Source organism: Saccharothrix syringae (assembly GCF_009498035.1).
Taxonomy (GTDB): Bacteria; Actinomycetota; Actinomycetes; order Mycobacteriales; family Pseudonocardiaceae; genus Actinosynnema; species Actinosynnema syringae.
In genome coordinates, this window is sequence record NZ_CP034550.1 from 5147285 (window position 1) to 5204955 (window position 57671).

Annotated in this window: 48 protein-coding genes (2 of these 48 running past the window's edge); 17 read left to right on the top strand and 31 right to left on the bottom strand. The window is 73.5% G+C overall.

All coding sequences use genetic code 11. The features are described from left to right. The 3 genes from EKG83_RS22400 to EKG83_RS22405 all read left to right on the top strand — a co-directional run. Nucleotides 1–136 carry the 3' portion of a PP2C family protein-serine/threonine phosphatase gene (locus tag EKG83_RS22400; RefSeq protein WP_033429532.1) on the top strand. Its footprint begins 1079 nt before the window's first position, so only the last 136 of its 1215 coding nucleotides appear in the window; its start codon lies beyond the left edge, outside the window; the stop codon is at nt 134–136. Between the two features lie 66 nt (nt 137–202). Then, the gene (locus EKG83_RS48080; RefSeq protein ID WP_228122781.1) at nt 203–466 is read left to right on the top strand and encodes a hypothetical protein; all 264 of its coding nucleotides are present in this window, start codon (nt 203–205) and stop codon (nt 464–466) included. A 10-nt stretch (nt 467–476) separates the two neighbouring features. Then, nucleotides 477–1445: an ArnT family glycosyltransferase gene (locus EKG83_RS22405; protein WP_228122782.1), complete on the top strand. Its 969-nt coding sequence runs from the start codon at nt 477–479 to the stop codon at nt 1443–1445. Between the two features lie 93 nt (nt 1446–1538). Here EKG83_RS22405 and EKG83_RS22410 read toward each other — a convergent pair whose 3' ends face one another. The 6 genes from EKG83_RS22410 to EKG83_RS22435 form a co-directional block, all read right to left on the bottom strand. After that, the gene (locus EKG83_RS22410; protein WP_033429778.1) at nt 1539–2525 is read right to left on the bottom strand and encodes a LacI family DNA-binding transcriptional regulator; all 987 of its coding nucleotides are present in this window, start codon (nt 2523–2525) and stop codon (nt 1539–1541) included. A 122-nt stretch (nt 2526–2647) separates the two neighbouring features. Continuing rightward, on the bottom strand, nt 2648–4399 hold the full coding sequence (locus EKG83_RS22415) for a glycoside hydrolase family 35 protein (protein ID WP_033429531.1): 1752 nt from the start codon (nt 4397–4399) through the stop codon (nt 2648–2650). Nucleotides 4400–4448: 49 nt separating this feature from the next. Further along, the gene (locus EKG83_RS22420) at nt 4449–5792 is read right to left on the bottom strand and encodes an ABC transporter substrate-binding protein (protein ID WP_033429530.1); all 1344 of its coding nucleotides are present in this window, start codon (nt 5790–5792) and stop codon (nt 4449–4451) included. Nucleotides 5793–5851: 59 nt separating this feature from the next. Continuing rightward, nucleotides 5852–6661: a carbohydrate ABC transporter permease gene (locus EKG83_RS22425; RefSeq protein ID WP_051765255.1), complete on the bottom strand. Its 810-nt coding sequence runs from the start codon at nt 6659–6661 to the stop codon at nt 5852–5854. Nucleotides 6662–6717: 56 nt separating this feature from the next. Further along, nucleotides 6718–7635 (bottom strand): carbohydrate ABC transporter permease, encoded by a 918-nt coding sequence (locus EKG83_RS22430; protein WP_033429529.1) that lies wholly within the window; start codon nt 7633–7635, stop codon nt 6718–6720. Nucleotides 7636–7800: 165 nt separating this feature from the next. Beyond that, nucleotides 7801–8256, bottom strand: coding sequence for a hypothetical protein (locus tag EKG83_RS22435; protein WP_033429528.1), 456 nt, complete (start codon nt 8254–8256; stop codon nt 7801–7803). Nucleotides 8257–8371: 115 nt separating this feature from the next. Here EKG83_RS22435 and EKG83_RS22440 point away from each other — a divergent pair, with 115 nt between their 5' ends. Then, nucleotides 8372–11002 (top strand): ATP-binding protein, encoded by a 2631-nt coding sequence (locus tag EKG83_RS22440; RefSeq protein WP_033429527.1) that lies wholly within the window; start codon nt 8372–8374, stop codon nt 11000–11002. Nucleotides 11003–11355: 353 nt separating this feature from the next. On the opposite strand, the gene EKG83_RS22445 is transcribed toward EKG83_RS22440, so the two are convergent. The 4 genes from EKG83_RS22445 to EKG83_RS22460 form a co-directional block, all read right to left on the bottom strand. Next, complete coding sequence (locus tag EKG83_RS22445) at nt 11356–11544, bottom strand: cupredoxin domain-containing protein (RefSeq protein WP_153278303.1); 189 nt, start codon at nt 11542–11544, stop codon at nt 11356–11358. Nucleotides 11545–11632: 88 nt separating this feature from the next. Beyond that, complete coding sequence (locus tag EKG83_RS22450; RefSeq protein ID WP_051765127.1) at nt 11633–12796, bottom strand: FAD-dependent oxidoreductase; 1164 nt, start codon at nt 12794–12796, stop codon at nt 11633–11635. After that, complete coding sequence (locus EKG83_RS22455) at nt 12793–13515, bottom strand: TetR/AcrR family transcriptional regulator (protein WP_194283050.1); 723 nt, start codon at nt 13513–13515, stop codon at nt 12793–12795. Before EKG83_RS22455 ends, EKG83_RS22450 begins: the two co-directional genes overlap by 4 nt. Nucleotides 13516–13599: 84 nt before the next feature. Then, complete coding sequence (locus EKG83_RS22460) at nt 13600–13950, bottom strand: STAS domain-containing protein (protein ID WP_051765126.1); 351 nt, start codon at nt 13948–13950, stop codon at nt 13600–13602. 153 nt (nt 13951–14103) lie between these two features. On the opposite strand from EKG83_RS22460, the gene EKG83_RS22465 reads away from it, so the two are divergent. Beyond that, the gene (locus tag EKG83_RS22465) at nt 14104–14529 is read left to right on the top strand and encodes an ATP-binding protein (RefSeq protein ID WP_051765123.1); all 426 of its coding nucleotides are present in this window, start codon (nt 14104–14106) and stop codon (nt 14527–14529) included. An 18-nt stretch (nt 14530–14547) separates the two neighbouring features. On the opposite strand, the gene EKG83_RS22470 is transcribed toward EKG83_RS22465, so the two are convergent. Continuing rightward, nucleotides 14548–14910: an STAS domain-containing protein gene (locus tag EKG83_RS22470; protein WP_051765121.1), complete on the bottom strand. Its 363-nt coding sequence runs from the start codon at nt 14908–14910 to the stop codon at nt 14548–14550. A gap of 791 nt (nt 14911–15701) precedes the next feature. Here EKG83_RS22470 and EKG83_RS22475 point away from each other — a divergent pair. Then, nucleotides 15702–16688 carry a cellulase family glycosylhydrolase gene (locus EKG83_RS22475; protein WP_033429771.1) on the top strand — a complete coding sequence of 329 codons (987 nt, stop codon included), beginning with the start codon at nt 15702–15704 and terminating at the stop codon, nt 16686–16688. Between the two features lie 280 nt (nt 16689–16968). On the opposite strand, the gene EKG83_RS22480 is transcribed toward EKG83_RS22475, so the two are convergent. Continuing rightward, nucleotides 16969–17358, bottom strand: coding sequence for a hypothetical protein (locus EKG83_RS22480; RefSeq protein ID WP_033429525.1), 390 nt, complete (start codon nt 17356–17358; stop codon nt 16969–16971). 187 nt (nt 17359–17545) lie between these two features. On the opposite strand from EKG83_RS22480, the gene EKG83_RS22485 reads away from it, so the two are divergent. Continuing rightward, a complete protein-coding gene (locus EKG83_RS22485; RefSeq protein ID WP_033429524.1) occupies nt 17546–17962 on the top strand; it encodes a nitroreductase family deazaflavin-dependent oxidoreductase in 417 nt (138 codons plus the stop codon). A gap of 25 nt (nt 17963–17987) precedes the next feature. Further along, on the top strand, nt 17988–18824 hold the full coding sequence (locus EKG83_RS22490) for a spermidine synthase (RefSeq protein WP_033429523.1): 837 nt from the start codon (nt 17988–17990) through the stop codon (nt 18822–18824). Here the strand turns inward: EKG83_RS22490 and EKG83_RS22495 are convergent. The 4 genes from EKG83_RS22495 to EKG83_RS22510 all read right to left on the bottom strand — a co-directional run bounded on the left by EKG83_RS22495 (nt 18821) and on the right by EKG83_RS22510 (nt 26440). Then, the gene (locus EKG83_RS22495) at nt 18821–23986 is read right to left on the bottom strand and encodes an NACHT domain-containing protein (RefSeq protein WP_033429522.1); all 5166 of its coding nucleotides are present in this window, start codon (nt 23984–23986) and stop codon (nt 18821–18823) included. The genes EKG83_RS22490 and EKG83_RS22495 overlap by 4 nt on opposite strands. Before the next feature lie 73 nt (nt 23987–24059). Further along, nucleotides 24060–24716, bottom strand: a complete 657-nt coding sequence (locus EKG83_RS22500) for a response regulator (RefSeq protein ID WP_033429521.1) — start codon at nt 24714–24716, stop codon at nt 24060–24062. Beyond that, entirely contained in the window at nt 24713–25801 is a 1089-nt protein-coding gene (locus tag EKG83_RS22505; protein WP_033429520.1) for a sensor histidine kinase, read from the bottom strand. The genes EKG83_RS22500 and EKG83_RS22505 overlap by 4 nt, the downstream gene beginning before the upstream one ends. 42 nt (nt 25802–25843) lie before the next feature. After that, nucleotides 25844–26440: a short chain dehydrogenase gene (locus EKG83_RS22510; protein ID WP_033429519.1), complete on the bottom strand. Its 597-nt coding sequence runs from the start codon at nt 26438–26440 to the stop codon at nt 25844–25846. A gap of 69 nt (nt 26441–26509) precedes the next feature. On the opposite strand from EKG83_RS22510, the gene EKG83_RS22515 reads away from it, so the two are divergent. The 3 genes from EKG83_RS22515 (at nt 26510) to EKG83_RS22525 (ending at nt 29775) form a co-directional block, all read left to right on the top strand. Continuing rightward, on the top strand, nt 26510–27358 hold the full coding sequence (locus EKG83_RS22515; protein ID WP_033429518.1) for a LysR family transcriptional regulator: 849 nt from the start codon (nt 26510–26512) through the stop codon (nt 27356–27358). A 151-nt stretch (nt 27359–27509) separates the two neighbouring features. Beyond that, nucleotides 27510–28172: a lytic polysaccharide monooxygenase auxiliary activity family 9 protein gene (locus EKG83_RS22520; RefSeq protein WP_033429770.1), complete on the top strand. Its 663-nt coding sequence runs from the start codon at nt 27510–27512 to the stop codon at nt 28170–28172. A 112-nt stretch (nt 28173–28284) separates the two neighbouring features. Continuing rightward, nucleotides 28285–29775, top strand: coding sequence for a sensor histidine kinase (locus EKG83_RS22525; protein ID WP_228122783.1), 1491 nt, complete (start codon nt 28285–28287; stop codon nt 29773–29775). Nucleotides 29776–29842: 67 nt separating this feature from the next. Here the strand turns inward: EKG83_RS22525 and EKG83_RS22530 are convergent, their stop codons facing one another. The 4 genes from EKG83_RS22530 to EKG83_RS49080 all read right to left on the bottom strand — a co-directional run bounded on the left by EKG83_RS22530 (nt 29843) and on the right by EKG83_RS49080 (nt 34066). After that, nucleotides 29843–30364: an RICIN domain-containing protein gene (locus EKG83_RS22530; protein WP_033429517.1), complete on the bottom strand. Its 522-nt coding sequence runs from the start codon at nt 30362–30364 to the stop codon at nt 29843–29845. Nucleotides 30365–30428: 64 nt separating this feature from the next. Further along, complete coding sequence (locus EKG83_RS22535) at nt 30429–30899, bottom strand: RICIN domain-containing protein (RefSeq protein ID WP_033429516.1); 471 nt, start codon at nt 30897–30899, stop codon at nt 30429–30431. A 151-nt stretch (nt 30900–31050) separates the two neighbouring features. Continuing rightward, nucleotides 31051–33756, bottom strand: coding sequence for an AfsR/SARP family transcriptional regulator (locus tag EKG83_RS22540; protein ID WP_051765114.1), 2706 nt, complete (start codon nt 33754–33756; stop codon nt 31051–31053). A gap of 178 nt (nt 33757–33934) precedes the next feature. Beyond that, on the bottom strand, nt 33935–34066 hold the full coding sequence (locus EKG83_RS49080) for a hypothetical protein (protein ID WP_265590344.1): 132 nt from the start codon (nt 34064–34066) through the stop codon (nt 33935–33937). A 266-nt stretch (nt 34067–34332) separates the two neighbouring features. Here EKG83_RS49080 and EKG83_RS22545 point away from each other — a divergent pair, with 266 nt between their 5' ends. Beyond that, a complete protein-coding gene (locus EKG83_RS22545; RefSeq protein ID WP_153278304.1) occupies nt 34333–38550 on the top strand; it encodes an RNA polymerase sigma factor in 4218 nt (1405 codons plus the stop codon). A 248-nt stretch (nt 38551–38798) separates the two neighbouring features. Here the strand turns inward: EKG83_RS22545 and EKG83_RS22550 are convergent, their stop codons facing one another. Genes EKG83_RS22550 through EKG83_RS22560 form a run of 3 tightly spaced genes read right to left on the bottom strand, consistent with a single transcriptional unit; the run spans nt 38799 to nt 41825 of the window. Continuing rightward, entirely contained in the window at nt 38799–39794 is a 996-nt protein-coding gene (locus EKG83_RS22550) for a pectate lyase family protein (protein WP_033429512.1), read from the bottom strand. Between the two features lie 10 nt (nt 39795–39804). Continuing rightward, a complete protein-coding gene (locus EKG83_RS22555) occupies nt 39805–40791 on the bottom strand; it encodes a pectate lyase family protein (RefSeq protein WP_033429511.1) in 987 nt (328 codons plus the stop codon). Between the two features lie 11 nt (nt 40792–40802). Then, nucleotides 40803–41825 (bottom strand): pectate lyase family protein, encoded by a 1023-nt coding sequence (locus EKG83_RS22560; protein ID WP_084716191.1) that lies wholly within the window; start codon nt 41823–41825, stop codon nt 40803–40805. A gap of 363 nt (nt 41826–42188) precedes the next feature. Between EKG83_RS22560 and EKG83_RS22565 the strand changes: the two genes are divergently transcribed. Next, complete coding sequence (locus EKG83_RS22565; protein ID WP_033429510.1) at nt 42189–42803, top strand: cysteine hydrolase family protein; 615 nt, start codon at nt 42189–42191, stop codon at nt 42801–42803. 4 nt (nt 42804–42807) lie between these two features. On the opposite strand, the gene EKG83_RS22570 is transcribed toward EKG83_RS22565, so the two are convergent. The 4 genes from EKG83_RS22570 to EKG83_RS22585 are packed head-to-tail and all read right to left on the bottom strand — an operon-like array spanning nt 42808 to nt 46033. Further along, complete coding sequence (locus tag EKG83_RS22570; protein WP_033429509.1) at nt 42808–43773, bottom strand: NAD(P)-dependent alcohol dehydrogenase; 966 nt, start codon at nt 43771–43773, stop codon at nt 42808–42810. A gap of 15 nt (nt 43774–43788) precedes the next feature. Next, the gene (locus EKG83_RS22575; RefSeq protein WP_051765112.1) at nt 43789–44721 is read right to left on the bottom strand and encodes a permease prefix domain 1-containing protein; all 933 of its coding nucleotides are present in this window, start codon (nt 44719–44721) and stop codon (nt 43789–43791) included. Beyond that, nucleotides 44718–45053, bottom strand: a complete 336-nt coding sequence (locus EKG83_RS22580) for a PadR family transcriptional regulator (RefSeq protein WP_033429508.1) — start codon at nt 45051–45053, stop codon at nt 44718–44720. Before EKG83_RS22580 ends, EKG83_RS22575 begins: the two co-directional genes overlap by 4 nt. Before the next feature lie 35 nt (nt 45054–45088). Beyond that, nucleotides 45089–46033, bottom strand: a complete 945-nt coding sequence (locus tag EKG83_RS22585) for a GntR family transcriptional regulator (protein ID WP_228122907.1) — start codon at nt 46031–46033, stop codon at nt 45089–45091. A 119-nt stretch (nt 46034–46152) separates the two neighbouring features. Here EKG83_RS22585 and EKG83_RS22590 point away from each other — a divergent pair, with 119 nt between their 5' ends. Both EKG83_RS22590 and EKG83_RS22595 read left to right on the top strand, forming a co-directional pair. Continuing rightward, nucleotides 46153–46776, top strand: a complete 624-nt coding sequence (locus EKG83_RS22590; protein WP_170191790.1) for a GNAT family N-acetyltransferase — start codon at nt 46153–46155, stop codon at nt 46774–46776. Beyond that, entirely contained in the window at nt 46773–47924 is a 1152-nt protein-coding gene (locus EKG83_RS22595) for a C45 family peptidase (RefSeq protein ID WP_033429506.1), read from the top strand. The genes EKG83_RS22590 and EKG83_RS22595 overlap by 4 nt, the downstream gene beginning before the upstream one ends. Here the strand turns inward: EKG83_RS22595 and EKG83_RS48085 are convergent. The 4 genes from EKG83_RS48085 to EKG83_RS22605 all read right to left on the bottom strand — a co-directional run bounded on the left by EKG83_RS48085 (nt 47921) and on the right by EKG83_RS22605 (nt 49912). Continuing rightward, on the bottom strand, nt 47921–48253 hold the full coding sequence (locus EKG83_RS48085; RefSeq protein WP_051765110.1) for a tetratricopeptide repeat protein: 333 nt from the start codon (nt 48251–48253) through the stop codon (nt 47921–47923). The two genes, EKG83_RS22595 and EKG83_RS48085, sit on opposite strands and share 4 nt — an antisense overlap. Before the next feature lie 62 nt (nt 48254–48315). After that, on the bottom strand, nt 48316–48843 hold the full coding sequence (locus EKG83_RS48090) for a hypothetical protein (RefSeq protein WP_051765107.1): 528 nt from the start codon (nt 48841–48843) through the stop codon (nt 48316–48318). Between the two features lie 144 nt (nt 48844–48987). Further along, nucleotides 48988–49410 (bottom strand): hypothetical protein, encoded by a 423-nt coding sequence (locus EKG83_RS48095; RefSeq protein ID WP_228122784.1) that lies wholly within the window; start codon nt 49408–49410, stop codon nt 48988–48990. A 160-nt stretch (nt 49411–49570) separates the two neighbouring features. After that, the gene (locus EKG83_RS22605) at nt 49571–49912 is read right to left on the bottom strand and encodes a hypothetical protein (RefSeq protein WP_033429505.1); all 342 of its coding nucleotides are present in this window, start codon (nt 49910–49912) and stop codon (nt 49571–49573) included. Between the two features lie 429 nt (nt 49913–50341). Here EKG83_RS22605 and EKG83_RS22610 point away from each other — a divergent pair, with 429 nt between their 5' ends. Both EKG83_RS22610 and EKG83_RS22615 read left to right on the top strand, forming a co-directional pair. Next, entirely contained in the window at nt 50342–57220 is a 6879-nt protein-coding gene (locus tag EKG83_RS22610; RefSeq protein ID WP_033429504.1) for a type I polyketide synthase, read from the top strand. Next, nucleotides 57217–57671, top strand: the 5' portion of a protein-coding gene (locus EKG83_RS22615) for a type I polyketide synthase (RefSeq protein ID WP_084716190.1). It continues 3943 nt past the right edge of the window; only the first 455 of its 4398 coding nucleotides appear in the window; it begins with the start codon at nt 57217–57219; the stop codon falls past the right edge of the window. Before EKG83_RS22610 ends, EKG83_RS22615 begins: the two co-directional genes overlap by 4 nt.

A 57671-nucleotide genomic window follows, 5' to 3' on the forward strand; every position in this document is an offset into this window, starting at 1 on the left:
GGAGTTGTTGCGGGGTGTGGTGGAGCCGGCGCGGCCGGAGGCGGTGTGCGTGCGGATCATGACGGCCCTGGTGGGTGATCGGCCCGCGACGGACGACATCGCGCTGGTGGTGGTCGGGCGGGATCCGGTGGGGTGAGGTCGTGCTCGCCCCGCGGGTCGTGGGGTGGTGGGGGTGTTGCCCGGTGGTGGTCCGTTGTGGAGGGTGACCGTCGGGCCGTGGGGGTTGGGGCGGTGCCGGTGGTTGGTCGTGGGGGCGCTGCTGGCCGGGATGGCGGTGGCGATGGTCACGGCGGCGGTGGAGCAGAGCCCGACCGTCGACGAGCCGGTCTACGTGGGTGCGGCCGCGGTGTACCTGGAGCAGCGCAGCCTGCGGTACAACCCGGAGCACCCGCCGCTGGGCAAGTTGGTGGTGGCGGCCGGGTTGGTGTTCGTGGACGTGCGGCCTGGACCCGGCTTTCGCCGGTGACCAGACGGGGTTGGGCCGGCACGTGCTGTACGAGGCGGGCAACGATCCGGGGCGGGTGGTGCTCGCGGCGCGGTTGCCGGTGATCGTGTTGGCGTTGTCGTTCGGGTTGGTGGTCTTCGCCTTCGCCCGTGACGTGGTCGGCACGGGTGGTGGGTTGGTGGCGGTGGCGCTGTACGCGTTCTCGCCCGATGTCGTGGCGCACGGGTCGTTGGCCACGTTGGACGTGCCGGCGGCCGGTTTCGCGCTGACCTCGGCGTGGCTGGTGTGGCGGGCCCGGTGTCGTGCGCTGCCGTACCTGCCGTTGGCGGGGCTGGCCCTCGGGGCGGCGGTGGCCACGAAGATGAGCGCTTTGGCGGTGGTGCCGGTGCTGGTGGTGCTGGTGGTGCTGTCGGGGTGGCGCGCCCGGGTGGGCCGGTGGTGGGTGTTGGGTGCGGCGGTGGCCATGCTGCTGCCCGCGGGGGTGCTGCTGGTCGCGGCGATGACCGGTGACCGGGACCTGGGGGTGCGGTACGCGGTGTTCCTGGCGGTCGCGGCGGCCGGCGTGGTGGTGGTGCGGTGGCGGTGGGTGTCGGGTGCGGCGGTGGTGCTGGTGGTGTTCGTCGGGGTGAGTTCGTGGCGGGCGTTCCCGTACTACCTGCCCTACTCGAACGAGGCTTTCGGCGGGCCGGCGGGGACGCGGCTGCACCTGCACGACTCGAACGTCGACTGGGGCCAGGACCTGGGTCGGCTGGCGGAGCGCCTGGCGCGGTGCCACCCGGGCGAGCGGGTCTGGCTGGTCTACAAGGGCAGTGGTGTGCCCGCTCATCACGGCATCCGCGCCGACGACCCGCTGGCCGTGCCGCCGGAGCGGGTGCGCGGGTTGCTGGTGGTGTCCGATTCGGCCGCCGCGAGGGCGGACGGCCGCCTCCGGGTGCTGCTGGAGCGGAGCACGCCGGTCGACGACGTCGGGCACTCCATCACGATCTACCGCCGGTCGTAGCCGGGCCTGGGAGCGGGGGCGCGGGTCGGGGGCCGTGGACCTCGGGTGAGGCGGTGGAGGAGGTCCCCGGTCCCGTCGGCGTCCCGGCCGGCCTCAGCCGCGCGGCGGCGCGGTGCTGGCGCGGACGACCAGGCGGGTCGGCACCAGGGTCGTGCCCGGCTTGGCGCGCCGGTGCCGGACCTGCCGCAGCACGCTCTCCACGCACCGCCGCCCCACCTCGGCGAAGTCCTGGTGCACGGTGGTCAGCGGCGGGATGAACGAGGTGCTGTCGGGGATGTCGTCGAACCCCGCCACGCTCACGTCGCGGGGCACCACCCGGCCCCGTTCGTGGAACGCGCGCAGCAGCCCCAGGGCCATCTGGTCGTTGGCGGCGAACACCGCCGTGCAGTCCGCGACCCCGGCCAGCTCCAGCCCCGCGCGGTAGCCGGAGTCGGACGACCAGTCGCCGCGCAGCATCGGCGGCACCGGCAGGCCCGCCTCGTCGAGGGTGGCCCGCCACGCCCGGGCCCGGCCCTCGGCGGCGTAGGAGCCCTCCGGGCCGGCGACGTGCCACACGGTGCGGTGGCCCAGGTCGAGCAGGTGGCGCACGGCGTGGCGGGCGCCGTCGGCCTGGTCGGTGTCCACGACGGTGTAGCGGTCGCCGCCGGTGGAGTCGACGACCACCACGGGCATGCCGATGGGCAGGCTCATGGTGGCCGCGTCGAGGAGGTGGACCTCCATGATCACGATGACCGCGTCGACGGCCAGCTCACCGAGGCGGGTGAACGCGCCGAGCACGCCGTCCTGCGTGGGCACGGCCACCGGGATGAGGGTGATCGCGTAGCCCTCGGCGGCGGCGGAGTCCACGATGGCCTCCAGGGTGCGGCTGTTGCCCACCGAGGACAGGGTGAACAGGATGACGCCGATGGTGCGGAACTCGCCGTACTTCAACGCCCTCGCCGCGCTGTTGGGCCGGTAGCCGAGCCGCCGCATGGCCTCCAGCACCTGCTCGCGGGTCGTGCCCACGACGCTGGGGTGGCCGTTGGAGACCCGGGAGACCGTCTGGGTCGACACGCCGGCCAGGCGGGCGACGTCGGCCATGGACACGCGTCGGGGCGTGCGTCGCGCGCGGGACGTGGATCCGCTCGGACTCACGTCGTGGGCTCCCTTCCCGCCGGGCTCGGCGGTCGACTATATCGGGTCCTTGTCCGCGCAAGTACGGTTCACGCCTCCGTGTGACCCAGCAGCGGGCCCGGGACGAAGCGGGCCGTCGGGTCGGTCATCGCGTCGAGTTCCAGGACGGCGATCTCGTCGCCCCCGGCGCGCAGCACCGGCCCGGGCACGTACAGGGTCCGCTGCGGACCCCGCGACCAGTAGCGGCCCAGGCAGAAACCGTTGACCCAGACCACGCCCCGGCCCCAGCCGCGCGTGTCCAGGTGCAGGTCGGCGGGCTCCGGCGGGGAGAACCGGGCGCGCAGCAGCACCGGGCCGGCCACCGGGCCCCCGGCCGGCACGGGCTCCGCGTCCCCCCACGGCGCGGGAGGCGCGTCGACCGGCCGGACCTCCCACCCGGTGAGCGCCACCCCGCCGAGGGTGGCACCGCCGACGAGCCCCTTGGGTTCGCCCAGCCGGGGACCGTAGTTCACCCGGCCGTGGTCCTCGACCAGGACGGCCAGCTCGCCGACGGCGCGGCGCAGCCCCAGCGCCCGCTGGCGGTGCTCGCGCCGCAGGGTGCCGACGGGCTGGCCGTCGAGGAACACCGAGGCGTGGTCGCGCACCTCGCCGAAGCACAGCACGGCCGGCCCGTCGACGTCGACGCGCGTGGTGAACAGGGCCAGCCGCGGCGCCCCGGCCACCTCGTCGAGCGACGGCAGGGCGTCGTGGCGGACGCCCGCGCTCCACCGGCCGGGCGCGTCGAGCAGGGGGACGGCGTCGCCGAGCGGCACCCCGAACGCCGGCGCGGGCGGCGCCGGCGGCGGCGGTTCGCCCGGCACGTCGTGGTAGCGGGCGATCACCTCGCGGAAGGCGTGGTACTTGGCCGTGGGCCGGCCCGCCTCGTCCAGGGGCGCGTCGTAGTCGTAGGAGGTGACCGTGGGCTGGTAGACGCCCTTGTCGTTGGCGCCGCTGGTGAACCCGAAGTTCGTGCCGCCGTGGAACACGTAGACGTTGACCGAGGCGCCCGCCGCCAGCAGCGCGTCCAGCTCGGCGGCGGCCTCGGCGACCGGGGTGGTGTGGTGGTGCGCCCCCCAGTGGTCGAACCAGCCGACCCAGAACTCCGCGCACATCAGCGGACCGGTGGGCTGGTGGCGGCGCAGCGCGGCCAGCCGCTCGGCGGCGCGGGAGCCGAACGAGGCCGTGCGGTGCAGCCCGTCCAGGCCGCCGGCGGCCAGCATCCCGTCGACGGCCTGGTCCACGGTGGTCAGCGGCACGGTGATCCCGGCGGCCCGCGCGTGCTCCGCCAACGCCTCCAGGTAGGTCTTGTCCGAGCCGAACGCGCCGTACTCGTTCTCGACCTGCACCAGGATCACCGGACCGCCGTGCCGGACCTGGAGCGGGGCGACGACGGAGTAGACGCGGTCGAGGTAGTCCCGCACCGCGGCCAGGTAGCGCGGTTCGGCGCGGCGCACCCCCACCGCGGGGTCGCGCAACAGCCACGCGGGCAGGCCCCCGTTGTCCCACTCCGCGCAGATGTAGGGGCCGGGGCGGACGATCGCGTACATGCCCGCCTCGGCCACCAGGCGCAGGAACCGCCCCAGGTCCAGGCCGCCGGTGAGGTCGAACGCGCCGGGCCCGGGGGCGTGGGCGTTCCACGCCACGTAGGTCTCCACGGTGTTCAGGCCCATCCGCCGGGCCTTGTCGATGCGGTCGGCCCACTGGTCGGGGTGCACGCGGAAGTAGTGCAGCGCCCCGGACAGGACGCGGAACGGGCGGCCGTCGAGCAGGAAGTCGTGCTCGCCGATGCTGAACTCGGGCACGGGGACGGGAGTTCCTTCCTCGGGGTGGGGCGACCGGTCCGCGCGGGACTCACCCGGTGGTGACGGTGAAGCCCTGCTGGTTGCCGTAGTCGACCAGCGCCTGCTGCCAGGCGACCAGGCCCGGGTCGAGCGCGGCACCGCCGGCGTAGGACTTGCCGACGGTGTCGGCGTGGATGCTGTTGGCGTAGAGCTGGTAGGGCAGGTACGACCAGCCCTCCGCGACCTGGTCGGCGGCCGCGGTGAGCACCTGGTTGACCCGCTGCCCGCCGAAGTAGGGCTCGGCCAGGTCCCTGAACGCGGACGAGCCCAGGTCGGCGGTGGTGGCGGGGAAACCGCCGCTGTCCAGGAACGGCTTGACCCCGTTGCCGTTGTCGAGCCACCGCACGAACGCCGCCGCGAGCGCCTGCTTGCCGCTCTGCTCGAGCACCGCCTGCGCGCTGCCGCCGTTCTCGGCGGTGACCGGCGTGCCGTCGTAGGTGGGCAGCGGCGCCACGGCCCACTTGCCCGCGCCGTCGGGCACCGACGCCTTCAGCACGCCCGGCATCCACGCCCCCGTGGGCAGGGTGGCGATGGTGCCGTTGCCCAGCGCCCGGTACCAGGCGTCGGTCCAGCCGGTGATCGGGGCGACCAGCTCCTCCTCGACGAGCTGGTTCCACGTCGAGGTCCACCTCCGGGTGCCCTCGTCCCGCAAATCGATCTTCACGGACTTGCCGTCGGTGGTGAACGGGCGCCCGCCGGCCTGCCAGATCATGCTGGTGGTGAAGCCCGCGTCACCGGTGTCGGCGGTGATGTACCTGGTGGGGTCGGCGGCGTGCAGCCTGCGCGCGGCGTCGACGTACTCGGCCCACGTCCGGGGCACCGCGATGCCGTACCGGTCGAAGACCTCCTTGTTGTAGAACAGCGCCATCGGCCCGGAGTCCTGCGGCAGGCCGAACAGGCCGCCGCCGACCTGCACCGAGTGCCACGTCGACGGGGTGTAGTCGTCCTCGAACGCCCGGAACCCGTAGCGGCCCAGGTCGACCAGCGCCCCGGTCAGCGCGAACTGGGGCAGCGCCTGGTACTCGACCTGGGCCACGTCGGGCGCGCCGGAGCCGGCCTTGACGGCGTTCTGCAGCTTGGCGTAGTGGTCGTTGCCGGTGCCCGCGTTGACGAGGTTGACCCTGACGTTGGGGAACTCCCGCTCGAACGCCTCGACCTGCGCCTTCGCCGACGGGGTCCAGGTCCAGTAGGTGATCTCGCCGCCCTCGCGCAGCGCGGCGTCGACCGCCTCCTGCGTGCCGGTGGCACCGCCCGGGGAGGTGCCGTCCGACCCGGCGGAACAGGCGGGCAGCGCGGTGAGCAGCGCGACCGCCAGGGCGGTGGCGACCTGCCGGGTGCGCCTCGTGGGTGACATGGGCGTGTTCCTTTCGCGGCGTCGGGACCGGGTCACTGCTTCGCGGCGTCGGGACCGGGTCACCGCTTGACGCTGCCCGCGGCCAGGCCCGACTGCCAGAAGCGCTGCAGCAGCAGGAACGCGGCGACGAGCGGGACGACGGTGAGGACCGAACCGGTGATCACCAGGTGGTAGATCGGCTGGGCGCCCACGCCGAATGCCCGCGCGCTCCACTGGTTCAGCCCCACGGTCAGCGGGTACCAGTCCGGCTCGCTGAGCATGATCAGCGGCAGGAAGTAGTTGTTCCACGTCGACACCACCGCGAACAGGGCCACGGTCACGATGCCGGGCACCAGCAGCCGCAGGGTGACGGTGAAGAAGATCCTGACCTCGCCCGCGCCGTCGATGCGCGCGGCCTCCACCAGCTCGTCGGGCACCGCCTCGGCGGCGTAGGTCCAGATCAGGTAGAGGCCGAACGGGCTGACCAGCGACGGGATGATCACCGCCCAGGGCGTGTTGGTCAGCTCCAGCTCGCTGAACAGCAGGAACGTGGGCACGGCCAGGGCCGTGCCGGGGACGGCGACGGCACCGAGCAGCACCGCGAACACCGCCCGCCGACCCCGGAAGCGGTACTTGGCCAGGCCGTAGCCCGCCGCGGTGGCCAGCGCGGTCGCGCCGCCCGCGCCGACCACGACGTAGAGCAGCGTGTTGCCCAGCCAGCGCAGGAAGATCCCGCCGTCGTGGGTGAAGGTCGCGGCGATGTTGTCGAACAGCGCGAAGGTGTCCCCGAACGCCAGCCCCGGCGTGCCCAGCAGGGCCCGCTGGGTCTTCGTCGCGCTGATCAGCAACCACGCCAGCGGGACCAGCGCGTAGACCAGGTACACCGCCATCACGGCGGTCAGCACCGGGGACTTGCGCGGCTTGAGCGGGGAGACGGCCACCGGCTTCACGCACCCTTCCGCGTGCCGCGCAGCTGCACGACGTAGGCGATGACCGCGGTGATGACGCCCATGACGATCGCCACGGTGGCCGAGTAGTTGTACTGCTGGCCGCCGAAGGACAGGTTGTAGGCGTACATGTTGGGCGTGTAGGAGGTGCTGATCGCGTTGGGCGCCAACGACCGCAGGATGTTGGGCTCGTTGAACAGCTGGAAGCTGCCGATGATCGAGAAGATCGTGGCGACGACCAGCGCGCCGCGGAGGGCGGGCAGCTTGACGCTCCGGATCGTCCGCCACGCCCCCGCGCCGTCGATGGCCGCCGCCTCGTACAGGTCGGCAGGCACCACCTTGAGCGCCGAGTAGAGGATCAGCATGTTGTAGCCCACGAACTCCCACGTCACCACGTTGCCGATGGAGGCCAGCACCCAGTCGCCCGACAGCGGCCGCACGACCTCGCGCCCGAGCAGGCCGTTGAGGTCGGCGGCCAGGCCGAAGTCGTCGCCGTAGAGGAAGCCCCACATCAGCGCCGCCACCACGCCCGGCACCGCGTACGGCAGGAAGATCACGATCCGGAAGAAGCCCGCCGCGTGCAGCCGGGCGCTGTCGATCGCCAGCGCCGCCGCCAGCGCCAGCGCCAGCATCACCGGCACCTGCACCACCAGGAACAGCGACATCCGCAGGAACGACTCCCAGAACTTCGCGTCCCGCAGCACCGCGACGTAGTTGGCCGGCCCCACGAACGCGGTGCCGCCGAAGAACACCTGCTCCCGGAACAGGCTCAACCACACCGCGTAGGCGACCGGCGCCAGGAACACCAGCGCGAACACCACCAGGAACGGCGCGACGAACAGCCAGCCCCGGCGGTCGACGCGCCCGCGGCGGGCGGCGGGTCGCGGTGCCCGGGTCGGAGCCGAGACGGACGTCATCGTCGCTTCTCCCTGCTGGCGCACGGGGGATGTTTACGCAAACATCCGGCGCCAGACGCTAGTGCGTGCACCAGGGCGTGTACAGGGCCGAAGGGGGGTGCTGGATCGGTGCAGGGAGCGGTCCGGTCCGGCGACGATGTTTACGCAAACATCGCGACGTCCGGGTCAGTCGGTCCCCGGCGGCGGGGCGAACAGCAGCGGCATGTCGTCCGCGGTCAGCCGGTCCAGCGGGGTGAGGAACACCAGCGTCTCGTCGGGCACGGTGTCGTGGGTGGTCGTGCCGGTCACCCGCAGCACCCGCACCGCGTCCGGGGCGTGGGGCGAGCGGTCGGGGAAGTTGATCTCGTTGATCAGCTCGGCGATCTTCGCGGAGTGCCCCTCGGGCACCGGCGGGTAGACCAGGATGTCCACGACCAGCACGCCGTCCTCGACGCGGCCCTCGGCCCACGCGTCGGTCTGCAGGATGTAGGCGACGCCGTCCTCCTCGTCCACGTAGCAGTAGTCGCCGACCAGGGCCACGGCCCGTTCGCCGGGCGACCCCTGCGGGTCGATGACCACGGCGAGCGCGAGCGCCTCCGGGTGGGTGGGGTGCAGTCCGGTGCGCAAGACGACCTCGGGCATGGCCGGTGACCCTATCGGACCGCGCGGCCGATCGGGCGACGCGCGCGCCCGGTCGGGATGACGGGGGGCGGTGGTGCGGTACAACCGTGCTTGATTGCCCTGGGAGGGGGCGTGGATGATGGGTCGCGACCAGGCAGTGCACTGCACGATCGTCGTGGTGGACGTGGAGGGTTTCGGCGATCCGTGCCGGACGCTGCCCCACCAGTTGGGTGCTCGGGCGGGTTTGTACCGGGTGCTGGAGCAGGCCCTGGGCGCGGCCGGGGTGCGGTGGGGGGACTGCCGTTGCGAGGACCGCGGCGACGGCGTGTTCGTGCTGGTCCCAGCCGAGTACGCGAAGGCGCCGTTGGTGGAGGTGCTGCCGGGGGCGTTGGTCGAGGCCCTGCGGGGGCACAACGGCACCAGCCCGGCGGCCCAGCGGGTGCGGTTGCGGGTGGTGGTCCACGCGGGCGAGGTCGCCCTCGACGCGCACGGCGCCACCTCGACCGCGGTGACCACGGCCTTCCGGCTGCTGGACGCGCCGCCGGTGAAGCGGGCACTCGCGGAGTCGCCCGGCTTGGCCGCGCTGGCGGTGTCGCGCTGGGTGTTCGACGAGGTGGTCCGCCACTCCGCCGTGCTCGACCCGGCCACCTTCCGGCCGGCACCGGTGCGGGTGAAGGAAGTGCGGGACATCGCCTGGATCGCCCTGCCCGACCACCCGTACCCCGCCGATCCCGCCGTGCTCGACCAGCCGGTGGCACCCGGCGGCGGTGTGCCCCGGCAACTGCCCGGCGCGCCGGCGTCGTTCGTCGGCCGCGAGGAGTACCTGGCGGACCTGGACCACGCCCTGACGTCCGCCGCGGGGACGGCGGTGGTGATCTCGGCGCTGGGCGGGGCGGGCGGCATCGGCAAGACCTGGCTGGCGCTGCACTGGGCCCACCGCCACGCCGACCGGTTCCCCGACGGGCAGCTGTTCGTCGACCTGCGCGGCTACAGCCCCGACGGCCAGCCGCTCGACCCGGCGGTCGCGGTGCGCGGCTTCCTCGACGCGCTCGGCGTCGACCCCGGCCGCCTGCCCGCCGACCTCGACGCCCAGGCGGCGCTGTACCGGAGCCTGGTGGCGGGGCGGCGGATGCTGGTCGTGCTCGACAACGCCGCCACCGCCGACCAGGTCGTCCCGCTGCTGCCCGGCAGCCCGACCTGCGCGGTCCTGGTCACCGGCCGCACCAGCCTCACCTCGTTGATCGACCGGCACGGCGCCCGCCACGTCCGACTGGACATCCTGCCCCGGGAAGAAGGCCGTGCCCTGTTGGTCGAACGCCTCGGAGAGCACGGGGTGGCCGCCGAACCCGAAGCGACCGACGAGCTGGTCGAGCTGTGCGGGCGCTTCCCGCTGGCCCTCGCCATCACCGCCCGGCACGCCTTCCGCCACCCGCGGATCCCGCTGGCGGAGGTGGCCGCCGAACTGCGCGACCTGGGCCTGGACATGCTCGACGACGACGATCCCGCCGCCAGCCTGCCCGCCGTGCTCTCGTGGTCCCTGCGCCGCCTCACGGACACCGAGCGCACCGTGTTCGGGCTGCTGGGCATCGCCCCCGGCCCCGACACGACCCTGCCCGCGGTGGTCTCCCTCGCCGACCTGCCCCCGGCCCGCGCGCGCAGGGCGCTGTCGGCGCTGGAGGAGGCGTCGCTGCTCGAACGGCGGCCCCGCGGCCGGTACGCGATGCACGACCTGGTCCGCGCCTACGCCGCCACCACCGCCCTGCCGGACGGCGTGCGGGAGGCGGCCCTGGCGCGGGTGATGGACTTCCACCTGCACACCGCCCACAACGCCGACCACCTCGTGTACCCCCATCGCCCGCTCCTGCAACCCGACCCGCCCTCGCCCGGTGTCCACCCGCACCCGTTGCCCGACGCCGCGGCCGCGACGGCCTGGTTGCAGGCCGAACACGCCACCCTGCTCGCCACCCAGCGCGTCGCGGTCGACCTCGGTCGCCACCACGTCGTCTGGCACCTCGCCCAGGCGTTGAACAGCTTCCAGATCCGGCGGGGGCACCGGCGCGATGCGCTCACCACGTGGCGGGCCGCGCTGAACGCCGCTGCCCACCTGCCCGACCCCGCCATGCGCAGCCGCGCCCACCGGTTCCTCGGCTACGCCTGCTCCCTGTCGGGCTCGCACGAGGAGGCCGTCGGGCACCTGGATCAGGCCCTCGACTTGGCCGCGCGCCACCGCGACACCGCCGAACAGGCACAGATCCACAAGATGCTCGCGTTCACCCGGGGACTGCAGGAGGACCACCGGAGGGCCTTGGACCACGCCCGACACGCCCTCGACCTCCACCGCGCCCTCGGCCAGCCGGTGCGGGAAGCCGACGCGCTCAACACCGTGGGCTGGCACGCCGCGCGGCTGGGGGAGTTCGATACCGCCCGCGACCACTGCCACGCCGCCCTCGTCCTGTACCGACGCCACCACGACCCCAGCGGCGAGGCGCAGACCCTCGGGAACCTGGGGTACGTCGCCCACAAAACCGGGCGGTACCGCCGCGCTCTCGACTACTACGGCCAGTCCGTCGACCTCCTGCGTCGGGCCGGCGACACCTACTACGAGGCGTTGGCCCACGATTGGACGGGGCAGGCACACACCGCCCTCGGACAACACGACCAGGCCCGCAAGGCATGGCGGGAGGCGTTGGAGCTGTACCGGGAACAAGGCCGCGACACCGACGCCGCCCGCGTCCGGCAACAGCTCGACGACCTCGACCCGGGCTGAGCCCCGGTCGACGTTCTCGGTCGACCCGCGCCTCGTGGTGGATGGCGGCGGTCCACCCCCGCCGCCGCCGGAGCCTGCGCCGGGTCTCCCCGAATCGGGAGCCGGGGACGTCGACGTACTCGAGGTGCACCTCGGTCCGCGCCCGCCGCCACCACGCGCCGCGCACGGCGACGTCGAGGTCGACCGAAACAGGTCGACCGGACCGGTGACGACGACCGGTCCGGCCAGGCCGCCCGCGACCAGCAGCGCCCGGCGGGACACCTTCGGCTCAGCCATGGTGGTGCGCCCCGCCCCGCCCCGCTCGTCCGCGACGTGGGTGTCCTCATCGGCGACCGGGGCGTCCTCGGTGACGGTCAACCGGCCGACCACGCCCCGCTCCCGGTGGTCCGCGTCCGACCACTCGGCACCCGGACGTGCACGTCCAGCCCGTCGATGGTGAAGCTGTGGTCGTCAGCGGTGTCGTCGGTGAAGGTGAAGGCCACCGACTGCCCCCGGCCGACGCGCAGCTGGGCGGGGGAGAACCGGTAGTCCGCCAGGTCCACCGTGGGCAGCGCGGCGACCCGCCCGTCGGTCAGCGAACCGGTGTCGTCGCGCAGTCCGGTGATCGGTGCTGTGTGAGTGCCTGACCACTTACCCGCCGACCGCGGTCGCCGGAGGAACGCGGTCACCGGTGAACAAATCGACCAGGGGCCGCGGCGCCTCCGGGTGGAAGACGACCTCCAGGCCCCGGGCCGACTCCGCGGCCGCCTGCTCCGCGCGCCGGAACGCGACCTGCTCGTACGCGGCCAGCGCGGCCTCGGTGTCGCCGCCGTGCCAGGCCAGCAGGCGGCCGAGGTCCGCGCCGTCGGCCAGGGCGAGGTTGGCGCCCTCCCCGGCGAAGGGCGACATCAGGTGCGCCGCGTCGCCCAGCAGCGTCACCCCCGGCACCCTGGCCCAGCGGTGGCCGGCGGGCAGGGCGTGGACGTGGCGCGGCACCAGCGGGCCGTCCGCGTCCGCGATGAGCGCGCGCAGCGCGGGGGACCAGGCGGCGAACCGCTCCAGCAGGGCCGCCTTGGCGGCGCCGGTGTCGGCGAAGTCGACGGTGCCCAGCCACGACTCGTCCGCGCGCAGGGCCGCGTAGACGTGCAGGCCGCCGTCGGTCCCGCGGTGCGCCAGGAAGCCCTTGCCGCCGCCCAGGGCGAAGAACATGCCGCCGCCGACGAGCGCCGCGCTCGCGGGGTGGCGCGCGTCGGCGTCGCGCAGGTCGAGTTCGACGAAGGAGACGCCGGTGTAGGCGGGCACCGCGTCGGAGACCAGGGGGCGGACCCGGGACCAGGCGCCGTCGGCGCCCACGAGCAGGTCGGTGGTGAACGCCGTGCCGTCGGCGAGGGTCACCTCGTGCCGGCCCGCGCCCAGCGCGCGGCACGAGACCGCTTTCGCGCCCCACCGGACGGTGCCCTCCGGCAGGGAGGACAGCAGCAGGTCGCGCAGGTCGCCCCGGTCGATCTCGGGGCGCTCGCCGGTGCCGTCGTCGGCCTCGGCGTGGCGGAGCCGCCCGTGCTCGTCCAGGACGCGCAGCGCTTGGCCACCGGGGTGGACCCCGGCCAGGAACTCCTCGTGCAGCCGCGCTTCCCGCAGCGCGGCCTGGCCGGTGTCGGCGTGGATGTCGAGCATGCCGCCCTGGGTGCGCGCGTGCGGGGACGCCTCCAGGTCGAAGACGCGGGCGCGCAGGCCGTGGACGTGCAGGACGCGGGCGAGCGTCAGGCCGCCCAGGCCGCCGCCGATGACGGCGATCGGGTGGTGGGGCGTGGTCACGGCGAGGTCCCTCCGGGGTTCGTGTCGTGGGGCGTGGTGTCGCGAGGGGTGGCGAGGGTGCCGTTGACGACCGCCCGGAACATCCACCGCAGGCGCTCCCGCGGCGACCCGGACACCAGGTCGTCGCCCAGCGCGGTGATGCGGGGGTGGGTGTCGGGCGACGCCTGGCGCAGGGCCGCCACGAGCGCGTCGTGGTCCTGCCCGGCGGAGGGGTCCGCGTTGCGCGAGGAGTGCTCGGCCGCGGTGGCGGTGGCCACCTGCAGCAGGACGTCCACGCCCCACGCGGCCTGGCCGGGCGGGACGCCGCCCTCGTGCAGCAGGGCCAGCAGCGTTTCCACCAGGGCCAGGTAGTTCCGGCCCGAGGGGCGGGCCACGAGCGCGGAGTGCGCGAGTTCGGGGTGGGCGAACAGGACGCCGGTGTAGGAGGTGAGGACGGCGGCGAGCCGGTCGCGCCAGTCCGCCGGGCCCGTCGCGGCGCCCAGGTCCACCGCGCCCAGGAACTCCTCCAGGACCGCGGCGTGCAGCTCGGCGGTGTTGGCGACGTAGACGTACAGCGAGGCCGGACCGGTGTCCAGTTCCGCGGCCAGGCGGCGCATGGTCACGCGGTGGAGCCCTTCGGACTCCATCACCCGCACGGCCGCGGCCACGATGCCCTCGTAGCTCAGGGCGGGTTTGGCCGGGCGGTCGCGACGGCTCCTGGAGGTGGGGCGAGGGGGCATGGCGGCCAGCGTAACGAACATGTTCGTCACGAACAAGTTCGTCGATGATTTGTGCCGGTCGTCGCAGGTGCGTCGTGGGTCGGGTCAGCCGGTTCGGCGGTCCTCGACCTGGTCGGGCACCAGGTGGTGGAAGGTGCCGGTGCGCCGCAGCACGCGGTCGAGCCACGCCGGGCGGTGCTCCAGGTGCAGCGCCGCCCCGACGGCGTCGGCGGCACGGCGGGCGCCGAGCAGGACGCTCAGGCCGGTCGAGTCGCACAGCGACAGGTCGGTGAAGTCCAGGTGCAGGTGCGCCGGGCGGTGCTCGGCGAGCAGGTCGCTGATCGCGTCGCGCAGCACGTCGCCGTTGCCGTGGACGAGGTCGCCCGACACCAGCACGCGCGCGGTCCGGTCGTCGACCAGGACGACGGTGCAGGTCAGGTGCTCCGGTGCGGTCACGCGTCCCACCTCCATGGTGCGCTGCGGTCGGTTGTGCCCACGAACGGGTGCTCATCGGTGAACGCGGTGGGCGGCAGTCGCTATTGTGGCCGAGTCGCAGCACGGTTGACGGGTCGATCGTCCACGCCCTCCCACGTCTTCGGCGGAGAGGACATGAGGCGCGTGACCCTGCTCGACGAGGACGCGGTCGGCCCCGGGGCGATGGACCTGGTCGAGGACGACCCGCCGCTGGTGCGGGTGCGCCGCTGGGCGGGCGAGGTGCTCTCCGACCTGGCCGGCGACGAGTTGGACGGCTGCCTGCTGGTGGTCACCGAGCTGGTGTCCAACGCCTACGACCACGGGCAGGCCCCGCGCACGGTGCGGTTGCACCGGACGCCGCGGTCGTGCTTCGTGCGGGTCGAGGTCGACGACGCGGCGTTCGGCGAGGTGGTGGTGGGCCGGTCGCGGTTGGGTGCGCAGCGCGGGCGGGGCATGGTGCTCGTGGTGAACCTGAGCACGGCCTGGGGGGTTGACCGGCACGAGCGGGGCAAGACCGTGTGGGCGGAGGTGCCGTGCGCCGCGCTGGAGGTGTCGGGGTGAAGGTGTCGCGCTGGAAGCTCAGTGCGACAGCACCGCGGTGACCGCGTGGTCGAGCGTGTCGCGCACGACCACCGCCCGGTCCAGTTCGGTCACCCGCATCGGCAGCAGCACGGCGCGGTGCCCGGCCACCACCGCCAGCGCCGTCCCCTGACCCCGCGCCTGGACGACGGCCTCGGCCAGCAGTTGCAGGCCGGTGGAGCCGATGAAGCCCACCCGGGACAGGTCCAGCACCAGGCCCCGCGGGCGGTGGGCCAGCTCGTCGACCAGGCGGGTGCGCACGGGGGCGACGGTGGAGGAGTCCACCTCGCCGGTCACCACCACGACGGGGATGCCGCGGTGGTGGACGACGGTGGCCCTGGCGATCTCGTTCGTGTCGAGCACGGGGTGCCTCTCGTTGGGAACCCACGAGGATCGGCAACCGAGCTGCTGCTCAACCCGTATCGTCGCTTCGCGGCGGATCGGTGATTATTCACCGATCTCAACAGTACTTGGCCAACGCTACCCGGCACAATCGGTGGAACCCCTCCGGGGGCGACCGTTGCCGAAGCGTTGGCGAGCGAATGTCGAATGTTGACATTAGGGGTCGGACCCTTGTGTCCCGGCTGTCCGGCCCGGCTGTCTGCGCCAGCCGCCGGGGTCGGTCGCCCGAGTCTGCGGTGTGAGGGTCGCTCGGGTCTGGGGTGTGGGGCCCGCCTGGGTCTGGGGTGTGAGGCCCGCCTGGGTTTGGGGTGTGGGGGCTGTCCGGGTCTGCGGTGTGTGTGGGCGCCTGGGTCTGGGGTGTGGGGGGGCCGCCTGGGTTTGGGGTGTGGGGGCGCCTGAGTCTGGAGCGTGAGGGCTGTCCGGGTCTGAGATGCAGGGAGTCGGCCGCCCAGGGCGGCGCGCGGGGTTCGAGGCGCGTCCGACTTCACCGCTGGCGACATCCGACTTCACCACTGGCGACATCCATCTTTACCGCTTAAGTCAACATCATCCCCACCGCTTGTCCGATCCCGGACAGAAGCGAGCAAGAGTCCTCTCCCGCCGCCCCTTACGAGACGGACCGGTTGACGCTTAACCGGTTAACTGCTTGTATTCGACCTCGAACCGACCGCCCCGTCGCCCGCCCGGTTCGGATGACAACGCTGTCAAGGATGTCAGCGACGAGATGTCAACGACGACATGATGAGGTCGACATGGTCAAACGATGGGCCCTGGCCGCCGTGGCGGCTCTGCTCGCGGCGCTCGCCCCGCTGCTGACCGCCCCCGCGGCATCGGCCGCGAACGGTTTCCACGTCAGCAACGGCCGCCTCTACGACGCCAACGGCAACGAGTTCGTGATGCGCGGGGTCAACCACGCGCACGCCTGGTACCCCGACCGGACCGCGCAGGCCCTGCCGGACATCAAGGCGCTGGGCGCCAACACCGTGCGCGTGGTCCTCGCCACCGGCGCCCGCTGGACCCGGACCAGCCCCTCGGCGGTGTCCACGATCGTCTCCCAGTGCCGGGCCAACCGGCTGATCTGCGTGCTGGAGGCGCACGACACCACCGGTTACGGCGAGCAGGCCGGTGCGGCGACCCTGGGCCAGGCCGTCGACTACTGGCTGGGCGTGAAGAGCGCGCTGGTGGGCCAGGAGCGCTACGTCATCATCAACATCGGCAACGAGCCGTACGGCAACGGCAACTACGGGGGCTGGACCAACGACACCCGCAACGCCATCTCGCGGCTGCGGTCCAACGGGTTCACCCACACCCTGGTGGTGGACGCGCCGAACTGGGGCCAGGACTGGTCGAACACCATGCGCGACAACGCGTCCACCGTGTTCAACGCCGACCCGCAGCGCAACACCGTGTTCTCGATCCACATGTACGGCGTCTACGACACGGCCTCCGAGGTCACCGCGTACCTCAACGCCTTCGTCGGCAGCCGGCTGCCGATCGTGGTGGGCGAGTTCGGCGACAACCACTCCGACGGCAACCCCGACGAGAACGCCATCATGGCCACCGCCCAGTCGCAGCGCATCGGCTACCTGGGCTGGTCCTGGAGCGGCAACGGCGGCGGTGTCGAGTACCTGGACATGGTCTCCGGCTTCAACCGCAACAGCCTGACCTCGTGGGGCAACCGCATCTTCAACGGCGCCAACGGCATCAGGTCGACGTCCCGGCAGGCCAGCGTCTACTGAGGACGGCGGTCGCGGGACCGGCCAGCAACGGCGCCGGCCGGTCCCGCACTGGCGAGTCCGAGTTCTCGGGGGTGCGTGGTCGGGAAAGCGATCGGTGGGCGCCGAGGCGCTGCTTTTCGGGCGCATCGTGGCCGACGGCTCCCCTCGGGGAACCACCCGGGGTCCACCGCACGTCGACCGTTTGCGCGCAGCAGGGCGTGCGCGTGACCTGCTGTCCGTGCACTCCACGTCAACCACATGCCCGTGCGGCCACCGGGCAACCGCACCCACCGCACGGCGGTCAGTGCCAGTAGTCCGCGCGGCGCCACAGCATGGCGGCCAGCATCAGCGGGAACATGACCACGTGCCCGACCACCATCACGGCCGTGCCCGACAGCGCGCCCAGCCAGTACGGCACCAGCAGCACCGCGAACGGCAGGAACATCACCGCCGCCATCTCGGCGGTGCGGGCCCGGGAGTGGCGGCGGACCCGCATCCACAGCGCCATGGCCACGGTCATGTCGGTAACCATGACCAGCGCGCCCACGTCCGGCCGCGCCGACCACTCCGACGGCCACAGCGGGTGCAGCACCACCATGCCGACGACCATGGCGGCGACCATCTCGACGTAGTGCCCGGCGAAGCGGGCCAACTTGCGTGCGGTGCTCCTGGCGGGGTGGGTGATCGTCACGGCGACCCTCCGGCTCGTTCGGCTGTTGCAGACGAGCGTCGTCGCCGGCGACGCCGCTGCCCCGTGCCGGAGGTCACGGTCGGGGGTCACGTCGTGGCACGACCGCGGTGGGATGCCCCTGGCCCGGACCCGGCCGCACTGACAAGATCACCGTGCACCGTCCCCGACCGCGGAGGAACACCCGACGATGAGCGAGGAACGCCGCGTCCAGAACCAACAGGTCATCGACGAGTTCCGCGCCAACGCGGGCGTCGTCGGCGGCGCGTTCGAGGGCATGACCCTGCTCCTGCTCCACCACACCGGCGCGCGGTCGGGCGAGGCCCACGTCTCGCCGCTGGCGTGCGTGCCCGACGGCGACCGCTGGCTCGTGGCCGCGGCCAACGGCGGACGCCCCCACCACCCGGCGTGGTACTTCAACCTGCTGGCCGACCCCTCCGTCGTGATCGAGTTCGGCACCGACACGCACCAGGTCACGGCACGCGTGGCCGAGGGCGGGGAACGCGACGAACCGGCCGGGCTGATCCGGACCGCGTACCCCTTCTTCGCCGACTTCGAGCGCGCGACCACCCGGCAGATCCCCGTCCTGGTCCTCGAACGCCGCTGACCGCCACGGGCCCTAGGGTGGCGGCGTGGAATCTCGCGAGGCCGTGGACCGGCAGGTGAAGTTCGGCGCGGCACGACTGGTGCCCGCCCCGTACCGCCCGACCGGCTGGCTGCTCACGGTCGACGGCGTCCTCCAGTCGTACGTCGACCTGGCCGACCCGACCTACCTGCACCTGCCCTACGCCACGTGGGTCGCCCGCGTGCTGGACCTGCACTGGCCCGCCGGCGAGGCGGTGTCGGCCCTCCAGGTCGGCGGCGCCGGTTTCACCCTCTCCCGGTACCTGGCCGCGACCCGCCCGGGTTCACCCCAGACGGTCTACGAACTGGACGGCCCGCTGGTCGACCTCGTGCGCTCCCACCTGGAGCTGGACGCGGTCGAGGGCCTTGAGGTGCGCGTCGAGGACGGCGAGGCCGGGATCAAGGGCACCCCCGACGCCACCGCCGACGTGGTGGTCATGGACGTCTCCCGGGCGGGCACCGTGGCGGTCCACCTAGCCGCCGTGGAGTTCCTGCGCGAGATCGCCAGGGTCCTGCGCCCCGGCGGCCTCCACCTGGGCAACATGTGGTCCGCGCCGGACATGGCGGTGCCGCTGCGCGCCGTGGCGTCGCTGACCCAGGTGTTCCCGCACGTGGCGCTGCTGGCCGAACCCGGTCTGCTGCTGGGCAAGCGGGCGGGCAACGTGGTCCTGGCCGCCTCCGACCGCGAGCTGCCGCACCGGGGGTTCACCGAGTGGGCGGAGGCCGCGGGCAACCGCGTGTTCTGCCTGACCGCCGACCGGCTGGCGGCCCTGCGCGGAGTGGCGCCGCCGCTGACCGCCGAGCACCCGGCGGAGGCCGTCACCCCGGTGCCGAACTGGGGTTAGAGGGTGGGCAGGAGGTGCCTGGCCTCGGCCCGGCACACCTCGCTCCACCGGGCCAGGGCCCGGGCCGCGCGGCGGCGGACGTGCCCGGGGACGGTGTCGTCGAACGCCATCTCCCGCACCACCACGGCCGCCGCGTCACGGCACTCGCGCCGCAGGTCCACGGCGGTTTCGGCGCACCGGACGCGGGCAGTGGGAGTCAGGTCGCGATTCCGCGCCGTGGCCAGCAGGCCCAGGGCCGCCTCGGTGGGCCTGACCGCGCCGATCGCCTGCCAGACCTGGCGGCGCAGCAGGGGGCTGGGGGTGCTCAGCAGGTCGTCGAGCACCGCCAGCGCGTCACGTCGGGCGGCGGGTGCGACGGAGATCAGGATGCTGGCCGCCCGTGCCCGGGCCGACACGGGCACCTCCGCGTCCACGACCATCTCCGCCAACAGGGTGATCGCCTGCTGTCGGCCGGCCTCGCCCAGTGCTTTCAAGTCGTCGGCGACGTGCACCCGCAGCGCGGGCCGGGCCGCGCGGTCGGCGGTTGTCGCGGCCAGCAGGCGCACCGCCGCCGCCCGGTCCTCGCAGTCGAAGTCGACCAGTTTCATCGCTGCCCGCCACCGCGCCGCGACGGGTCCTGCCTCCTGATCCCGCAGTCGTCGGAGCGGGTCGAGCCCGTCCACCCGCCGGAGCCGGTACAGCGCGTCGACCCGGTCCCGGCCCGAGGAACGGGGATCGGCGAGGACGTCCCGCAGCAGGCCGACGAGGGACTGCGGCGGTGTGGTGGTGAGCTGGATGACCACGTTCGCCGCGCCGATCCGCTCGCGGAGCGGCCGTGCCGCGTCCACCGCGACGCTTTCCACCTCGGCCAGCACCCGCCGGAAGTGGTCGTTGCCCAACCTCGCCAACGCGTGGCGCCCCCGTGAGGTGGTGGGCAGCCCTCGCAGGACACGCGCTGCCTCCGGCACGAGTCGTGTCGACAGGGAGGCCAGGGCGGAGGCGGCCTCGACCCGCTCGCGAGCGGAGGACTCCGGCGCGGCGAGGGCGTCACGCGCAGCGGCCTCGGCCTCGGCGGCGAGTGGCAGGTCGTCCCAGTAGTCCTTGTCGGGCAGCCGGTCCGCGAACTGCAGTACCCGGTCGTCGAGCACCTCCCGCTCGACCTCGGTCCGCAGGGCACGGGGCAACTGCCGCAGCATCGACGCGCGCTTGCCGGTGCTCGCCGGGTGACGGGCGACCGCCATGACCAGGTGGGGTTCGAGGGTGACGTGTGCGCTCAACCGGCCCAGCCAGGACACGCACGAGGCGCGGTCGGCCGGGATCGTGTGCGGGTTGTCGCACAGGCGGCGCAACACACCGACTGCCATCGGGGCGGCGGACCGGTCGAGGGAAACGAGGTCGGTCGCGGCCCACGCGCGGTTGCGCACGTCCTCGTCCTCCCGCTCCGCCAGGTCCCGGTGGAACGCGACCGCGTCGGGCAGCGCCGGTTCGTGCAACTCGGTGAGCAGCAGGAAGGCGTCGCTGCGGTCACCGCGGTTCAGGTGGACGTCACCCGCCTGCCGGCGAAGCTCCTCCAGCGCCGCGGGATGCCCTTCCGGCTCCAGGCGCAGCAGTGCCGCCGCGGCCGCCACGCGGACCTCGCGCGCGGTGTCCCGGTCGGCGAGCAGGGCGTTGAGGCCGGGGACCACATCGGTACCGAGTGCGGCGAGGCGCAGGACCAGGTCCGTCCACGCAGGCGGTACGTCGTCCTCCGGGACCGGCGCGTCTGCGACCGCGTCGGGGTGGAGGGAGGCGAGCATCGCGGTGGCGTCGTACCGGACCGACGGAGCCGCCGATCCGTCGTCGACCAGTGCCCGCAGGGCATCTCGCACCGCCGGCGTCCGGGCGAACCCCAGCACTTCCAACGCCCGCACGACCCGCCAACCGCCGCCGGCTCCCGTCTCCGGGGAGCGGAGCAGCTCATGCAGGGCTTCCGCGACCCTCCCGCGGAGGCCGGGCCCGAAGTCCTTGAAGTACCCCGCGAGGTAGGGGAAGTCGAACTCCGGCACGGTGGTGGAGCGGAGCAGGTCGCAGGCTTGGTCGACCACCGCGCGGTGAAACGCCCGGCCGAGCGGCACCGCGGCGTTGAGGGCGGGCAGCCGGGAGGAGAAGTGCCGTGCGGGGTCCGCGGCGATGGCCAGCAGCACGTCGGCGACGGCCACCCGGTCCACGTCGGACGACGCGAACCGGGACATGATCGGGAACACGTTGATCGGGTCGGGGAGCGGGTTGGCCGGTACCAGCAGTGCCGCGAGCGCGCGGTCGTGGAAGGTGGTGTCGAGCTCGCGCAGCTGACCCCACGCCTCCAGGGCCGCGGCGGCGTCGAGGGCGGTGGTGGCGATGTCCAGCAGGTGGTCGCGCGCCTCGGCGTGGAACCGGGGGCCCGAGCGGATCAGCCTGCTCACGGCGTAACGGCGGCCGTTCGTGGTCGCGCCGCGCTCCGCCGCGATGCCCCGGATCTGCCGCAGGGCCGAGGTCCGGTGCGGTTCTCCCAGGTCGAGAAGGTAGTTGAGGGCGATGACCTGATCGGTGCCCGCGGGGCGCAGTTCGTCCACCAACGGCCACAGCGCCGAGGCAGCCTCGGCGAAGTACTCCGGTCCGAGCTTGCCGAGCGCGTTCGCCGCGTGCATGACGTCGTTGACGGTTGTGCCGGGGTGCTTGGTGATCGAGCGCAGTTCGCGCTCCGCGCGTTCCCGGAACGCCGGGCCGAACTCGGCCAGCCGGCCGGCGCAGTACCGGCGGTGGTAGGAGGTCGCGCCCGGCTCGTCCATGATCGCGAGCACGAGTTCACCGGCGGTGTTCCGCTGCTGGAAGCCGAGCCTGCCGAGCACCTCGGCGGCGTTCACGCGCTCGGAGACGACCCGCCGGGTGTCCTGGGCGAGGTGCGTCAGCGCCTCGACCGCCTCGGTGGCCAGGTCGGGACCGAGCTGCGCCATCCCCAGAGCCGCCCCTTCCCGCCCCGTCTGGCTGCGGACGGGGTCGCGCAGCACCGCGCGGAACGCCTCGGCCGCCCGCGCGTGGTGGTCCGGGCCGATCTCGACCAGGCCGGTCGCCGCCTCCACCACGACCTGGGTCGGCGTCCCCGGGTCGTCGAGCAGACCGGTGAGCGCCGCGACCGCGTCCCGGTTGGCCTCCGGGTCGAACGCGGACAGGATCACCGCGGCGGTGTGGCAGTCCCGGCCCGACGCGTTCGGATCGGCCAGCACGGACCGCAAACCCCGTTCCGCCGCCTCGCGCTCGTCCGCACCGGTCTCCGACAGCCCCTCGGCCGCCGCCAGCCGCACCGACACCGCGGCGCCCTCGTCGTCGACCAGCGCGGTCAGGAACGCGACGGCCTCCGGCGCCTCCTGCCCGCGCAACCGCACCGCCAACGCCGTCGCCGCCTCGGTCCGGGACGCCCAGGGCGCGTCCGCATCACGCATCAACCCGACCAGCCACTCGGCCAACCACGGGTGCCCGGTCGCCCGGCTCACCTGCGACAGGATCGCCGCCGCCGGGTACTGGTTGGTCATCGCCCACCCGCGCGCGGTCCCCAGGAACGCCTGCACGACCTCGGGGCTCGCCGGCAACCGCTTGGCCAGCAGCCGGGCCGCCAGCAGGTGTTGTTCGCCGTCTCCGGCGTGCAGCCAGCGCAGCATCGGGTCGGCCTCGGCCGGGCGCAGGCGGCAGTAGTGCAGGGCCACGGCGCGGGCGAAGCGGCCCCGTTCGCGCGGGCGGGCGGCGTGCAGGAGGCGGACGAAGGTCTCCTCCGGCGCGAACGCCGTCGGCAGGTTCCTCGCGTGCGCGGTCGCGGCCAGGTGCTCGGCGAAGCTGTGGTGCAGGAAGCGGAGGTCGTCGTTGCGCAGGACCAGCGGGCCCACCGAGGCCAGGAACGCGGTCAGCTCCTCCGCCCAACCCCCGGGCAACTCGGTGGTCAGGTGGGTGCGGACCCAGGTCGTGGCCGCTTCGCGCAGCGACGTGTCGCTCTCCAGGCGCACCCGGCCCAGGTGCTCCAGCAGCGGGGTGCGGTACTGCTCGAACGGGCCGGACGGGGCGCGGTCGGAGCGCAGGAACGCCAGGTACGCCTCGTACAGCTCGTACTGGTTGTCCGGCAGGGGGCGGTCGCCGCGCTGGTCGAAGACGACCGCGGCGATGGTGGCCAGGAGCGGGACGCGGACGAGTTCGTCCAGGTGGGCCGCGTGGATCTGGCGGAGGAACCGGTCGGCGGGGCCCTCGGCGGTGAACCAGTTGCGCGCGAAGCGGCGCAGGGCCTCCTCGTCGAACGGCTGCAGCTCGTAGCGGACCGCGCCGACGCGGTGCAGGGGCGCCAGGGCGCCGCCCTCGACTGGCCTGGTCATGAGCACGACCCGGTACGGCGAGTCGGCCGCGCAGCGGGCCAGCGCCTTGACCAGGCGGTCGCGGTCGTCGGCGTCGGCGACCTCGTCCAGGCCGTCGACCAGCAGCAGCCACCGGCACCCGGCGACGCGGTCGGCGAGCAGGTCCGCGGACAGCGGCGCGTGGAGCAGGGAGCCGTAGTCGGCGCGGGCGCTGTCGGCCAGCGCCTCGGGGAACGGGACGCCGCGCCGGGCGGCGAGTTCGCGCGCGGTCACGCGCAGCGGCACCACGGGTTCGGTCAGCGGTTCGTCGCCCCCGGCCAACCAGCGGGACGCGATGTCGGCGGCCAGGCGCAGCGACAGGGTGGACTTGCCCTGGCCCGCGCCGCCCACGACGACCAGGTGGCGGTCGGTGTCGAGGGCTTCGCGCACGGCCCTGGCCGGTGGCCGGACCGCGACCCGGGCGACGGGCGGGGCGGGCACCTCGACCAGTTGGCCGTGGCCGTCGAGGATCGGCTGGGGCGGTTCGGGGCGCGGTTCGTCGGTGCTGCCGCCCAGGTCCTGGCGCACGTAGACGGCGGCGAGCGACGGACGGCGGGCGCCCGGCAGGTGGTGGGGGAGGTCCTCGGCGGCCTGGACCTGGGCGTGGAGCAGGGACCTGGCGGCGTGGGGGAGGGCCGCCGCGTCGTCCCAGGTGCCGGCCTGCCGGGGCGCCGGCGGCGCGGGCTGGGCGTGGAAGTGGAGGTCACCGTTGATCACCGACGCCTGGACGGTGGGGCCGCGGGGGTCGCCCCGGATGAGGTTGGTGGTCCGCGCCTCGTCGTCCCGGTGCACCCGGCCCCCTCTCCGCCGAGGGTGCATCGTCGCACGGTCGACAAGGCGGGCGGGCCGCAATCGTGCGGGGTGCCTAGAGCAGGTCCAGGGCACGGGCGCGCAGGGCGGCCCGGGTGCGGTCGCGGACGCCGAGCTTGGCCAGCACGTTGGTCACGTGGTTCTTCACCGTGCCCTCGGCCAGGAACAGCGCGGCGGCGATCTCCCGGTTGCTGCGACCGTCGGCCAGCAGGCGCAGCACCTCCAGCTCGCGCTCGGACAGCGGCACCACCAGCGGCTGCGGGCGGGGTTCCGGCGGGGCGTCGGGCAGCCGCGCGAACCTCGCCACCACCTTGGCCGCCACCGACGGCTGCAGCACCGACTCGCCCCGGGAGGCGGCCAGCACCGCCTCGACCAGCCGCGCCGAGGACACGTCCTTGAGCAGGTAGCCGACCGCGCCGGCGCGCAGGGCGGCGAACACGTCCTCGTCGTCGTCGAACGTGGTCAGCGCGATGACCCGCGCGCCCGGCCGCTCGACGCGCAGCCTGCGGGTGGCGGCGACCCCGTCCAGCACGGGCATGCGCAGGTCCATCAGCACGACGTCGGGCGCCAGCTCGGCGGACCGGCGCAGCGCCTCGTCGCCGTCGCCCGCCTCGCCCACCACCTCGATGCCGTCGTGGGTGCCCAGCAGGGTCGCCAGCGCCTCGCGGAACAGCGCCTGGTCGTCCACGAGCAGTACCCGGACCGGGTTCATCCCGGCACCTCCACCGTCAACGTGCAGCCCCGTCCGGGGAAGGATTCCAGGTGCACCCGACCGCCCAGGTGCGCGGCCCGCTCGCGCAGCCCGAGCAGGCCGAAACCGGGCGGCCGCCCGTCGGCGGCGCCGGTGCCGTCGTCGCGGACCTCCAGGCGCACCGCCGCGTCGGCGTAGTCCAGCACCAGGTCGACCCGGCCGGCGCGGGCGTGCTTGCGCACGTTGGTCAGGCCCTCCTGCGCGGTCCGGAACAACGCCTCCCGCGTCTCGTCCGGCAGCGGCCGCTGCGCGCCCGACACCGCCAGCCGCGTGGGCACGCCGGCCGCCGAGGTCTCCTCGGCCAGCGAGCGCAGCGCCTCGGCCAGCGGCGGGGTCGGGCGCGGTTCGCGCAGGGCCCGCACCGAGCGGCGCACCTCGGCCAACGCCTCCTCGGCCTGCCGCTGCGCCTTGGCCAGCACGTCGTCGGCCTTGGCCGGGTCGGTCGGCAGCACCGCCCGCGCCGCCTTGACCTGCATCTGCACCACGGTCAGCGAGTGCCCGAGCCCGTCGTGGATGTCGCGGGCCACCCGGTTGCGCTCCTGCGCGGTGGCCAGCCGCTCGGCCTGCGCGGCGTGGTCGCGCAACCGCCCGTGCGCCTCGGCCAGCTCGGTGCGGGACCGCTGCTCGCGGACCAGCAGCTCGGTGACGACCGCGGCGAACAGCACCGCCGCCAGCGTGCCCAGACCCTCGCGCAGCGCCTCGTGCCACGGCATGCCCAGGTGCACCAGCGGGACCAGCGCGACCACCAGGGCGGTGCCGGGCAGCGGGAGCAGCAGCACGCACTGGCTCACCAGGACGACCAGGAACAGCGTGGCACCGACGCTCGGGCTCACCGTGAAGACCAGGAACGCCAACGGGAGCTGGACGGCGACGTAGGCCCACGCCCACCGGGCGCCCCGCTCGCGCACCCACTCGAAACCGACCACGGCCAGCAGCGCGAACACCGCGCCGAGCGGCAGCGACGGCACGGGGTCCCCGGAGGCGAGGACCCCGAGCGCCAGGGTGAGGAACGCGCCGCCGGTCAGCGCCGCGAGAGCCCGTTTCATGCGGTCACTGTGGGGGTGCGGCGCCGTTCCGGTCAACGTGCGTCAGGGGACGAGGACCTGCCCGGTCTGCGCGCCCTCGACGGACCGCACGTAGGCCCGTGCCACCGCGGCGAGGTCGTGCGACGGCATGCCGGGGAAGAACCTGTCGTACTTCGGCAGGTCCTCGGTGACCACGGACGGGCTCACCGCGTTGACGCGCTGCGGCGCGATCTCGACGGCCGCGGCCATGACGAAGCTCTCGATCGCCCCGTTGACCAGGGACGCGACCGTGCCCGTGACGATCGGCTCGCGCGCCAGGACGCCGGTGATCAGGGTGAACGAACCGCGCTCGGCGACGTGCCGGACGCCCTGCCGCACCAGCTCCACCTGGCTGAGCACCTTGTTGTGGAAGCCGGTGCGGAAGTCGTCGGCGGTGAGCTGGTCCAGCGGCTTGAACGGCACGCCACCGGCGGCGCCGACCACCGCGTCCACCGGGCCCGCCGCCGCGTACAGGGCGGCGACCTGCTCCGGGTCGGTGAAGTCGAAGCGCAGGTCACCGCTGGTGCGGCCGACGGAGAGCACGTCGTGGCCCCGCCCGGCGAGGGTCTTGTGGACGACGGTGCCGATGGTGCCGCCGGCACCGATCAAGAGGATCTTCATGCCGTTGACGCTAGGCGCGGTCGGGAATCGGGGGAAATGCTTCTCGTGCCGCGGTTATGCTCGGCGGTCATGAATGTGGAGCTGAGGCACCTGCGGGCGCTGGCCGCCATCGGCGACGAGGGCACCATCACCGGCGCCGCGGCCGCGTTGCGGGTCGGGCAGCCCGCCCTGTCGCGGACCCTGGAGCAGTTGGAGCGCCGGCTGGGCACGCGCCTGGTCGAGCGCACCACCCGCAGCCTCGCGCTCACCGAGGCCGGGCAGCGGATGTGGGAGCACGCGCACCGCATCCTCAACCAGCTCGACGACGCCCTGGCCGAGGTGGTGGGGGGCGGGCGCCCGCTGCGCGTCGGGTTCGGCTGGGCGGCGCTGGGCAGGCACACCGTGCCGCTGCTGCGCGACTGGCGCGCGAAGCACCCCGGCACGCCCACGAAGGTGCGCCGCTGCGACGACCCGGAGGCCGCGCTGCGCCGGGGCGAGGTGGACGTGGCGTTCATGCGCACGTCGCCGGTCGACCCGGCGTTCGCGTCCCGGGTGCTCTACCGGGAACCCCGGCTCGTCGCGGTGCCCGACGGCGACCCGCTGGCCGGCCGGGACGCCGTGCTGCTGGCCGACCTGGTCGACCGGTCGGTGGCGCTGTGCTCGACCGCGGCGACCACGAGCGCGGACCTGTGGCCTGCGGACGCGCGGCCCGAGACGTTCGAGGTGCCCGGGGTCGACGAGTGGCTGACCACGATCGCGCTGGGCGAGGCGGTGGGGGTGACCACGGAGGCGACCGGGCACAGCCACCCGCACCCCGGCGTGCACTACCTGCCGCTGGCCGACGCCGGCCCGGTGGCGGTGCGCCTGGTGTGGCCCCGCACCCTGACCCACCCCGCCACCACCGCGTTCCGCGAGCACGCCGCGACACTCGCCGGGTGAATGGTTCCCGTCGAATGCTCGATTCGAACGCAGTCGAATGCGGATTCCTTGTGCGCCAACACTTCCCAATTCCACGGGCACCTGGTTACAGTGCGTTTTGGGAGCGCTCCCAGCACTGATCATCCTCAACGAGGAGGAGAAAGTGGCGCTCATGGCCATCCCTGCGAGAAGGACCCGGCTCGCCCGGGTCGGCGCGACGGTCACCGTCGTCGCCGCCCTGTTCACGAGCCTGCTCACCGGCGTCGCCGACGCGCACGGGTCGACCACCGACCCGCCGTCCCGCAACTACGGCTGCTGGCAGCGGTGGGGCAGTGACTTCCAGAACCCCACGATGGCCCAGCAGGACCCGATGTGCTGGCAGGCGTGGCAGGCCGACACCAACGCCATGTGGAACTGGAACGGCCTCTACCGGGAGAACGTGGCGGGCAACCACCAGGGCGTGATCCCGAACGGCCAGCTGTGCAGCGGCGGCCGCACCGGCGGTATGCGGTACGCGGCGCTGGACAACCCCGGCCAGTGGAAGGCGGCCACCAAGTCGAGGCAGTTCACCCTGACCGTCACCGACCAGGCCCGCCACGGCGCGGACTACCTGCGGGTCTACGTGACGCGCCAGGGCTTCGACCCGACCACGCAGCAGCTGGGCTGGGGCAACCTGGAACTGGTGGCGACCACCGGCCGCTACGCGCCGGCGGGCACCTACCAGGTCGCGGTGAACGCGGGCAGCCGCACCGGCCGCCACGTCGTGTACGTGATCTGGCAGGCCAGCCACATGGACCAGTCGTACTACTTCTGCTCGGACGTCATCTTCCAGTAGGCGGTCCGGGCACGATCAGCGGTGGCCCCCGGTCCGCGTCGGACCGGGGGCCACCGCCGTCGCACCCGGAGGGTCCCCGGAGCCCGCGGCGGCAGTGGGCCATAGTGGGGAGATGCGATTACTGGCGGTGGGCGGGAAATTCCGGCCGCGCGGGCTGCGCGAGAAGGTGACCCTGACAGCCACCCTGGTCGTGGCCGTGCCGCTCGTCGCCGTGGCGGTGCTCGCGGCGGTCTTCCTCAAAAACCAGGCCATGCGGTTCGACACGGCCCCGGTGACCGACCACGACATCTGCGTCGACGGGTATTTCGTCGAACCCGGGAAGACCGAGGCGACGGACACCTACAAGTTCTGGGGCATTCGCTGCGCCGTCAACGACTCGCACGCGATCCTCGAACCGCGCCGGATCGACGACATGAGGGTGCCGGGGGTCGCGGACCCGGACGAGGTGATCACCGCGAGCGCCACCTACCGGTCTTCCGCGCTGATCCCGGAACTGTCCCTGTGGCCGTTCGACGACCCGGGTGCGATGAGCTACCGGGTCGCGCAGGACACCGGCGAGGTGTCCCCTCCGTACCCGATCTCGGGGATCGAGGGGAGTCCCGCGCAGGACGCCGACCCGACCGCGGCCGACGTCGAGCGGGACGCGGCGGAGCGCCGAGCCCGGCTCGTGGCGGTGCAGCGGACGCTCGACCGCCGGGTCCTGGCCCTGGCCGGCGGCACCCTGTCGCTGATCGGGCTGCTGGCCGCGGTGGTGTGGCTGGCGACGGGGCGGGTGCTGCGGCCGGTGGAGGCGATCAGCGGGGAGATGGCCGACATCACCGAGCACGACCTGTCCCGGCGGGTACCGGTGCCGCGCGCCCGCAACGAGATCGCGGAGCTGGCCACCACGGTCAACGCCACCCTGGACCGGCTGGAAACCGCCATCCAGGACAACCGCCGCTTCGTCGCCGACGCCTCGCACGAACTGCGCAGCCCGATCGCGGCGCTGCGGGCGGAGCTGGAGATCGCCACGGCGCACCCCGGTCTGACCGACTGGCCGTCGGTGGTCGACGCCGCCCTGGCCGACACCCACCGCCTCCAGCACCTGGCCACCGACCTGCTCCTGCTGGCCCGCCTCGACCACCCCACCGGCCACGACGACACCGTCGACCTCGCCGAACTGGTGCGCGAGGCGTCCGCACGCCGCACCCGCCACGCCCTGACCGTCGAGTCGCCCGAGCACCCGGTGCCGGTGTCCGGCCGCCGAGCGCTGCTCGGCCGCCTGCTGGGCAACCTCCTCGACAACGCCGAACGCCACGCCACCACCACCGTCACCGTCCGCCTGGGCACCGAGAACGACCACGCGGTGCTGGAAGTCCTCGACGACGGCCCCGGCATCCCCGAAGCAGACCGCGAACGGGTCTTCGACCGCTTCACCCGCCTCGACGACGCCCGCACCCGCGACACCGGCGGCACCGGACTCGGCCTGCCCATCGCCCGCCGCATCGCCACCAACCACGCCGGCACCCTCCACGCCGAGGGAGGCCCCGGCGCACGCCTCGTGGCGCGCCTTCCCCTGAAGCCGCACGATCAGCGCCTCTACCCGGACGTCGTCTTCCGGTAGGACGGACGGGTCGTCGACGGCCCCTCGGTTCCGCGTGGCACCGCGGCACCGAGGGGCCGGTCGACCGCTACCTCCCCCGACCGTAGAACCAGTGCTGCTGGACGGTGTTGTTGCAGTCCCACTGGTAGACGTCGCCGCCGTTCCAGTTCGTCAGCGGGTTGGCGTCCAGGCACCGGCCGGAGTACAGGTTCCGGAAGCCGTCCTGGTAGCGGTGCCAGATCTGCCAGGTCGCGCCGTTGCAGTCCCAGAGGTAGACCTGGCCGCCCAGGCCCTGTCTCGGGTCACCGTCGAGGCACTTGCCGATGTTGCCCCCGGGGCGGATCGTGCCGTCGTCGCCGAAGAACCACAGCTGGCTGAGCGAACCGGTGTACTCCCACTGCTCGACCCGGTCGCCGTTGTTGAGGCCCCTGGCCTGGAGCTGGCGGTTCGGGTACAGCCCCGTGTAGACGTTGGCCGTGGAGCTCAGCGGTGTCACGGTGGACGCCGTCGACCGCCCGGTGTCGGCGCTCGCCGCCGGGGCGGCGGGGAGGGCGGACACGATCAGCAGCAGGAATCCCAGCAGAGTCGCCTTCCGGCGCGTGCGGGTCATTGTCTACCTCGATTCTCGTGGTTGGCGGTGGAAGGACTGCGTCGTGCTCGGCGACCGGGGCGCTTCACAGCTGGAGAACCGGCCAGACCTGGTGCAGGCCCGCGTGTTCCGTCCAGGTGACGACCGGCTTGCCGGGGTCGTGGCTCGCCTCCTGGACTTCGAGCCACCAGCCGGTGTAGCGGTTCTGGAACTTGTAGCCGAGCCAACCCCGGTCCACCTGCCTCCACTGCTGGTGGGTCTCCGCGATGTCGCACGGGTAGGTGCGGACGACCTCGCCGAGGCTGCCGGCTTGGAGGCAGAGACCGCTGTGCTCGACCACCAGCCGGACATAGGTGTTGCCCAGGTCGTGGATGCGCCAGACCTGGTGTGGCCCGCGGTGGCACTCCCACTGGAGCGCCATCGCCCCCGAACCCCAACCGTGGTCGATCTCGAGGCACTTGTCGGTGAGCCGGTTCACGATGGAGACCGGGGGCGGGTACCGCGCGGCCCAAGCCACGGCGGGCGTCGAGCCGGACAGCAGCAGGACCGCGATCAACGCCGTTCGGAGACGGCGGGGGAATTCGACCACGAGTGAAACCGCCTTTCGCACGGGGAGTAGCCGTTGCGAGGATCAGTGCACCCGAGGCGACCGGAAGAAAATTTGCAGACTCCTTGACACGGCGGAACCCCGCCGACGACCGGACCGCCTACCGGACGGCTCCGGCTTTCACCCGCACGTCCGCGGTTTTCGGGTGGTGGAGTTGCTCCAGGATGGCCAGGGCCTCGTGCCAGCACTCCGATGCCGCGGTGTCGTCGTGCGTCGCGTGGAGGGTGTCGCCGAGGTGGTCCAGCGTGACGGCCTGGTCGTACCGGCGGTCCAGTTCGCGGTAGAGCGCGAGTGCGGACCGGTACGCCGCCATCGCCTCGACGTGGTGGCGGAGTTGGTGGCGGGCGTAGCCGATGCTGTGCCAGGTCGCGGCCTGGCCGTGGCGGTTGCCCAGTTCGTGGTGCAGGCGGAGGGCTTCGTCGCAGTGCGCCAGTGCCTGCACGGGTTCGCCCAGTTCGGCCAGGCACCAGCCGACGTCGTTGAGCGCGCCCGCCTGACCGGCCCGGTGGTGTGCCGACCGGTAGAGCGCGAGTGCCTGCAGCGCGTGGTCCAACGCTTCGCGGTGCCGGGCACGGCGGTGGTGCATCCAGTCGATCTCCAGGTGTGTCCTGGCCTGTCGGACGAGGTCGCCGTCGGCGCGGTGCAGCGCGAGGGCCTGGTCGAAGTGGCGTTCGGCGTCGTCGTGGTCGCCCTGCCATGCCTGCGCGAGCGCCAGGCCGCGATGTGCCAGTGCCTGGCCGGTGGTGTGCCCGACGGCTCTGGCGGCGGCGAGGGCGATCTCCCCGGTGTCGACCAGGTCGGTCCACCGCCCGGTCGACTGGAGGAAGGTCTGGAGGCACCAGTGGAGCTGCCACGCGTGGGTGGGGTGCCCGGTGTTCGCGGCCAGGGCGATCGCGCCGCGCAACGCGGCGTGTTCGGTCGTCATCCACGCGCGTGCCTGCGCGGCGTCGGTGACGGGGGCCGGTGTCACGGGTAGGTCCAGCGGGTCGCGGTGCGGGTCGAGCAGCCGGTCCGCCGCGTAGGCGGTGGCCAGGAGGTGGTCGAGCAGGCGGCGTACCGCGCGGTCGCGTTCCGGGCCGTGCTGTTCGGCCAGGGCCCGCGAGTAGGCGCGGAGCAGGTCGTGGAACCGGAAGCGGCCGGGGGTGTGCTCGGTGAGCAGGTGGGCGTCGGTGAGTTCGCCGAGGATCGCGTGTGCTTCGGCGGGTGGCGCCTCGGCCAGGGCGGCTGCCGCCGTGAGTGGCACGTCGGGTCCGGGGTGGAGGCCGAGCAGGCGGAACAGGCGCGCGGCGGGCGCGGGCAACTGGCGGTAGGACCAGTCGAAGACGCCGCGCACGTCGAGCGAGTCCAGCAGCGACCGCTGGTCGCGCAGTTCCGCGGCGAGGGCGCCGAGGGGGAACGTCGGGCGCAGTTGGGCGCGTGCCGCCAGCACGGACGCCGCCAGCGGCAGCCGGGCGGTGTGCCGGACGAGGTCGGACAACGCGTCGGGCTCGGCGCCGGCCCGGTCGGGTCCGAGCCTGCGGGTCAGCAGGCCGGCCGTCTCCTGCTCGCTGAGCACCTCCAGGTTCACCGGGACGGCGCCCTGGTGCGCGATCAGGTCGGTGAGCAGGTTGCGGCTGGTGACCAGCGCCAGGCAGCCGGGTCCGCCGGGCAGCAGTGGCCGCACCTGGTCGCTGGTGCGCGCGTTGTCCAGCACCACCAGCACCGCGCGGTCGGCGAGCAGGCTGCGCAGCAGCGCGGCCCGGCCCTCGGCCGTCGAGGGCACCCGCTCCGGCGGTGTGCCGAGCGCGTCGAGGAGGAAGCGGGTGGCCTCACCGAGCCCCACCGGGTCGTTCGTGTCGTCGAACCCGCGCAGGTCCAGGTACAGCTGGCCGTCCGGGAACCGGTCCGCGACCGAGCGGGCCCAGTGCACGGCCAGGGTCGTCTTGCCGACCCCGGCCATGCCGCCCACCGCGACGACGACCACCCCGGCGCGGTCGTCGAGCACCGCGTCGAGCCGGCCCAGCTCGTCGGCCCGGCCGACGAAGTGGGGGGTGCTCGGGGGCAGTTGCCTGGGCACCACCGGGGCGGCGGGGGACCGGTGGACTTCCGGCCCCGCCGGTGCGGGCGGCCCCTTGAGCGCGGGGTCGCGGCGCAGCAGCCGCTGGTGCAGCTCCCGGAGTGCGGCGCCGGGTTCGTCGCCGAGTTCGTCGAGCAGGCGGGCGTAGACCTCGCGGTAGCAGGCCAGCGCTTCGGCCTGCCTGCCGGCCCGGTGCAGGGCGAGCATCCGGAGCCCGATCAGCTCCTCGTCGAGCGGGTGCGCGACCAGCAGTTCGTCGAGTTCGGGGAGCACGTCGCGGTCACCGGCGTCCATGCGGGCGGCCAGCAGCCGGCGCCGGGCGTCGGAGCGGCGTCCCTCCAGCGCGTGGCGCATGTGCTCGGCCCAGTCGCCGCGCACCCCGGACAGCGGCACCCCGCGCCACAGGTCGAGTGCTTCGCGTACCGCGCCCTTGGCGAGGTGCCGGTGGAACCGGTGCAGGTCGACCGCGTCGGGGTCGACGGCGAGCAGGTAGCCGCCCGGGCGGCGGTCGATGGTCGCCGTGCCGCCGGTGAGCACCCGGCGCAGCCGGCTGACGTAGGTCTGCACCATGCCCCGGGCGTTCGGCGGCGGGTCGTGGTCCCAGACCCGGTCGGTGATCGTCTCCACCGGCACGACGCGGTTGGCCTCCAGCGCCAGCACGGCCAACACGCAGCACTGCTTCGGCGACCCGGCGGAGACCGGGCGACCTGCCGGCACGACCTCGACCGGGCCGAGCAACCGGATCTCCACACGCCAACAGTGGTGCTTCGCGGAGATCGTTTCAAGCGCCCGTACAGGCTTTTGCCGGCTGTCGGCGGAGGCGGGGTGGAACGGTGTCGGCGTGTTATTCACGCGAATGGGGAATCGTGGGGGTGCGGCGTTGCCGGGCCCGGTCGCGACAGGCCCGGCAACGCCGGTCGCCCCGTCCTCAGCCCGCGCAGCTGACCGTCGGGCACGGCAACGCCGAAACCGTCGCCGTCGCCGGGACCTGCCGAGCGAACAGGACCGCCAGCACGAGGCAGAGCAACAGCGCGCTCAGCGTGATCTTGTCGGTACGCATGCTTGCCCACCCTTTTCCGTTTTCTGCGGCCCCGATGGCCGCGGACACCGGACGAGTGGCGGGACCGCCCGGGATCTCCCCCCGAACGACCGGAGAAAAAATGTGACGAAGGAGGTAGGACGAAACCGGGGAGGTTCCTCGTCCGGCGCGCACCGAGCTGCTTCGGCCCCGAGACCGCCGGAAAAGATCTTGGCCGGAACCGGGGAGGTTTCGGCGACGCGCCCCACTCGTCCCCGAGACAGTCACCACGGCCCTGCGGAGGAGAAGTGGACGACAGCCGGTTACCGGCACGGCTCGCGAGCCGTGCGCGCGAGGACTCGGGAAGTGCGGTGGCGGTCGGGGACGCCGAGCTCGTCGGGCGGCTGCGCGAACGCGAGCGGTCCGCGCAGCTCGCCCTGTACGACAGGTGCGCCGAGCGCCTGAAGCCGTACTTCCTCGCGAAGCTGCGCGACCCCGGCGAGGCCGACGCCTACGTCAACGAGGTCTTCGTCCGCGCCATGGAGGGCCTGACCGACGGCAACACCACCGTCACCTCGCTCAACGGCTGGCTGCGCGGCATCGCCGCGAACCTGCTCAAACAGCACTACGAAGAACTCAGTCAGGCGCGGACCCGCCACACCGGCCACGAGCCGCCCACCGAGATCGCGACCCCGCAGGACGAACCCGCCTGGGAGCTCGACGGCGACGGCGACCCGCCGCCCACACCGGCGGACCTGGAGTTCCTGCTCGGCAAACGAGAGCTGTGGACGACCGTGCACGCCGCCGCCGACGGCATCGGCCACGGGCTGCGCCGCGTGTTCACCGCGCACCTGCACCTGAGCGTGCGGGAGAAGCGCAAGATCAGCGCCGCCGAACTCGCCGCCGAACTCGACATGACACCCGCCCGGGTCGACCGGCAGCTCAGCCGGGCCCGCGGCGAGGTCCTCAAGGCGATCCCCGCGCTCGTGGTCGCCCGCACCGGCGCCTCCCGCTGCGACGGCCTGGCCGCGATGCTGGAAGACCTGCTCACCGCCGACCAACTGGCGGCGGGGCGGGCACTCGTGCTCAAGCCCAAGCAGGTCGGCAAGGTCCTGGGGCACACCACGAGCTGCGACGTGTGCGGCGAACGCGCGGCCGACGCCCGCACCCTCGCGCGCTGGGCGCTGCCACCGGCGCTGATCGCACCGGAGGACGACGAACGGCGGCGCACCCTGATCGGGTGGCTCGGCCACACGCGTGACGGACGCGCACTGGCGCAGTCGTCCACGTCTGTCGTGTCGTCCACCGCCGCGTCGTCCACCGCGCTGGCGTTGACCACGCCCGCGGCCCGGTCCACGATCACCGCGACCCCGCAGCCGACCCGGCGAGGTCGCCTGACAGCCCTGCTGGGATCGTGGACGAGCCGCCACCAGGGACTGCACCAAGCGGTCGTGTTCGTGACGCAGAACCCCGCCGTCCTCCGCGTCGCCGTGGGCGCGGCGGCCCTCGCCGTCGTCGGCTTGGTGGCCGCCTCCTCACCGCCCGACACCACGGCCGAGGCGGTCGAGGAACCGATCGCCCCGACCTCCACCACGTTGCCCGGCGCCGTCGCCATGCCCGCGTCCACACCCTCACCCACACCTGCGCCCACACCCACTGCTGCCGCGTCGACGTCGACGCGGCAGCAGCACCAGCCCGTCGACAGCCCGGTCACGTTCCCGAACCCGACCGCACCCGCCGCGACGCCGGCTTCCCTCGCCGCCGTCCCCACCGCGGAGCCGCCGGTCGCCCCTTCGACGGCGTCCTCCTCCGACGTCGGGCCGGCCACCACGTCGACCACCACAACCACCACGACCACCACGCGGACGGGTGGGCTCGTGTCCGTCGCCTTCGACGTGTCCGACACCTCCTACCCGCACTTCTACATCGGCGGCATCGCCGATCGACTGGCCGGGGACCGCGTCCACGAGGTCGAACTCGCCCGCGGCAACCACAAGTTGCACACGTCGTCCGGTCAAGTCGTCGAATTCTCGCTCGACGCCGGGGGGAACGTCTCGTACGACCCCCGGTACGACCAGGTCGTCAAAGGACGGGGCACGAGAGCACTGTCACTGCACGGCCTCCCGGTCACCGTCGATGCCTCTGACACCGATTACCCGAACATGGGCATAATCAATGTCGGCGGCAAAGCGCCGAAGGTGTATTCGTGGCGGTTGCTGCCGGGTGCCTACGTAGTGGCGTCGAGCAACGGCGCGATGCAGGCGTTCAAGGTGGACGGCCACGGGCGTGTCGACTACGCCGCGTCGCTTGATCGTGCTTTTGGTGGGCGAGGTACCGCCAGGCTTGAGGTTCGTGGTCTCCCGGTCGAGGTCGACGCGTCGGCCACGGACTACTTCACGGTGGGCATTTCGGGCATAGGTGCGGTCACTGCGAAGTCGTACACCGCGAAGCTGATGCCGGGCGCGCACGCGGCGCTCTCCGGCGCGGTGAGCCACCCGTTCACGGTCACCCCGGCTGGGACCGTCGATTACGACGTCAAGTACCGCGAGGTTCTCGGTGGCAGTGGTTCCGGCACGCTGATCCTGCAGGGTCGGCCGGTGACGGTCGATGCCCGTGACACGTCGTACGGCACCATGAGCCTGTATTACGTGGAAAGCAATGTGAAGGCGACGGAGTCGCGGACCTGGCGGTTGATGCCGGGGCCTCACACCCTTGCCGTGACGTCCGGGGTCTTGGTGCGGTTCCAGGTCGGTCTCGACGGGACGGTGGGGAACGTTGGTCTTTCCGACCGGTTCGCCGTGGTGCGTGGCGGGAGCACGCTGGAGCTCCACGGTGGGGACGTGGTGGTCGACGTGACCGGGGTGTCTTACCCCGACTACACCCTGGCCTGGGCGGGCAGGGCGGGGCAGGAGAAGGTCAAGACCTGGAAGCTGCTTCCCGGGAAGCACGAGCTCTTCATGACTTCTTTGGTGAGGGTGTACTTCAGTGTGACCCCGGCTGGGACCGTGGATTATGACGTCAAGTACGGCGGGGTTCTCGGTGGCAGTGGTTCCGGCACGCTGATCCTGCAAGGTCGGCCGGTGACGGTCGATGCCCGTGACACGTCGTACAGTGCTATGAGCCTGTATTACGTGGAAAGCAATGTGAAGGCGACGGAGTCGCGGACTTGGCGGTTGATGCCGGGGCCTCACACGTTGGTCACGGCGTCCGAGGTGCCCGTGCACTTCGAGGTGGGTCTCGACGGAACGGTGAGGAGTACCAATCTTTCCGACCGGTTCGCGGTGGTGCGCGACGGCAAGACCCTGGAACTCCACGGCGGGGACGTGGTGGTCGACGCGACCGGGGTGTCTTATTCTGACTACACTCTTGTTTGGGCGGGCAGGGCGGGTCGGGAGAAGGACAAGACCTGGAAGCTGCTTCCCGGGAGGCATCAGATTTTCGTAAGTTCTTCGGTGAGCGTGTGGTTCAGTGTGACCCCGGTTGGGACCGTCGATTACGACGTCAAGTACGGCGGGGTTCTCGGTGGCAGTGGTTCCGGCACGCTGACTTTGCAGGGTCGGCCGGTGACGGTCGATGCCCGTGATACGTCGTACGGCACTATGAGCCTGTATTACGTGGAAAGCAATGTGAAGGCGACGGAGTCGCGGACTTGGCGGTTGATGCCGGGGCCTCACACGTTGGTCACGGCGTCCGAGGTGCCCGTGCACTTCGAGGTGGCTCTCGACGGAACGGTGAGGAGTACCAATCTTGCCGACCGGTTCGCCGTGGTGCGTGGCGGGAGCACGCTGGAGCTCCACGGTGCGGAGGTGGTGGTCGACGTGACCGGGGTGTCTTACCCCGACTACACCCTGGTCTGGGCGGGCAAGGCGGGGCAGGAGAAGGTCAAGACCTGGAAGCTGCTCCCCGGGAGGCACCAGCTCTTCATGACTTCTTCGGTGAGCGTGTGGTTCAGCGTGGGTCCGGACGGCTCGCCGATCCCCGATGCGACGTACGCGCCCTTCCTCGCAACCCACGGCAACACCCTGACCGTGCGCGGCAAGGGGATAACCCTCGACATGACCGACACTTCCTACCCGCTCTACTCGCTGATCTCCGTCGGCAGAGCGAGCCGGGAAGCGGTGAAGACCTGGAACCTCCTCCCCGGCTCGCACTCGATCGGTCCGACCGCGTCGAACACCGTGACCTTCACGCTCAACACCGACGGCTCGCTCACCCACGCCGAAACCGACCGGGGGATCTTCGAGGTGCGCGACACCTCGACGCTCGTCGTCCACGGCCTGCGCATCGGCTTCGACGCCACGGCGACGTCCTACGCGTCCTTCGCGGTGTCCGAGGTGAAGTCGAGGATGAACGCCCGGGAACCGCAGCACCTCTCGTTGCTGCCCGGCAAACACCTCGTCGTCCTCCCGACGGGAGGGTCCCACTGGTTCACCGTGACCCAGGGGGGCGAGGTCACGTTCCCGCCCGAGCTCGACCCGGTGTTCGACGGCCGGAACACCGGGACCCTGGTCCTCCGCCGGAACTGACCGGACCCGACCACCGCGGGGCACCCGACCGGCGCCGGGTGCCCCGCGGTCGGGCGCAAGGGGGCAGGAGCGGATCGCGGTCCACCTCCGGTTGGCGCCCTCGTGGCAGGTCCACGGGATGACCTCGGCGCCGTCCCGGGTGTCCGACCCGCGCACGTCCGGGCACCCGCCGCCGTGGTTCGCCCGGAAGCCCCGAGCCATCGCCGTTGTCGGTGGGGTTGCCGGGGCGGGAGGCGTGGCCGGGTTCTTCAGATCCGGCCGACCCCGGCGCCCGCGGTGACCAGGGACGGCACGGACGACGCCGCGTCGAGGGTGTAGGCGTAATAGGTGCGCGGTTCGACCACCGTGCCCAGGGTCTGCGGTGCGCCCGAGCCGACGTAGGCGTTGTCGCGCTCGACCACCCGGCCCGGTCCGCTCTTGTCGTAGCCGGACAGGACGGGCTTGGCCACGTTCTCGAAGTAGTTGCCCTCGACCACCACGCCCGCGTCCTCCGTGGACGCCACGCCGTAGAGGGAGTTGCCCCGGTAGTAGTTGTTGTAGACGTGCACGGGCTCGCCGAACCGGACGCGGGGGTGCCGCTGGTCGGTGCGGTCGAAGAAGTTGTGGTGGTAGGTGACCCGCAGCTTGCCCCGGTCGGCGGTGTAGGTGTCGGAGTGGCCGAGCAGCGCGGTCTTGCCGTGGTCGTGGAAGTGGTTCCACGACACGGTGACGTAGTCGGATTCCCGCTTGATGTCCAGCAGGCCGTCGTAGCCGCGGGACAGGTCGCAGTGGTCGATCCACACGTGGTGGGCCTTGTTGGTGACGCTGATCGAGTCGTCCGAGGCGTCGGTGAAGCGCAGGTTGCGGATGATCACGTTGTTGCCCGGGCGGGTGGTGGAGCCGAGCTGGAGGCCGCCGCCGGTGATCTCGGCGGTCGAACCCGCGCCGACGATCGTCTTGTTGGCGACCACGGTCAGCATGTCGTCGACCTCGATGCGGCCGGAGACGGTGATGACGTAGGGCTCCTTGCGGCCCACGTAGTCGGCCAGCGCGTCGCCGGTGGTGACGGTGACCGCCTGGCCGCCCGCGCCGCCCGTGGTGCCGTTGGAGCCCAGGGCGTTGACCGAGGCGAAGCCGTCGGCGGCGGCGAGCACCGAGGGGTGGGTGCGAGCGGTCGGGTGGGCGCTGGCGTTGCGCGGGGCGGTGGCGGCGACGGCGGCCAGTGCGGAGCCGGCGAGCAGGCGCCGGCGGTTCAACGGGCTCATGTCCTCTTCCTCAGATCCGGCCGACGCCGGCGCCCGCGGTGACCAGGGACGGCACCGAGGAGGCGTTGTCGGGGGTGTAGGCGTAGTAGGTGCGCGGTTCGACCACGGTGCCCAGGGTCTGCGGTGCGCCCGAGCCGACGTAGACGTTGTCGCGCTCGACCACCCGACCCGGTCCGCTCTCGTCGTAGCCGGAGTAGATCGGGTGCGCGACGTTCTGGAAGTGGTTGTGCTCGACCAGCACACCGGCGTTCTCGGTGGACGCCACGCCGTACAGCGCGTTGTCGCGGAAGTAGTTGTTGTAGACGTGGATCGGCTCGCCGAAGCGCACCCGCGGGTGCCGCTGCGCGGTGCCGTCGAAGTAGTTGTGGTGGAACGTGGTGCGCAGCCTGCCGGTGTCCGGGCCCGCGTTGGAGTCCGAGTGGCCGAGCAGCGCGGTCTTGCTGTGGTCGTGGAAGTGGCACCACGACACGGTGACCAGGTCCGCGCCGCGCACGATGTCGACCAGGCCGTCCGCGCCGTTGCCCAGGTCGCAGTGGTCGATCCAGATGTGGTGCGACGACTGCTGGATGCTGATCGCGTCGTCGTCGGCGCCGGTGAACCTGAGGTTGCGGATGATCACGTTCTGCCGGCGGTACACGTCCAGGCCGCCGCCGTTGATCTCGGCGCCGGGCAGGCCGATGACGGTCTTGTTCGACCGCAGGGCCCGCTTGCTGCTGAACCGCATGATCCCGTCGACCTGGATGACGTAAGGCTCGTTGCGGTCGCAGTAGTCGAGGAACGCCTCGGTGTCCCGCACGGTGACCACCGGGCCGCCCACGCCGCCGGTGGTGCCGTTCTGGCCGAGCAGGTCGGTCCCGGCGAAGCCGTCGGCCGTGGCGAACGGCGCGGCCCAGGCCGGGCGCGTGGTGGTGGCGGGGCGCGCGTTGGCCGCGGTGCCCGCGGCGGCGGTCAGGGCGGTCGCGGCGGTGCCCGCGAGCAGGGTGCGCCTGCTGATCACGGTGTTCTCCCTCAGACCTTGCCGACGCCCGCGCCGGCGGGCACGACGGTGGGCACCTCGGCGGCGCGGTGCGGGGTGTACGGGTAGTAGGTGCGCGGCTCGACCACGCTGCCCCGGACCTCGATCGCGTGGTTGCACTCGACCAGGACGTTGTCGCGGGAGACCAGGCGGCCCAGGTCGCCGCTGAAGTCGACGCGGGCGGGGTTGTTGACGCTGTGGAAGTAGTTGCCCTCCAGCACCACGCCCGCATTCATCGCCGACGCCACGCCGTAGCTGTTGTCGCGGTAGTAGTTGTTGTAGACGTGCACCGGCTCGCCGAAGCGGACGCGCGGGTTGCGCTGGTCGGAACCGTCGAAGTAGTTGTGGTGGTAGGTCACCCGCAGTCGGCCGACGTCCTGCGCGCCGTTGTCGTCGTCGTGGCCGAGCAGCAGCGTCTTGTCGTGGTCGTGGAACCTGTTCCAGGAGACCGTGACGAAATCGGAGCCGCGCTTGATGTCGACCGCGCCGTCGTCGCCGTTGGAGAAGTCGTTGTGGTCGATCCAGATGTGGTGGCTGAACATCTGCACGTTGACCAGGTCGTCGGTCGCGCCGGTGATCGAGAGGTTCCGGATGATCACGTTGTGCACCGCGTCGGGCGGGGGAGAGGTGGTCCGGTCGTCGACCGGCAGGCCGATGTTGAGGCCGCCGCCGACCAGTCGGGCGTCGCTCCCCAGGCCGACGATCGTCTTGTCCGAGGCCACGTCGTGCATGCCGTCGGAGCTGCCGGTCGGCAGCGTGATGGTGCCCCTGACCTGCACGACCAGCGGTTCGGGGCGGGCGATGTAGTCCAGGAACCGCGCGGTGGTGGTGGCGGTGACGACGGCGCCGCCCGCGCCACCGGTGGTGCCGTTCTGGCCGAGCGCGTCGACCGAGGCGAAGCCGTCGGCCGTGGCGGCCAGGGCCGCGCCGGGCACGGTGAGCAGGGAGGCGGCCAGGGTCGCGGCGACCACCGCGACCCGGGGCAGGGCGCGCCTGGTCCCGGCAGGAGTGCGCATGGTTTTCCCTTCCCGACGAAGGTGAAGTCCGAAGGCGGCGAAAGGGGATTCTCATCGCACCGTAAGAGCTTGTTTCCGGCGTGTCAACGGCGGATTTCCGGTTCACATATGTGGTTGTTTTGCGGCCACTCGGGTTCACATATGTGTTCTATTAGTGGGGTCTATTCCATTCGGCCGTGCATTCGATTGGCATTTCGACCGCCCGACGCTGCTCCCCCGCACCGCCCGCGGGTGCGCTGGACGTGGTCGCGAGCCGGGCGTGAACCTGGTCGGGTGAACCCGGTCGGGTGCACCCGGATGTCGCATTGCCGGGTGGGCCGTCGGCCCGTTGAATCGGTCCCGCGACCGACGCGGGAGGCCACGATGACCGAGCTGACCCTGGACCCGAAGACCACCGCCGTGGTGCTGATCGAGTACCAGAACGACTTCACCAGCGAGGGCGGCGTGCTCCACGACGCGGTCAGCGGGGTGATGGCGAGCACCGGGATGCTGCCCAAGACGGTCGCGCTGGTGGAGGCCGCGCGGGCCGCCGGGGTCACCGTCATGCACGCGCCCATCACCTTCGCCGAGGGCTACCACGAGATCTCCTCGCACCCCTACGGCGTCCTCAAGGGCGTGGTGGACGGCAAGGCGTTCGTCAAGGGCGGTTGGGGCGCGGCGATCGTCGACGACCTGGCACCGCGCCAGGGCGACATCGTGGTCGAGGGCAAGCGCGGGCTCGACACGTTCGCCAGCACCAACCTCGACTTCATCCTGCGCAGCAAGGGCATCACCACCATCGTGCTCGGCGGGTTCCTGACCAACTGCTGCGTGGAGTCCACCATGCGCACCGGCTACGAGCACGGCTACCGGGTGGTCACGCTGACCGACTGCACCGCCGCCACCTCGCAGGAGGAGCACGACAACGCGCTGCGCTTCGACTTCCCCATGTTCTCCCTGCCGGTCACCGCGGACGAGGTGATCGCCGCCCTGGGGTGACGCTTCAGCCCGGTACCACCAGCACGACCTTGCCGCGGGCGTGCTCGGCCTCGACGCGCCGGATGGCGTCGGCGGTCTCGGCCAGGGGGTGGGTCCGCTCCACCACCGGCACCAGCTCCCCGGACGCGACCAGGTCGGCGAGGTGGGCCAGGTCGTCCACGTCCGGCTTGGCCATGAGCGGGCGCAGCCGCCGGCCGGTGAAGGGCGACAGCGCGACCACGGCCAGCAGGCGGGGGATCGGGCCGAGCACCGGGCCGCCGCTGCCGCTGGAGGCGACGTAGACGCCGGTCGGGGTCAGCAGTTCCCGCATGGCGGACAGGGGGCGGTCGCCGGCCAGGTCGACGACGACGTCGTAGCGGCCGGGGATGTCGGCCTGCCGGTCGCGCTCGACCACGTGCGCGGCGCCGAGGGAACGGGCCTGCTCGGCGTTGCGGGCGCCGCACACCGCGGTCACCTCCGCGCCGAGCAGCGCGGCCAGCCGCACCGCGAACGTGCCGACCCCGCCGGACGCGCCGTTGACCAGCACCGCGTGACCGGCTTGGACGCCGCCGAGCCGCAGCGCCCGGTGGGCGGTGGTGCCGGCGATCGGCAGCGTGGCGGCCTGCTCGAAGGACACGCCGTCCGGGATTCGCGCCAGGCGGGTTTGCGGCGCCGCGACGAACTCGGCGAAGCCGCGCTGGTCGACCTCGCCGACGACCCGGTCGCCCGCCCGGAAGCGGGTCGCGCGCGGCCCGACCGCCTCGACCACGCCCGCGACCGCGCGGCCCAGGATCGTCGCCCTGGGTCTGCGCAGGCCGAAGGCGAGGCGGACCAGCCGGGGCGTGCCGCGCAGGGCCGCCCGGTCGCCGAAGTTCAGCGAGGCGGCCCGGACCCGGACCAGCACGTCGTCGGGCCCGACCTCCGGGTCCGCGACGTCGGTGTACTCCAGCACGTCGGGCGGGCCGTAACTGGTGTGGGTGACGGCTTTCACGGTTCCTCCAGGGGGTCAACGGCGGATGTGGACGGCCGCCTCGCGGACCGCGTGCAGCACGGTCAGGGCGGCGAGCGCGCAGAGGGAGGTGTGGATCGCCCGCACGACGCCGTCGGACCAGCCGGCGGCCTCGACGAAGGCGGGGTTGAGCACGCGGTCGTTGGCGACCAGCCAGACCAGTGCGACCGCGCAGGCGACGTCGACCAGGGCCGCGACCGGCGCGCTCCAGCGCACGTGGTGCTTGAGGTGGACCAGGCCGAGCGCCACCACCAGCAGGGCGGTGAACAGGTGCACGAAGCGGGTTTCCCACAGCCACGGCGACAGCGGGCCGATCGGGGCGCCGTCGGCGCCGGTCACGGTGCTGATCGTCGGCGACAGCAGGACCAGCGAGACGCCCACGACCAGCGCCGCGGTCGCGGCGGCCAGCTCGGTGCGCCTCGCCCGCCGACTGGTCGGTTCGGGCAGGCGGTCCGGCGTCCACGGCCGGGCGGACGGCCGGCGCGACGCCCGTTCGAGCAGCGCGAACAGCACCGTCGTCCAGATCGCGATGTGCCCGCCCGCCGTGGCCGCCGCGCCCAGGGCGCCCAGGAGCACGTCGGCCACCGGCTCGCCCCGCCGGACGCCGACCAGGCCGACCACCGCGGCCACGACCGGCACCGCGGTGGCCATCAGCACCGCCAGCAGCCGCTGGTAGTCCGGGTAGTGGGCGGGTCCGACCAGGTGCAGGGGGCGGTCGGCGTACCCGGCCGCCAGGCGCACCGGGTCGCCGAGCGCGGTGAGCGCGGCCCGTTCGGCCTCCTTTGGGTCGGCGCCGCCGTCGACGTGGGCGTCCACCGCGTCGGCGATGGAGGCGCGCAGCTCCCGTTCGACGTCGGGGCGCAGCCGGGCGGGCAGTCGGCGCAGCGTCGCGTCGACGTACCGCTCGGTCAGGTCGGCCGTGGTCGTCATGACTCCCCCCTCAGGGCGCGGAACGCGGTGTCCAGCCCGTCCCAGTCGCGGACCAGGGCGTTCGCGAGTTCTTCGCCCTCCGGGCTGGTCCGGTAGAACTTGCGCGGCCGCGACTCGTCGGTGTTCCAGTCGCTGGTCAGCAGGCCCTGCTTCTCCAGCCGGCGCAGCAGCGGGTAGAGCGTGTTGGCGTCGACCGCGAAGCCGCGGCGGTCGAGCAGGTCGAGCAGGGCGTAGCCGTAGTTGGGTTCTCGCAGGACGAGCAGGCAGGCCAGCACCGCCGTCCCGCGGCGCAGCTCCTGCAAGTGGGTGGACAACAGCTCGTCATCGGGCACGGGTCACACAGTACTGTGTGCCGCACAGTGTTGTGTCAGAAATCGGCCGAACGGCCCTCCAGCAGCGCGGCGAACCCGTCCAGGTGGCGGGCCAGCGCGTACTCGAACAGCCCGTCCAGGTCGGCGACGACCTCCTGCGGCACCGCGGCCAGCAGCGGAAAGGCGTCGCTGTCGAGCAGTTCGGCGGTCCGGCTCCGGCGCGCCTCCCACCACAGGTCGAACGTCTCGCCGCGGTCGTGCCCGGCCTCGACCTCGGCCGCCAGGGTCGTCGCCGAGGTCATGACCAGCGCGGGCAGGGTGATGGCCTCCCGGACCTTGGTCGCCGCGGGCAGGTCGAGGCCGTCGAGCGCGCGCAGGGTCCACTCGGTGTGCGCCATCGCGCCGGGTACGAGCGGCGGTCGGGTGAAGGAGATGACCCTGGGCAGCCACAGGTGTTGCTGCACGACCTCCCACTGGAGGCGGGCGATCAGCTCCAGCTTGGCGCGCCACCCGTCCGGGCCGGGGTCGGGCGGTTCCCGGTCGGTGAACACCGCGTCGACCATCCGCGCCACCAGGTCGTCCTTGTTCGCCACGTGCCGGTAGAGCGACATCGGGCCGACGTCCAGCTCGGCCGCGAGCCGCCGCATGGACAGCGCGTCCAGCCCCTCGGCGTCGGCGATCGCGATGGCGGTGCGCACGACGTGGTCGAGGGGCGGTGCCGCGGTCGGCTTCCCGCGGCGTGGCCGGGTCGCGTGCGCGCTGACCACCGTGCCGGCGCCGACCCTGGTCTCGACCAGTCCGGTGTCGCGCAGGACCGCCACGGCCTTGGTGGCGGTGGCGATCGCGACGTCCCAGTCCCGGGCGATCCGCCGGATGGAGGGCAGCGGTTCGCCCGCTCGCAGCTCACCGGCGGTGATGCGGGCCCGGATCGCTGCGACGATCCGGCGGTATGGCGGTTCCGGACGTTGGGCCGGTGGCGTCATGAGGTACTCCGAGATCATGGGCAAGAACCGGAAGTGTACTAGTTCACTGGAATGCCTCACTAGTACTGTTTCTGAGAAAAAGCCGTGTGTTGGCTAGGTTTTCTTCCTTCACGATGACTGATCAATACGCTGTAGTCGTGAATCTCGGAACGATGTACGACACACCTCGGCCGGTTGGCGGGCCCGACCGGCGGGCGGTGCTGGAGGTGCTGACCGGGGCGTTCATGGCCGACCCGGTGGTCTCCTGGCTCTTCCCCGACGAGGACGAGCGCCGCCGCCTCCAGCCCCGCTTCTACGAGTCCCTGCTCGCACACCCGGCCGCCGAGGCGTACCTGGTCGGCGGGCAGGACGGCGCGTCGGTCTGGCTGTCGCCGGCGGCGGGCGAACCGCCCCACGGGGAGCCGGGCGAGGACCCGCGCGAGGTCTTCGGCGGCAACGCCGCGCGGCTGCTGACCCTCGGCCGGCTCCTGGCGCACCGGCACCCGCGCGACGAGGCGCACCTCTACCTGGCGTGCATGGGCGTCGCCCCGGCCCGGCAGGGGAGCGGCATCGGCTCCGCGCTGCTGCGCGACCGGCTCGACCGGGCCGAAGGGCTCGGGGTGTACCTGGAAGCCGGTTCACCGCGCAGCCGCGCCCTCTACGCCCGGCACGGGTTCACCGACCTCGGCGAACCCGTCGACCTGCCGGGCGGACCGCGCCTGTGGCCCATGTGGCGCGCCCCGCTGACCCCCAACCCGACGGAACAGGAGAACACCCGATGAACGCGACCCGCGAACTCGTGGCCGGTGGCAGCGGCGACTTCATGACCGTGCACCACCTCGTGGTCACCGGAAGCCAGGCCGAGATCGGCAGGGCACTGGCAGAGGAGGCCGCCGGCCGCGGCTGGCGACCGGTGCCCGCCGACCCGACCGTCGCCCGCGCCCGCCGCGCCTGGTTCGCGCGGCACTGGCCGCAGCACCACGCGCGCATGGCCGGTGCCGCCGAGGTGGCGGGCGTGGCCGCGGACACCGACGAGGTCCACCTCGACGGCCTGGCCGGGCTGCCGGCCGGCTCCGGCTGCTCGGCCACCTGGTGCGCGCCGTCGGCGACCACCGAGGGACACGGGCTGCTCGGCCGCAACTACGACTTCTTCACCGTCGGGTGGCAGCAGATGTTCGCGCTGATGTCCGGTGGGGAAGGACCGGAGCACGAGCCGCCGGTGGCCTCGCGGCCGTACGTCATCACCAGCGTGCCCGACGACGGACCGGCCACCACCCTCGTGACGATGAACGAGCTGGACGGCTGCATGGAGGGCATCAACGAGCACGGCCTGGCGATCGCGCTGCTGATCGCCGACGCGGAGCACGCGGGCGAACCCGTGCAGGCCGGGCCGCAGGTGGGCCTGGGCTCGTCGCAGCTGCCCCGGTTCGTGCTCGACACCTGCGAGAACGTCGAGCAGGCCAAGCAGGCCCTGCTGGGGGCCAAGCAGTACGACCTGGGTACGCCGCTGCACTACCTGATCGCGGACCGGTCGGGGCGGGCGTTCGTGTGGGAGCACACCGAGGGCGGGGTGGAGCACGTCGTCGAGGCCGGTGGCGAGTCGTTGTGCGTGACCAACCACCCGCTGCACCGGCGTTCTGGGCCCGTTGAGCCGGCCAAGGGGGTGGAGACGATGTTCACGCACGAGCGGTTGGAGCAGTTGAGCGAGCGGATGAAGGCCGGGCCGATGTCGCCCGCGTTGCTGCGCGATGCCTTGGACGAGGTGCGGTTCGACGCCCGGAAGGCGGGGGAGTTCCCGATGCGGACGTTGTGGCGCAGTGTGTTCGATTTGGACGAGCGGACGATGTCGACGCACTTCTACCTGGGGGACGCGGACGACGGTGGGCTCCGGTACAGCCCGGAGCTGGTTTTTCGGCCGGGGCTGGGTTAGCGGGGTGGGGCGTCGAGCTGTCGGCGGACGCGTTCGGCGTCGGTGTCGCGGCCCTGTTGTCGGTACAGGTTGAAGGCTTCTTCCCATGCCGCGCGGGCTTGGGCGTGTTGGCCCAGGGCGGCAGGGGAGTGGCCGAGGCGGTCGAGGGCGTCGGCGGCGTTGGTGGTGTTGCCGAGGGCACGGAGCAGGACGACGGCCTGCCGGTAGTGCTCGACGGCCTGGCCGCACCGCCCCAACTCGGCATGGGCGCGGCCGAGGAACCGGTGGGCGAGGGCGCGGGCGGAGGGATCGGGCAGGTGTTCGGCGGCTTCGGCGGCGGCCCGCCACACGGCCAGCGCGTCGTGGCGGTGCCCCTCCAGCGGTGGAAGATGCCCAGGGCCCAGGCGAGGTGCTACACGGCTTGGTGGCGGTGGTGGTCCGCAGCGGTGCGTTGGGCCGCCGGCAAGTGGGGGTGGTGAGTGTCCAGCCAGGCCGGCGCGGCCGGGTGGTCGGGCAGTGGATGGGGGTGGATGTCGGGGGCGGGTGGTTCGAGCCGGATCAACTGGCGATGGGGGTTCAGGTGGCGATCAGCGGCGTGGGCCGTGTGCGGGTGGAAGTCCACCACGCGGTCCAGTGCCGCCCTCCGCTCCGGCTCCGGGAGGTCATGGGCGCGGGCGGAGGCACAGGCGCGGACGAGGTCGTGCATCGAGCAGCGGCCGTGCTGGTGCCGGTCGAGCAACGAGTGGTTCTCCAAGGCGCGCAGGACTTTGCGCGCCGCGGCCAGGGGCAGGCCGGTGAGGGATGCGGCGGCGGGCAGGTCGATGTCCGGGCCGAGCGCGATCCCGAGGAGCGCGAACGCGGTGCGCTGTCGTTCGGTGAGGTGGTGCAGGGACCAGGACAGCACGGCGGGCAGGCTGGCGGCGGGGTCGTCGTCGAGCACGTCCAGGCCGAGTTCGCGCAGTTCGGCGGGGGACGTGCGGGTGCGCGGCGGCGTGGCGGGCGGTGATCGCCGGCGCCAGTGGGTGGCGGCCGCACAATTCGGCCAGTTCGTCGGCCGTACCGGGGTCGACGTCGAGGCGCACGGTCAGCAGACAGGAGGGGGGACGACCTGGTCGGGGTTCGCGGCGTTGTCCAGCACGACCAGCATCCGCCGCCCGGCCACCAGGGCTGCGGTACCGGGCGGCGAGGGCATCCGGGGCCGGTGGGAGCCCTCGGGGTCGGCGCCGAGCGCCGGCAGGAACCCGCGCAGCGCGTCGGCGTGCTCGGTCGGTCGTCCGGTGGGGCTGAAGCCGTGCAGGTCGACGAACAGTTGGCCGTCGGGGAAGCGGTGCAGGTTGCGGTGGGCCCAGGCCGGTGCGAGCCAGGTCTTGCCGATCCCGCCGACCCCTCCGATGGCCGAGATCATCACCGCCGCACCCCGGTCGGAGGCCAGGACCCGGTCCAGGGCGGCCAGTTCCGCCGCCTGCCCGGCGAACAGCCCCGGCGCGGCGGGCAGTTGGCGTGGCACCGGCACGGACCGGGGTGGCGGGTGCAGGTGGACGCCGCCATGCACCACACCGGCCTGGACGACCCCGCCCGCGCACCCGACACCGTGTCGGCCACTCCGGGCACCTCTCGCCCGGCCATCGGTTGAAGGTTCCGGCTTTCCACCCGATCACCGATCGGCGTCAGCCGTCCGTCCCGGAGAACCGCTCGGCCTGCCCGCGGTGCCAAGCGGCCACCGCGCGGGCTTCGGTCGGGGCCACCGCCGAACCCGGTGCGGTACTGAGGCGCTCGACCTGTTCGGCCCGCCGCAGGTGCAGTTCTCGGGCGTGGTCGCGGCACGGCAGGCAGGTGACCCGTTCCGGTAGCGGGGACGTCATGGCTCGTGGCACGCGCAGGCCGCAGCCGGTGGTGACGACTCCCGGTAAATCGCCCGCCAGGCCGAACGTCGAGGCGATCGCGTTCCGCGCGTGGGCGTCGTCGTCCAGTTTCACGTTGGCATGAATGTGAGGATCGTTCCCGCTCATCCGCTCCTCCCGTCGGTGTGCGACAGGTGCCCCTACCGAGGTGAACCTGCCGCAGGAAACCCGTTACCGTCCGGTAGCGACGTTGTCCACCCTCCGAAGTGGAGGCGGCATTCGGCCTACCTCAGGGTGGCGGCGAACGGCCCAGTGCGCGTTGGTCTATCGGGTTGTGCTTTCTGTCACAGTTTCCACACAGTGCGTAATACTTCGGTATCGAGGTGGTGACGCCGATGTGTCCCGCCGCGCCGCCGACCGGTCGGATGCGCTGCAGAAGCCCAGATGGCCGCCGCTTTGTCGGAAAGCAACAAGCGCGAGCATTGACATGTTCACATCCGGGAGAACATGGGTTCGGGGCGTTGACCGCAACGGATCGAGGTGCCTTCACTACTCCACGTCATCGGCCCAAGCATCGTGCCGCCGGGAGTAGCGCATATGGGGTTTGACCGTTCCGATCTGGTCATCGCGGTGAACCCGGTGCACCGGCCCGCGCCTCGGCTGACCGCCGCGGCGGTCAGCGCCGGCGGGTTCGGCGTGCTGGAACTGCCCGCGGACGACGCCGGGGACGCCCTGGGCACCGCCGCCGACTGGGCGGGCGGCCCGTTCGGGGTCCGGGTGCGACCGGGGTGCGCGGTGCCGGAACTGCCCGACCGGGTCACCACCGTGCTGCTCGCCGACCCGGCACGGCGCCCGGGCGACTTCCCCGGTCGGCGCGTGCTGGTCGAGGTGGTCGACCTCGCCGAGGCCCGGGAAGCCGTGGCCGCGGGGGCGGCCGGGCTGGTGGTGCGCGGGCGGGAGGCCGGCGGCCGGGTCGGTGAGCTGAGCACGTTCGTCCTGCTGCAGCAGGTGCTGGCCGCCGTCGACGTGCCGGTGTGGGCGGCCGGTGGCATCGGGCCCCGCACGGCGGCCGCGGCGGTCGCGGGTGGTGCGGCCGGGGTCGTGCTCGACACCCAGCTCGCGCTCTACCCCGACGCCGGGCTGCCGGTGGAGGTCACCGCCGCGCTCGACGGGCTCGACGGGTCGGAAACCGTGCTGCACCAAGGCTTCCGCGTGCTGCGGCGGCGTGGGCCGGGCGTGCCGGAACTGCCCGCCGACGGCATCGCGGACCGGTTGGGGACCGATCCGGCGGGGGAGTTCCTGCCGGTCGGGCAGGACGTGGCGCTGGCGGCCGTGTTCGCCCGCCGGTGGCGCACGCCCGGTGCGGCGGTGCGCGGTGTCCGGGACGCGATCCTCGCCTCCTTCGCCGACGACGCGGCCCCCGACGCGCTCGGTCCGGGCTCCACGGGCGCACGCCACCTGGGCACGGCGCTGCCGGTCGCCCAGGGGCCGATGACGCGGGTCAGCGACCGGCCCGGGTTCGCCGCGGCCGTGGCCGGGGCCGGCGGGCTGCCGTTCCTCGCGCTGGCCCTGTCCGGTGCCGAGCAGACCCGCGACCTGCTGGAGCGCACCCGCGCCGAGCTCGGTGACGCGCCGTGGGGCGTCGGCGTGCTGGGGTTCGCCGCCGAGGACGTGCGGTCGGCGCAGCTGGCCGTGGTCAAGGACGTGCGGCCGACCCACGCGATCGTCGCGGGCGGGCGGCCCGCCCAGGCCGCGGAGCTGGAGGCCGTCGGCATCGCGACCTTCCTGCACGTGCCCTCGCCCGGGCTGCTGCGCCAGTTCCTCGCCGCCGGCACCCGGCGGTTCGTGTTCGAGGGCGCGGAGTGCGGCGGGCACGTGGGGCCGCGCAACAGCTTCCCGCTGTGGGAGTCCCAGGTGGACGTCCTGCTGGAACACCTCGCCGCCGGTGGCGCGGCCGACGAGCTGACCGTCCTGTTCGCGGGCGGCGTGCACGACGAGCGCTCGGCGGCGATGGTGGCCGCGCTCGCCGCGCCGCTGGCCCGCGCGGGCGTCGGCGTCGGCGTGCTGATGGGCACCGCCTACCTGTTCACCGCCGAGGCCGTGGGCACCGGGGCCATCGGCGCGGTGTTCCAGCGGCAGGTCGTCGCGGCCGCGCACACCGACCTGCTGGAGACCGCGCCCGGGCACGCCACGCGGTGCGTGCGCAGCGGGTTCACCCAGGAGTTCACGGCGCTGCGCGAGCGGCTGCGCGCCGAGGGCGTGCCCGACCGGGAGGCGTGGGAGCGGCTGGAGCGCTTCAACGTCGGCCGGCTGCGCCTGGCCAGCAAGGGCCTGGAGCGCGTCGGCGACGGGCTCCAGGAGGTGGGCGAGGACCGCCAGCGCGCCGAGGGCATGTTCATGGCCGGCGAGGTGAGCGTGCTGCGCGACGCCGTCACCACCGTCGCCGACCTGCACGCCTCGGTGGGCGGCTCGGCCGCGCGGTGGCTGCGCGAGCGGGCCGCGGCGGTGCGGGCCGCGCTGGACGGGCCCACCGCCGAACCCGAGCCCGCGCCGCTGCGCGTGGCGGTGATCGGCATGGCCTGCGTGTTCCCCGGCGCGCCCGACCTGGCCTCGTTCTGGGCCAACGTGGTGGCCGGTCGCGACAGCGTCACCGAGGTGCCCGCCGAGCGGTGGGACCCGGAGGTCTACTACGACCCCGAGGGCGACGGCGAGCGCACCCCGTCGCGCTGGGGCGGTTTCCTGCCGCGCATCCCGTTCGACCCGCTGGCCTACGGCATCCCGCCCGCCTCGCTGGGCGCGATCGAGCCGGTGCAACTGCTGGCGCTGGAGGTGGCGCGGCGCGCGTTGGCCGACTCGGGCTACCCGCACGCCGAGGCCGACCACCGCCGCACGTCGGTGGTGTTCGGCGCCGAGTCGGGCAGCGACCTGTCCAACGCCACCACGCTGCGCACCGTGCTGCCCTCCTACGTCGGGCAGGTGCCGCCCGCGCTCGACGCCCAGTTGCCGCGGCTGACCGAGGACTCGTTCCCCGGCATGCTGGCCAACGTCATCGCCGGCCGGGTGGCCAACCGCCTGGACCTCGGCGGCGCGAACTACACCGTCGACGCCGCGTGCGCCTCGTCGCTGACCGCGGTCGACGTGGCCTGCAAGGAGCTGGTCACCGGCACCAGCGACCTGGTCGTGTGCGGCGGCGCGGACCTGCACAACGGCATCAACGACTACCTGCTGTTCTCCTCGGTGCACGCGCTCTCGCCCAGCGGCCGGTCCGCGACCTTCGACCGGTCGGCCGACGGCATCGCGCTGGGCGAGGGCGTGGCGTGCGTGGTGCTCAAGCGGCTGGACGACGCGCTGCGCGACGGCGACCGGGTCTACGCGGTCATCGACGGCGTGGGCAGCGCCAGCGACGGCCGCGCCCTCGGCCTGACCGCGCCGCGGCCGGAGGGGCAGCGCGCCGCGCTCACCCGCGCCTACCGCAACGCCGGCGTCTCACCCGCGCGCGTCGGCCTGGTGGAGGCGCACGGCACCGGCACCGCCGTCGGCGACCGCACCGAGCTGGCCACCCTCACCGAGGTGTTCACCGAGGCCGGCGCGGCGCCCGGCGCGTGCGCGCTCGGCTCGGTCAAGTCGCAGATCGGGCACACCAAGTGCGCGGCGGGCCTGGCCGGGCTGATCAAGGCCGTGCTCGCGGTGCACCACGGGGTCAAGCCGCCCACGCTGCACCTGCGCGAGCCCAACGAGGCGTGGGAGGCCGGGCGCAGCCCGTTCGCCTTCCACACCGCGGCCCGGCCGTGGGCGGCCGAACCCGCCGACCGGATCGCGGGCGTGAGCGCGTTCGGGTTCGGCGGCACCAACTTCCACGTGGTGGTGCGCGCCCACGACCAGGCGCCCGCCGCGCACGCCCTGGACGAGTGGCCGGCGGAGCTGTTCGTGTTCCGCGGCGCCGACCCGCGGGCGGCCCGCCGCGCCGCGGCCGAGCTGCTGGACGCCGCGCCCGGCGCCCGGCTGCGCGACCTGGCGCTGCGCGCCGCCACCAGGGCGGACGTGGCCGCGGCCCGCGGTGAACGGGCGTGGCTCGCGGTGGTGGCCGCCGACGTCGACCAGTTGCGGCAGGCGGTGGCGGGGGAGCGGACCGAGGGCGTGTTCCACGCCGACGCCGAACCGGCGGGCGACGTGGCGTTCCTCTACCCCGGCCAGGGCAGCCAGCGGCCCGGCATGCTGGCCGAGCTGCTGGTGGCCTTCCCCGAGGTGCAGCGCCACCTGCGACTGGGCGCGCGGTGGGCCGACGCGCTGTACCCGCCGGCCGCGTTCGGCGAGCGCGCGGCGGCCGAGCAGGTCGAGCGGATCACCGACACCCGGGTCGCGCAGCCCGCGCTCGGCGTGGTCGAGCTGGCCGCCACCGAGCTGCTGCGCCTGGTCGGCGTGCGACCCGACGCGGTGGCCGGGCACAGCTACGGCGAGCTGGCCGCGCTGGCCGCCGCCGGGGTGTTCACGCCGGCCGACCTGCTGACCGCCAGCGCGGCCCGCGCCGAGAGCGTCCTGGGTGCCGTTCGCGACGGCGACCCCGGGACCATGGCCGCGGTGACCGCCGACGCCGACCGCGTGCAGGCCGTGCTGGACGCCACCGGGCTGCCGGTGGTGGCGGCCAACCGGAACTCGCCGCGGCAGACCGTGGTCTCCGGGCCGACCGAGGCGGTGGCGCGGGCGGCGGAGGTGCTGCGCGCGGACGGGCTCGACGTCAAGCCGGTGCGGGTGGCGTGCGCGTTCCACAGCCCGCTGGTGGCCGGCGCGGGCGAGGCGTTCGGGCGGGTGCTGGAGTCGCTGCCGCTGCGCGCGCCCGCCCTGCCGGTGTGGTCCAACCGCACCGCCGAGACCTACCCCGGTTCACCGGCGGGCGTGCGCGGTGAGCTGGTCGCGCAGATCGGCGCGCCGGTGCGCTTCGCCGAGCAGGTGGAGGCCATGTACGCGGCGGGCACGCGGGTGTTCGTCGAGGTCGGCCCGGGCAAGGTGCTCAGCGGCCTGGTGGGCGCGGTGCTCGGCGACCGGCCGCACCGGGCGGTCCCGCTGGGCGACGGGCTCGTCGGCTTCCTCACCGCCCTGGCGCGGCTGGCCGTGGCCGGGGTGGACCTGCGCACCGGTCCGCTGGTGCGCGGCCGGGACGCGGTCGACCCGTCCGCCGTGCCCGCGACGCCGGGGTGGACCGTCGACGGCCACCTGGTGCGCCGCGCCGACGGCACCGTCCAACCCGGCGCCCTGCACCCCGCCAGGCGCATCCCCGCGAGCTTCCCGGAGGCGTTCGTGCCCGACCAGCCGCAGCCCAGCCCGTCGGACGCGGTGGTCGCGGACTTCCTGCGCACCAGCCGGGAGCTGATCGCGGCCCAGCGCGACGTGCTGATGACCTACCTCGGGGCGTCCGGGCAGGTGCCCGCCGCGCCCGCGCTGCCGGTGCTGCCCGCGTCGGTGGCCGAACCGGTCGCCGTGCCGGTCGCGCCCGTGGTGCCCGCCGGGCCGGTGGGCGGGCCGGTCGACGTGCTGCGGACCGTGGTCGGGGTGGTGGCGGAGCGGACCGGTTACCCGGTGGAGATGGTCGAGCCGGGGCTGGACCTGGAGGCCGACCTGAGCGTCGACTCGATCAAGCGGGTCGAGATCGCGGGCGACCTGGCGGCCCGGCTGGGGCTCCCGCTGGACGGCGCGGCCGGCCTGGACGACCTGGCCGCCGCGCGCACCGCCGCCGGGCTGGCCGAGGCCCTGTCGAGCCGCCTCGCCGCACCGGCGCCCGCACCGGTCCCGGCCGAGGTCGACGTGCTGGCCACGGTGGTCCAGGTCGTCGCGGACCGCACCGGCTACCCGGTGGAGATGGTCGAGCCCGGCCTGGACCTGGAGGCCGACCTGAGCGTCGACTCCATCAAGCGGGCCGAGATCGCCGGTGAGATCGCCGCCCGGCTGGGGCTGGACGTCAACGACGGCGCGGGCCTGGAGGCGCTGACCGCCGCCCGCACGGCCGCCGGGATCGCCGCGGTGATCGCCGGGCGCGGCACCGCCGAACCCGCCGCGGCACCCGAGGTCGTCCCGTCCGGTGCCGGGGCTTCGGTGGTCGCGCCGCAGCGGCTGGTGTTCGAGGAGTTCGAGCTGCCCGCCGCCTCGCTCGACGTGCGCGGCACGCGCGTCGTGCTGGTCGGCGCGCGGTCCGACGAGGTCGCCGCCGGCCTGCGCGCGGCCGGCGTGGAGGTCGGCGGCGAGCCCGCCGGCGCGTTCGTGGTCCACCTGGGCGCCCTGGACGCCGACGAATCGCTGCTGCCCGAGGAGTTCCCGCACCTCCAGGCGCTGCTCGCGGCCGGGCCGCGCGGCCTGCTCGCGGTGGACCGGCGCGGCGTCGGCGCGGTGACCGGCCTGCGCGGCTTCTTCCGCACCCTGGCCCGCGAGTACCCGGACGTGGTCACCACCCTGGTCGAGCTCGACGACGGCACCGACGTCACCGCCGCGCTGCTCGCCGAGCTGGGCGCGACCGCGCACGAACCCGTGGTGCTGGCCGGGAGCGCCCGGCGCGGCCTGCGGCTCACCGCGACCGACCTGGGACCGGTGGCCGCCGCGGGCGCCGGGCCCGCCGGCGACGGTGCCGCTGAGGCGCAGGCCGCCGGGCTGGACCGGGACGCGGTCGTGCTGCTGGCGGGCGGCGGCCGGGGCATCACCGCGCGCTTCGCCCGCGCCCTGGCCGCGGCCGGCCGGTGCCGGCTCGAACTGCTCGGCCGCACCCCCGCGCCCACCGGCCCCGAGGACCCCGACACGGCGGGCGCCGTGGACCGCGCCGCGCTGCGGGCCGCGTTCATCGCCCGGGGCATGACCTCGCCCGCGGAGATCGAGCGCGCGGTGTCCGCCCTGCTCGCCGAGCGCGAGGTCCGCACCACCCTGGCCGACCTGGCCGAGCTGGGCAGCCCGGTGCGCTACTCCGCGGTCGACGTGCGCGACGCGGAGGCCGTGCGCGCCACGGTCAAGCGCGTCCACGACGACCACGGCCGGCTCGACGCGGTGGTCTACGCGGCGGGCGTGATCGAGGACAAGCTGGTGGCGGAGAAGTCCGTCGAGTCGTTCCGGCGGGTGTTCGGCACCAAGGTCGACGGTGCCCGCACCCTGCTCGACGCGGTGGACACGCTGCCCGACAGCCCCCGCCACGCCGTGCTGTTCGGCAGCATCGCCGCCGCCCTGGGCAACCGCGGCCAGTGCGACTACGCGGCGGCCAACGACGCCCTGGAGGAGCTGGCCCGGCGCTGGTCGCGGCCCGGCCGGCGCGGCCTGACCGTCCACTGGGGACCGTGGGCGGCGGACGGCGGCGGCATGGTGACGCCGGAGCTGATGCGCTCCTACGCGGCGCGCGGCATCTCGCTGATCGACCCCGACGAGGGGCCGCTGGCGCTGCTGCGCGAGCTGGCGTGGGGCCCGGCCGACGCGCACGCCGTCGTCTACAGCGCCTCCGGCTGGTGACCGGCGTGGGCACCCCGGTGGCGATCGTGGGGATGGCGGTGCTGTTCCCCGGCGCGCCCGACCTCGACACCTACTGGCACAACATCGTCAACGGCGTGGACGCCATCGGCGACGTGCCGCCGGACCGCTGGGACGACGACTTCTACGACCCCGGTGCCCGCGACCCCGGCCGGCGCCGCGCGGACCGCGTGTACTGCCGCCGCGGCGGGTTCGTCGACGCGGCGGTGGACGCGGCCGGGTTCGGCGTGATGCCGGGCTCCGTGCCGGGCACCGAACCGGACCAGCTCATCGCGCTCCAGGTCGCGGCCGACGCCATCGCCGACGCGGGCGGGGACGCCGTGCTGCCCGCCGACCGCCGCCGCGTCGGCGTGGTGCTCGGCCGGGGCGGCTACCTCACGCCCGGCCTGGTGCGGCTGGACCAGCGGGTCCGCACCGCCAACCAGGTCGTGCG

Coding starts and splice junctions, on each gene's coding strand:
- EKG83_RS49080 (WP_265590344.1), bottom strand. CDS start 34,066: ATGCGTACCGACAAGATCACGCTGAGCGCGCTGTTGCTCTGCCTCGTG.
- EKG83_RS22585 (WP_228122907.1), bottom strand. CDS start 46,033: ATGATCTCGGAGTACCTCATGACGCCACCGGCCCAACGTCCGGAACCG.
- EKG83_RS22465 (WP_051765123.1), top strand. CDS start 14,104: ATGAGGCGCGTGACCCTGCTCGACGAGGACGCGGTCGGCCCCGGGGCG.
- EKG83_RS22575 (WP_051765112.1), bottom strand. CDS start 44,721: ATGACGACCACGGCCGACCTGACCGAGCGGTACGTCGACGCGACGCTG.
- EKG83_RS22420 (WP_033429530.1), bottom strand. CDS start 5,792: ATGTCACCCACGAGGCGCACCCGGCAGGTCGCCACCGCCCTGGCGGTC.
- EKG83_RS22475 (WP_033429771.1), top strand. CDS start 15,702: ATGGTCAAACGATGGGCCCTGGCCGCCGTGGCGGCTCTGCTCGCGGCG.
- EKG83_RS22520 (WP_033429770.1), top strand. CDS start 27,510: ATGGCCATCCCTGCGAGAAGGACCCGGCTCGCCCGGGTCGGCGCGACG.
- EKG83_RS22525 (WP_228122783.1), top strand. CDS start 28,285: ATGCGATTACTGGCGGTGGGCGGGAAATTCCGGCCGCGCGGGCTGCGC.
- EKG83_RS22515 (WP_033429518.1), top strand. CDS start 26,510: ATGAATGTGGAGCTGAGGCACCTGCGGGCGCTGGCCGCCATCGGCGAC.
- EKG83_RS22435 (WP_033429528.1), bottom strand. CDS start 8,256: ATGCCCGAGGTCGTCTTGCGCACCGGACTGCACCCCACCCACCCGGAG.
- EKG83_RS22560 (WP_084716191.1), bottom strand. CDS start 41,825: ATGCGCACTCCTGCCGGGACCAGGCGCGCCCTGCCCCGGGTCGCGGTG.
- EKG83_RS22410 (WP_033429778.1), bottom strand. CDS start 2,525: ATGGCCGACGTCGCCCGCCTGGCCGGCGTGTCGACCCAGACGGTCTCC.
- EKG83_RS22455 (WP_194283050.1), bottom strand. CDS start 13,515: ATGCCCCCTCGCCCCACCTCCAGGAGCCGTCGCGACCGCCCGGCCAAA.
- EKG83_RS22610 (WP_033429504.1), top strand. CDS start 50,342: ATGGGGTTTGACCGTTCCGATCTGGTCATCGCGGTGAACCCGGTGCAC.
- EKG83_RS22595 (WP_033429506.1), top strand. CDS start 46,773: ATGAACGCGACCCGCGAACTCGTGGCCGGTGGCAGCGGCGACTTCATG.
- EKG83_RS22565 (WP_033429510.1), top strand. CDS start 42,189: ATGACCGAGCTGACCCTGGACCCGAAGACCACCGCCGTGGTGCTGATC.
- EKG83_RS22550 (WP_033429512.1), bottom strand. CDS start 39,794: ATGAGCCCGTTGAACCGCCGGCGCCTGCTCGCCGGCTCCGCACTGGCC.
- EKG83_RS22440 (WP_033429527.1), top strand. CDS start 8,372: ATGATGGGTCGCGACCAGGCAGTGCACTGCACGATCGTCGTGGTGGAC.
- EKG83_RS22505 (WP_033429520.1), bottom strand. CDS start 25,801: ATGAAACGGGCTCTCGCGGCGCTGACCGGCGGCGCGTTCCTCACCCTG.
- EKG83_RS22510 (WP_033429519.1), bottom strand. CDS start 26,440: ATGAAGATCCTCTTGATCGGTGCCGGCGGCACCATCGGCACCGTCGTC.
- EKG83_RS22430 (WP_033429529.1), bottom strand. CDS start 7,635: ATGACGTCCGTCTCGGCTCCGACCCGGGCACCGCGACCCGCCGCCCGC.
- EKG83_RS22530 (WP_033429517.1), bottom strand. CDS start 30,364: ATGACCCGCACGCGCCGGAAGGCGACTCTGCTGGGATTCCTGCTGCTG.
- EKG83_RS22500 (WP_033429521.1), bottom strand. CDS start 24,716: ATGAACCCGGTCCGGGTACTGCTCGTGGACGACCAGGCGCTGTTCCGC.
- EKG83_RS22485 (WP_033429524.1), top strand. CDS start 17,546: ATGAGCGAGGAACGCCGCGTCCAGAACCAACAGGTCATCGACGAGTTC.
- EKG83_RS22425 (WP_051765255.1), bottom strand. CDS start 6,661: ATGGCGGTGTACCTGGTCTACGCGCTGGTCCCGCTGGCGTGGTTGCTG.
- EKG83_RS22605 (WP_033429505.1), bottom strand. CDS start 49,912: ATGAGCGGGAACGATCCTCACATTCATGCCAACGTGAAACTGGACGAC.